Source organism: Intrasporangium oryzae NRRL B-24470 (assembly GCF_000576595.1).
Classification (GTDB): Bacteria; Actinomycetota; Actinomycetes; order Actinomycetales; family Dermatophilaceae; genus Intrasporangium_C; species Intrasporangium_C oryzae.
In genome coordinates, this window is sequence record NZ_AWSA01000009.1 from 56,062 (window position 1) to 112,900 (window position 56,839).

The window sequence follows — 56,839 nt, forward strand, 5'->3', positions numbered from 1 at the left end:
ATGAACCGGTACATCTGGTACCAGGGCCACAACTTCAACCTGCCCTACCCGGGCGACGCTCAGGTCTACGCCCCGTCGCAGGTCCCCGGCGGCACCGTCGCAACCAGCGACCGCTGACGATCCGCGGGCAACAACCGACCGGATAGACGCACGAACCGGCGGCCGCCGAATCCCTCGGCGGCCGCCGGCCATGCACGTCTCACGACAGGCACCGCCACCAGCTGGGCCACCGTCGGGGACCCGGCTCGGCCCTCCGGAGTCGCAAAGACGCGACAGGCGAGGGCCGGCTGCTCGTTCCCCGTCGCGAACGGGTCGCTCCCGTCCAGAAGGATCGTGGGAGAGCCGATGAAGCCGAGGCGCTCTGCCTCCTCGGGCGTCGTCCGCTGACATCGCTATCGGGTGACTTGAGGTGTCGACTCGTCGAGCATCTCTGCCGCAGCCAACAGCCCCGCCTTGACGATCAGCCTCTCGGGGATGGTCTCGAACGTCGTGCCGTGGATCTCCAGGGTCCGGCAATCGGAGTCGCCGCACACCGAGCAGCAGCGGCTGCTGCCGACGCTCCCGCTCAGCCAATCCTCTATGGACTTCCCAGCGACCCAGATGCGGTTGGACTCGAGGGGGGTGGCTGAGAAGGCGGACTCGTCTATGTCTGCGACCTCGAGCTGCGGCTCGATTCCCTGCGGGGCGAGCACGCGGAGGAGGGTTTCAGTGGCCCGACGCACCTCTCCTTCAGTCGTGCCGCAACGGGTGCACGTGCAACCGTCCTTGACCAGCCTCTGCCAACGAATCGGTAGTGATGGCATCTCGCATCCTCTCCTCAGAGCACAGGCAACGATGCCCGTCGTCGGCGGCCGGCGACAGGGTCGAAGGTCACGCCGATGGGCGGCCGGGGAACTGGCCTGGCTCAGCCGATGCCGGCCTCGATGAGCCGAGCAGCCGGGCGGTCACAGCGTCGCGTTGCTGCGGCCCCGACGTGATTCCGCAGATGCGGATCGTCCGGCCACGGCGGCGACCGTGAACGCGGAGTCGCGCCCTCATGCTCCTCGTGACCCCAACGACAAGGTGGTGGGTGAGGTGCTATCCGTTCCAGCCGTTGTTGTAGACGTCGAGGCCGAACCGGTTGAGGCCGGCGGTCTGGGCATACCCGAGGTAGGGGAGCCGGAAGATGCCCTCGATCGAGGCGAGCAGCGAGTAGTGGTTGTAGCTGGTGGTGCTCCAGGTGTTCGGCGCGACGTAGGGGGACATGACGAGCGCCCGATTCGGCCACCGCCGAGGCCGGTGATTCCGGGCAGTGGGCTGTTGGAGCCGGGGCCCTCCCCGCAGCAGGCGGACGCGTCGGACTGCGGGGACTCATACCGGAACTCGCACTCATGGGCACCGACGCCAACCACGGATCCGTCCGGCTCCCAACCCGCAGAGGAGAGTTCACACTCCGTTCATCCTGACGGAGGCCCTGTCCGGCGGGTCAGGAATCCATGACGTTGGTGCCGTCGGAGAGCACCGGCGAGATGAGACCGAACACGTTCCCGTCCGGGTCCACCAGATACCCCACCCGACCGATGCCCGGCATGTCCGCGAGCGGGAGCGCCTCGGCGCCGCCCAGCTCCAGTCCCTTCTGGAACACGTCGTCGACCCTCCCGTCAACACCGACGACGAAGTCGCACCCGTTGACCGGAGCTCCGCGGTCCGGGGCAGGGCCCTGACGCTGGGTGAGCCCACCATTGATGCCCCGCCCGGGAGCGGTCACACCGATCGCTCCCTCACCGGTGTCGATGGCCCAGTACGTCATGTCACCGAACTGCTTGAACGTCCACCCCGAGCAGGGCGCCGTAGAAGTCGATGAGCCGCTGCGGCTCGGACGCGTGGATCTCGAAATGCACGACGAGGTTCGCCATGACGCCTCCCTTGGCCAGTCCACCGCACGCTACGCCCGGCGTCCCGACACGGTCCAGAGCTCATCCCGGCGGCCTGGGTGTTGATGGCGCCCCGCTCGGACCGCTACTCACCCGCGGACGGAGCGGCGGCCACGCAGGGTGTCGGCTACTTTCCGCGCAGGCCGATGGGGTTGCCTTCGGGGTCTGCGAGCACGCACACCCGTGCGCCGGGTGCGACCTGACGTGGCGCGTCACGTTCGGTGGCTCCGGCCGCGAGGAGGGTCGCCCGGGTCGCGTCAAGATCCTCCACATCGGCAAAAGCCACCGGGCCACCACCCGTCCCGGCCGGGTTGAGAGCGACCTCGAAACCGTCGACGTTGTACCCGACGTAGTAGGGCTCGTCCGTATGCGGTGCACCGAGCAACGCCGTGTACACAGCCTTCGTGGCGTCCAGATCGGACACCGGGATCACCATGCTGCGGATCGTGGGGCTCATCTTCGTCACCTCCGAGTCAGGACGGTCACCTCGCCGACCGCCACCGTGCCGATGATGAACAGGCTACGAGCCGCTCGGTGACCAGGCCCGCCGAATCCCCCCACCGCGACCCGCCTGGCCACGGAGTGGTGCCGCGCAGGACCGAGTGGGCCGTGCGGGCGATCCGGAGTCAGCGGCCTCCTAGTACGCCGCGCCCTTGCGCCAGGCCATCTCCTGCAGCTCGAAGGTGTTGCCGTCAGGATCGGAGAAGTCCGCTCCTTTGACACCGCCCCCGAAGTCCCGGATCTCGCCGACGTCGACGCCCCGGCGGACAAGCTCGGCGCGAGCCTCGGTGATGTCCTCCACGACCAGGTGCAAGCCTCGAGCACTGCCGGGTTCTCCCGCGTACACGTCCAATCCTGTCCCGAAACCGACCGAACAACCCGAGCCCTCCGGGGTCAGCTGGACGACCCGGACGCCCTCGCTGGGCCGCACGTCAACGTCCTTCGTGAAGCCGAGCATGTCCGCGTAGAAGGCGATGGCTCGGTCCACATCCGAGACCGGGAGCGGGATCAGTTCCAGCTTCATCTGCATAGGTCGAGCCCCTCGGTCTGTTGTGGTCCGAGCGATCATTCCACACGGCCGGGCACCGTTCCTGCTGGTACGTCCGCGTTCGGCGAGCGTTCATCGCCACGCCGCGTCGGGGGCACCCCCGGCCGGGCCGCGCTCCGTAGCGTCGAGGGGCAGAGCAGGGAGAGCGAAGGGCGCGGCACTGCCCTGCCGCGGATCCCCCGCATCTGATCATCAGCCCTACACCCCGAGGAGTTCCCATGGTCAATCTCGACCGACGCCGCTTTCTCCAGATCGCCGGCGGGGCGGCCGCCGCGACGATGCTCAACGAGAGCATCGCCAGGGCGGCCACCATCCCGGCCAACCGCGCGACCGGTTCCCTGCAGGATGTCGAGCACATCGTCGTCCTCATGCAGGAGAACCGGTCCTTCGAGCACTACCTCGGCAGCCTTCGCGGGGTCCGAGGCTTCGGGGACCCACACCCCGTCCAGCTCCCGAGTGGAAGGAACGTGTGGCACCAGTCCGACGGGGTGCGCGAGGTCCTTCCGTTCCACCCGACGGTCGATGACCTCGGCGCCGCCTTCCTGGAAGGGCTCCCCCACAGCTGGACCGACGGACAGGCCGCCGTCAACAAGGGTCGCTACGACGGATGGGTGCCGGCGAAGGGCACCACCACGATGGCGTACCTGAAGCGTCAGGATGCCGCGTTCCACTACGCGCTCGCCGACGCGTTCACGGTGTGCGATGCCTACTACTGCTCGTTCATCGGCAACACGGACCCGAACCGCTACTACATGTGGAGCGGCTGGACCGGCAACGACGGCAAGGACGGCGGCCCGGTCCTGTACAACGACGAGCTCGGCTACGACTGGCGCACCTATCCCGAGCGACTGCAGGAGGCGGGCGTCTCGTGGAAGGTCTACCAGGACGAGGGAACCGGCCTCGATGGTGCCGGCTCATGGGGCTGGACGTCCGATCCCTACATCGGCAACTACGGCGACAACTCCCTCCTGTACTTCAACAGCTACCGCAACGCCTTGCCGGGGGACGCGCTGTACGAGAAGGCCCGCCGCGGCACGAAGGCCCGGGACGGGCAGGACTACTTCGAGATTCTTCGCGGCGACGTCATGGCGGACACCCTGCCCTCGGTGAGCTACATCGCGGCCCCCGAGGCCTTCAGCGAGCACTCCAACTGGCCGACGAACTACGGCGCCTGGTACATCTCCAAGGTCCTCGACACGCTGACCTCGAACCCCGAGGTCTGGGCCAAGACCATCCTGCTCATCACCTACGACGAGAACGACGGCTTCTTCGACCATCTCGTCCCGCCGCATGCGAACTCGCCTGTCATTCCGGGCGCCTCGACGGTCCCGACCGATCACGAGTTCTACGACGGTGAGCACGGCCCCGGCGCCTATGGCATGGGGCCGCGAGTGCCGATGTTCGTCGTCTCGCCCTGGAGCACAGGAGGCTGGGTCGCCTCCGAGACGTTCGACCACACCTCGATCATCCGCCTCATGGAGGCGCGCTTCGGAGTCAGGGAACCGAACATCACCCCGTGGCGGCGCTCCGTCGCCGGCGACCTGACCTCCGCCTTCGACTTCTCCAAGACGGTCGAGAAGGTACCCACCCTGCCGAGCACGACGACCTGGAAGCCGTTCGACGACCAGCGCCATCCCTCCTACCGCCCCACACCACCGGTCCGGGGATCGATGCCGTCGCAGGAGCCCGGCACCCGCCTCGCCCGCCCCACGCCGTACGACCTGGACGTCAGCGAGCTGCGGTCGAGCGGCGCGGTCACGGTCGACATCAGCAACCGCGGGCGCCGCGGGGCCCACCTGCAGGCGCGTCTCATCGAGCCTGCCGGCGCGCCGCACAGCTACACCGTCGGGGCAGGCGACGAGCTGCGGGTCACGTGGCCCGTCGCCGACGCCTACGACGTTCACCTTCACGGCCCGAACGGGTACTTCCGCCGGTTCGCGGGCAACGCCGGCACCGACCGGGTGCGCGTCGCGGTCACCAGGATCGGACGCACCCTGCGACTCTCGGTGGCCGTCGAGGCGCCGCGGGGCGTCGAGGTCGTCGTCGAGGACGCGTACGGCGACCGCACGCGTGTCGGTCAGCGTCCGGTCGTCATCGACACGTCCGCGAACGGCGGCTGGTACGACCTCACCGTCGTCGCCGGCGATTCGACCTTCCTGCGCACGTTCGCGGGGCACCTCGAGACCGGACATCCTTCCATCAGCGAGCCGGCGCTGGGTCGCACGAACGCCTGACCAACCACCCAGGGGTATGCCGTGGTGTGGCATCCAGGAGGCGGCGCAGGAGGCTCCGCTTCTTGTCCTGGGCCCTTTATTGAGCATGACGCGCTCCGCCCTCCCCGACGCGGTCGCTCGTGCAGCGGCTCCCCACGACGGCATCTGTCGTGGGGAGCCTGGTGAGGCGCTCGGTCGAGGACGCCGCCCGTGGCGGAGCCCCCACGCGAGGGCACCTTGCCCGAGCACATCGGATGCGGGGAGCATCAGATCATGGACGAAGACGAGGCCAAGGCCATCCACGACGTTCAACACCGCCTGCGCGCGAAGTTTCCCCACCTCGACCCCGACCGCGTGGATGCCGCCGTCTCCGGCGCGCACGCATCGATGACAGGCCCCATCCGCAGCTTCGTGCCCGTGCTGGTCGAACACGCGGCGCGAGACGAGCTCGCCCGCGACCATCCATAGCCTCCGACAGCTGACGAGCTACACGTCGGATGCACCACAGAAGCTCGGTCAGGTGCAGCTCCTGGTCGCCCTCTGGTCGCCTCTGGTCGCCATCTGGTCGCCGTGGGGCGACCGGGCGCGGCCTCGGCTGGTTCATGCCCGCGGTTGGGGCGACCTGGATGCTCGCCTCTGTCGTGTCGCTGGCAAGCAACCGATCACCACGAGCCCGTCATCGCGTCCTACTACGTGCCGGCCAACGCGGCCACCATCGGGGCCAGACGCTCGGCACAGCCAGCGCCGAGGACGACGTAGGAGTAGCCGATCTCCTCACGCCGGCGCTGGATCTCCTCGGCGGCGGCCGCCGGGTCATCCGGCAGGATCGCCAGCGAGTCCGCCTCCCGCAGCTCGGCCGGATGGGTGTCCCGCGGGGACGCCATGAACGGGGCCACGTCGTCGCCGACGACGGGGACGTGGAGCGCGAGCTCGACGTCCCGCACGGCCCGGAAATCCCGGGCCAGCCGTTCGATGTCTGCGCGTGTGTCGCCCGGCAGCATCGCGAAGGTGACCGTGTCGGCGACGTCGCCGGCCAGCGCTCGGGCCCGTGGCCCCCGAACGGCCATGACAACAGGTGTGTGCAGGTCGGCGCCGTCCAGGTCGCGCAGCCTCTCCACCGTTTCGCGCACCTGGGCCAACCGGTCCCTCGGAGACGTGACGGGCATTCCGAGTTCTCGGAGCTCGTCCTCGATCCCGGGCCGGCCCGTGCCGATGCCCATCTCGAAGCGACCCTCGGTGAGCACCGACATCGAGTGCGCCTCCCACGCGGGCATCCAGGCCGGACGCAGTGGCGAGGCGTAGACCCACGTGCCGACGCGCAGGTCCGTCTCGACCGCTGCCATGGCGAGCGTAGGGACCGGCGACGGCTGCCACTGCGGCACGTCGGGCATGAGCAGCGTCGAGTAACCAGCGTCGGCGATGCGCCGGGCCTGGTCGCGCCACGTGGACAGGTCGGTCAGCACCGGGGCAACGACCCCGAATCGAAACGGTCTGGTCATCTCTGGTCTCCGTTCACGCGGCTCACACGCGCCCCTCGGGTGCAGCGTGCGACTTGCCTGTCTCACACGACCGGTCTCTCACCATGACAACGAAGGACGTGACCCGGAAACGACAAGGCCGCCTCACACCGATCACATCACGGGCCATCAACGACGAGTGGCTCCGTGACCCTTCGGCGGAGGACGACAGCTCGGTATGCCGCTGAGGCCGACCTCCGGCATCAGGCCCCGGAGCGGGGGCCACCGTGCAACGATCTGCGCATGACTGGTCCGGATCAGCCATCCTCTGCGGCCGAGCTCGAGCAGGTGGCCCGCACTCCCGGGGCGACTCCCGGGGCGACTCCCGGGGGCCAGCCCACCCTGCACCGGGCGATCGCAGCGGTGGTCCGGGCCGCCCTCCACGGGCTCGAAGGCGGCCCGTCATGAACTTCGGCGACGGCGTCGAGCTGGCCGGCAAGGCCATCGACACGGCGGGCGTGGCCGTCCTCGTCATAGGCGCCGCGCTGGCCGCCTGGCGCGCGCTCGGCAACGCCCGCGCCAAGGTGCCGGACACCTACCGCCGGTTCCGCCAGCAGCTCGGCCGCACGATCCTGCTCGGCCTGGAGCTGCTCGTCGCGGCCGACATCATCCGCACCGTCGCGGTCACCCCGACGCTGGAGAGCGTCGCCGTCCTCGGTCTCATCGTCGCCATCCGGACCTTCCTCAGCTTCTCCCTCGAGCTCGAGATCACCGGTCGGTGGCCCTGGCAGAAGGACACCGACGCTCCCGCCGAGTGACGACACTCCCGGAGAAACGACCGGCATGGCCCCGAATCGGGTCGTCCGGCCAAGGGGGCGAGGGGCCTCTCCGAGAGCCCACAGCGTGAAGCCCCCAGCTGCTGGGGGCTTCACCGACCCTCACCTCTTCTCGTGATCAGATGATCAGCACGACCGCGGCGACAACCGCTCCAGCCAGGCTCAGCGTGCCGAGCACGAAGCTCAGGATTGCGCCTGCGGTCCAGTACCCGGACCGGTCGCGGATACTCGCGCCGAGCAAGCCGAAGCCCGCGGTGAGCAGTACGCCACCAGCGATCCAACAGCCGAGGTACCAGGCCTCAGTCAGGCCCGCCAGAACCCAGTCCGTCGGCACGAAATACGTGTACGCGCCGAACGCTGCGACCAGGGCACCGACGATCATGAGCGTGTAGTCGATCGTGCGGTTGCGGAACAACCGCGGAAGGTGCTCAGTCCTCACAACTTCCTTCTCTTGGAGCTGCGACATCATCCTCACCTCCCTTCTGATCTCACCTTCAGCGTGCGTCACATCGGGCGTGGGCGTAAGAGTCGTTGGACCTGCCTTCGGGCCCCGGCGAGCGATGGTTCGGCAGCAGGTCGTGGTCAGGCACGCCGCAGCGCATCCGACTCCACTCGCCCGGGCGCGACCCCCTCGGGATCGGCACCGACGATCCCGTTCGAGCCGAAACGTGAACCGGAGGCCCCATCTCGTCGTGTCATGGGGGTAGGAGGTCGCGGTGCCCGGAAACAACGTCGCGTTGATGGAGCAGCTGCACGCCGAGCATGCCGGCGCGCTGTGGGGCTACTGCGTGCGCCTGACCGGCAACGACCGCGCTCGAGCCGAGGACGTGGCGCAGGAGACCCTGCTCCGGGCGTGGCGGCACTACTCCGTGCTCGAGGAAGCACCGGGATCCGTCCGTGCCTGGCTCTTCACCGTGGCGCGCAACATCGTCATCGACGAGTGGCGGGCCAACCGGGTCCACGGGGAGCTCGCGGTGGCCGAGGTCCCCGAGCCGTCCGACGCGACGGACCGGACCGACCAGCTGCTGCTCTCGTGGGTCGTCGCCGAGGCGGTCACCACCCTCTCGCCGGAGCACCGGGGGGTCCTGCTCGAGTGCTACTACCGCGGCGCGTCGGTCGCGGACGCGGCCCGCACCCTCGGCATCCCGGAGGGCACGGTCAAGTCCCGCACTCACTACGCCCTGCGCGCCCTGCGCCTGGCGCTCGACGAGATGGGGGTGGGCACATGAGCTGCCGGTTCGCGCATGACGACGGGGCCTACGTCCTCGGCGCCCTCTCCCCCACTGAGCGCGCAGACTTCGAGCAGCACCTCGACGACTGCCCGCGGTGCGCCCGGTCCGTCCAGGAGCTCGCGGGGCTCCCAGGGCTCCTCGCCCGGGTCGACGCGGAGATGCTCGAGCCCCCACCCGTCGAGCCCGTCCCCGAGACCCTGCTGCCCGCCCTGGTCCGCGTGGCACGCCGGACCCAGCGTCGTCGCTCGTTCGTGACTGCCGCCGCGGCCGCCGCGGCCGCCGTCATGGTGGCTGTGGGCGCGCACGCGGTCGGGGCGTTCGGCGGAGCGCCGACCGCCGTGGCAGGAGCGTCGCCGACGACCACCGTGACGCTCCCGGTGGGCCAGGCCATGGTCCCCCTCGAGGCGGGGTCGGTCCGGGCGAACCTCGCCCTGCACGACGTCGCGTGGGGGACGCGCCTCGACCTCACCTGCACCTACGCGTCCGCGCCGGGCAGCGACTACGACCCGGGCCAGCCCGCGGCATACAGCCTGGTCATCCGCACGAAGGACGGTCGCACGGAGCAGGTGGCGACGTGGCGGTCCGTGCCCGGCCACACGATGCGGCTGTCGGCCGCGACGGCCGCCAGCCGGGCCGACATCGCCTCGGCCGAGGTGCGCACCGCGGACGGCGAACCGATCCTGAGATTGACGACATGAACCCCGACACAGGCTCGCGGAGCACCCGACTGGAGGTCGTGATGGACTCGATCAGCACCGACGGCAGCGTCTCCCGACGCACGGTCCTCGCCACCGGAGGCGGTGTCGCCCTCGCCGCGAGCACGCTGGCGGCGTGCGGCGGCGGTGACGGCACGACGCCCTCCGGGCCGTCGTCGTCCCAATCCGCGATGGCCGGCGCAGGTGGCGGAGCCGGTCGGGTCCTCGCGAAGGTGTCCGACGTCCCAGTGGGGGGCGCGGTCTCGGCCACCGACGCCCAGGGCAAGCCGCTCATCGTGTCGCAGCCGAGCGCGGGCTCGGTCGTCGCCTTCTCGGCGATCTGCACCCACATGGGCTGCACCGTCGCGCCCGACGGCAAGATCCTGCGGTGTCCCTGCCACGGGTCGACCTACGACCCCGCCACCGGCACCAACACGGGCGGACCCGCGCCGAGGCCGCTCTCGAAGGTCACCGTCAGCGTCAAGGACGGCAACGTCGTCGAAGGCTGAGGCTTCCGGTCGCTCAGGTCCCCGTCGGCCGCGCACCTGAGCGGCCGCCACCGTCCAACCAGTCCGTATGCCGCTGGGCCGGCGGGAGCTCGATCGTGTGGGCTCCGCGTCGGGCCTTGGTCGCGAGGTACTTGGCGTTCGCGGCGCTGAGGTGTACCCCGGTCGGCACGCGCTCGGTCACGGTGACCCCGAGGCGGGTCAGCTGGGCGGCCTTGCTCGGGTTGTTGCTGAGCAGCGCCACCCGGTCGAGACCGAGGGCTCCGAGCATCTGTGCCGCGACCGTGTAGTCGCGTGCATCCTCGGCGTAGCCGAGCGCGAGGTTGGCCTCGTAGGTGTCGAGGCCAGCGTCCTGCAGTCCGTAGGCGTCGAGCTTGGCGTAGAGGCCGATGCCCCTGCCTTCCTGACGCAGATAGAGCAGGTAGCCGCCGACATCGGCGATGCGCCGGACCGCCTCGCGCAGCTGAGGACCGCAGTCGCAGCGCTCGCTGCCGAAGACGTCACCGGTCAGGCACTCGCTGTGCGGTCGCACGAGCGGCGGAGGTCCCGATGAGGCACCCGACCGGCGCTCGCGGGTAGCGTCCCCGAGGCCGAACGCCAGGTGCTCCAGCCCGTCGGCCAGCCCGTCGAAGGTGAAGACGCGTGCGGTCGTGGCGTAGCCGTCGGGGAACCGCAACGGCACGGTCACCTGGCTGCGGATCGTCGCCGCGGCGAAGCCCCCCGACATCAGCTCTCCCCCTCGGTCCCGGCGCACCGTGACGAGAGCGCATACCTCAGCAGGACGACGTCCCCGATCGGGCGTGCCTCGAGCAGGGTGGCCCGGCAGTCCGGGTTCCACGGGAACCGACCGTCGCGGACGAACCTCGGGGCCCGCGAGTCGCCGACGAAGAACGGTGCGACCACGAGGTGCAGCTCGTCCGCGAGGCCCGCGGTCAGGAACTGCGTGTGCATCGACCCGCCGCCTTCGACCATGAGGCGCCCGACCCCTCGGGCGAAGAGGTCCTCGGTCATCCGGCTGAGGTCCACCGGCTGCCCACCGTCGACCACCGTCGCGACGTGCCCGAGCCGTCGGCGTGCCTCGCCAGCAACAGCACTCGCGCAGTAGACGAGCTTCTCGGACTCGCCGGTGACGAAGAAGTTCGCGCAGGCGTCGAGACGAGCGCCGGCCGTGATCGTGACCTTCGCCGGCGAGGCCGGGAGACCGCGGGCGATCCGCTCGTCCTGTCGCGCCCGCGAGCGCACGAGGAGACGCGGGTTGTCCTTCCGCACCGTCGCCGCGCCGACGAGGATCGCGTCGCTGGCGGCGCGCACGCTGTCCACCCGGTCGAGGTCGGCGTCGTTCGAGAGGAGCAGCCTCGTGCCGGACGGGTCGTCGAGGTAGCCGTCGATGGACATGCCGCAGCTGAGCACGGTGTAGGGCCGCTCAGCCATGTTCGGCACCCCCTCCTGCTGCCAGCGCCGCGACGACGGGCGTCCCGGGATGAACGGGCCGCACTCCTCCGGTACCCGCGGGGCGCCGATGCAACCGGCCCGCAAGGATCAGCACGGCGCCGGGCAGGCTCGCGGCGAGCACGAGGACGCCGTACACCACCGCGGTCGAGACGGCGTCGGCAGCGCTCAGACCGGCGAGGCCGGACGTCGACGCCGCCACGGCCTCGCGTGGACCCCACCCGGCGATGCTCGCCGGGATCCCCATGGCCAGCAGGACGACGACCGCGAGCGGAAGCATCCGGACCGGCGACACGGTCGAGCCCGCCGTGCGAGCGGCGATGACGAACGTCGCCGCATGGCCGACGACGACCACGGTGGACGCCAGCACGATCCCGGGCCAGGCCCGCCGCGACAGCACCCCCGCACGGAGGTCCGCCCCCACGACCGCGATCAGTCGGCCGACCCGCGACCCCGCCGTGGGTCGGCCGCGCCGCCGGACCCGGCCCAGGATCGCGCCGGCGAGCACCAGACCCACGAGGGCCGCCAGGACGACGGGGGCGAGGGCGCGGGCCGGGGACGGCACGAACAGCATCACGGCGACAGCGAGCGCCAGCTGGACAGCCTGGCCTGCGGACCGTTCCCAGGCGACCGCGCGCACGCCGCGGCCGACGTCGCCGACGTCCCGGCCGTGGTTGACGGCGCGGTGCACGTCGCCGAGCACGCCGCCGGGCAGCGTGACGTTGAGGAACAGCGACCGGTAGTACGCGGCCACGGCAACCCGCAGCGGCAACCGCACGCCGAGACCGCGGGCGACGAGCCTCCAGCGCCACGAGCAGCACACCGTGGTCACGAGACCGATCGCCGCGGCGGCAGCGAGCGACGGCACCGTGATCGACCGGACCGCCACGAGGACCGAGTCCGTCCCGAGTCGCCGGAGCAGCACGACGAGGATCGCCACGCCGGCCATCGCCTCCACCCACGGCCCGATTCGTCGACGCCCGGGGCTCCCGGGGATCCCGGACCCGACCCGACCAGCAACGGCTCCGTTGTCCTCCACGCGCTGGCCCCCTCGGTGCTCCGCCGCTCGCGGACGGTCACGCGAGTCTCGTCGGTGGAGACGAGCACGGTGTCGCGGCGGTTCATCCGCGGTCTCGGGGTGGCTCATCGGAAGACCGCAAGGAGGTCGCGGTGGTGGACCGTGACTCGGAGGCGTCCGGCTACGGCCTCCGCGCCGCGTCGCTGGAGATAGTCGGCAGACAGGCCGGCCAGCTCCGGGTTCTGCTCGCACGCCGCACCCACCCAGCCCGCGAGCCACTCGATTGCCAGCTCGGACTCACCGGGGCCGAGCCGCCACGGGCTCTCCCGGACGACCACCTCGGCGCCCAGCCGCCCGAAGGAGTCGACCGCGACGTCCATGGCATCCGGTCCGAGCAGCCGCCGGCCCTGGGTCGTGCGGCGCTGATGGTCGTTGAAGGCGATGGCGACCAGCTCGTCGAGCGGCTCGGCCGGGGCGAGCTCGACCCGGCCGACGACCGAGAGCGTCACGAGCACCGGGCAACCCGGGGAGGAGCACAGCGCGACGAACCGGTCGAGCTCGCTCGAGGTCATCAGGTCGAGGAGCGCCGAAGCCGTGACCAAGGACGCCCCCGCGAGCTCGCAAGGGTCGAGGCTCGTGATGTCGCACTGCCGGGTCTCGACGGTGACGCCCGCCCCGCCCGCGGACGCGCGGGGCGGGTCGACGGTCGCCCGGGCGAGCAGGTCGGCATCCCAGTCGTGGAGGACCCAGTGCTGCGCGCCGCCGAGGCGCGGTGCCAGCCACCGGCCCATCGACCCCGTCCCGCACCCGAGGTCGTGGACGACGAGCGGGCCGCCGCGAAGGTGCGGACGCAGGTGCTCGACGAGGTCCGTGGCACGCGCCTCGGCGTCGGCGCGCTCCCTGAGGTCCAGCCAGGCCGGGCTGACCCGGACCGCCTCCACGGTCATGCCGCCACCTCCGAGAGGACGCGGGCGATCCGGGTCGACGTGTCGGTCCAGCCCGGCAGCGTCTCGCGACGCTCTCGGGCCAGGGCACGCAGGCGCTCCCGGAGCGCGCCGTCGACCAGCCAGCAGCGGAGCGCCGAGGCGAGGGCCTCCGGCTCGTCGGGTGGCACGAGCAGCCCCGGGCGGCCCCCGGCCACCGCCCCGAGGGCCTCCGGCAGCCCACCGACGGCGGTCGCGATGACGGGCAGCCCCCGGGCCAGGGCCTCGGCGACGACCATGCCGTACGTCTCGCCCCGGGAGGCGAGCACGAGGACGTCGGCAGCGGCATACGCGGCCTCGAGGGACGCGCCGGTGAGCGCGCCCGTGAAGTGGAGGCGGTCGGCGACCCCGGCGCTGCGCGCCCGACGGTCCAGGGTCTCGACGAACGCGCGGTCGGAGCCTGAGCCACCCACGAGCACGCAGCGCCAGGACAGGTCCTGGACGGCGGCGAGCGCCTCCACGAGCACGTCGTGCCCCTTGTGCGGTGCCACCGCGGCGACGCAGAGGAGCTCACCGCCGGTCGCGGTCCCGGGCGTCGGCTCGGCGGGGTCGACGCCGGGCCGGGCGACGTGGACTGTGTTCCGATCGAGGCCGTACTGGTCCAGCAGCCAGCGCCGCGTCCACTCGCTCGTCGTGACGACCGCGCGTGCGGCCGACAGCACGGCACGTTCGCGATGACGGGTCGGCAGGCCCTCCTCACCCGGCGTCCCCGCTCCGAGCGGCAGGTGGACGAGGACGACGAGCCGCATCCGCCGTGACTGCGGCACAAGCACCTCCGGCGCGGGCGAGGCGACGAGTCCGTCGACGAGCACGACGTCACCGTCGCGTATGCCGTCGACCACCGTGCCGAGCGCCGCGCTCGCCGCCCGGTCCGGCGAGGGCCACGGGCCCGGCACCGCATGCTCGGTCACCGACCACCCGAGCGCGGCGAGGCCCTGGCACACCCGACGGTCGTAGGTGTTCCCGCCACTCGGCCGGGCGGGGTCGTCGACGCCGTCCGGGACCACGACGTGCACGGCCCTGCCCGTGCTCACAGCGAGCGCTCGTAGGTCGCCCACGCGACGTGGGACTCGTGCAGCGTCACCGCGACCGCGGACAGGCCCCGGGCGCCCTCGCCGAGGCGGCCGTCGTGCACCCGCTCGGCGAGCCGGTCGGCGACCACCTGGGCCAGCGCCTCGGTGGTGGTCGTCAGGCCCGTCAGCGTCGGCTCGTCGTCGAGGTTGCGGTAGCCCAGCTCGCCGAGCACCTCGCGGAGCTGCTCGGCAGCGCGCCCGATGTCGACAACGAGGCTGTCGGGGTCGAGCGCCTCCCGGCGGAACGTCGCGTCGACGACGTAGGTCGCGCCGTGCAGGCGCTGGGCCGGCCCGAACACCTCGCCGCGCAGGCTGTGGGCGATCATCATGTGGTCGCGGACGGTGACGCTGAACACCGGCTCACTCCTCGTCGGTCGGGGTGTCGTCATAGGTCGGGGTGTCGTCGTACGTGATGGTGTGGCAGAGCGCGGGCAGGCTCCCGTCCGCCAGCTGCGTCATCACCTGAGGCAGCTCATCGAACCGGGACTCCCCCGTGAGCACCGCGTCGAAGGCGGGGTCCCGCAGCAGGTCGACGGCGAGCGCCAGTCGCTCCGCCGTGGTCCGGCGCGCGCGGCGGGACGCGGCGACAACGCCGACCTGGCTCGCCCGGATGCCGAGGCGCCCCGAGTGGAAGGCCCCACCGAGCGACAGGCGGACCTCCGCGTCGCCGTACCAGCTGAGCTCGACGACCGTCCCCTCCGCCCCGAGGAGGTCGAGCGAGAGCTGGAGGCCGGCGGACGTCCCGCTCGTGTGGACGACGAGGTCACGCCCGTCGGCCGCGTCGGCCGGCTGCGCGAACCGGGCCCCGAGCGCGGCGGCGACGTCTGCGCGGCCCTGGTCGACGTCGACGAGCGTCACCTCGAGGGCGGGAAACCGGGCGAGCAGCCGCGCCACGCAGCAGCCGACCATTCCGGCGCCGACGACGGTGACCCGGTCGCCGACGAGGGGCGCGGCGTCCCACAGGGCGTTGACGGCCGTCTCGACGGTGCCCGCGAGCACCGCCCGCCGTGGTGGCACGTCGTCGGGGACGACGGTCACCGCCTCCGCCGGCACGACGTAGGCGGTCTGGTGCGGGTGGAGGCAGAAGACGGTCCGACCGCGCAGGTCGGGCGGCCCCTGCTCGACGACGCCGACGTTGAGGTAGCCGTACTCGACCGGTCCGGGGAAGTCGCCCTGCTGGAACGGCGCCCGCATCGCTGCGTACTGGCTCGCCGGGACCCGACCGCGAAAGACGAGAGTCTCGGTCCCCCGGCTCACCCCGGAGCGCACCGTCCGCACGAGGACGTCGTCCGGCCCCCTCTCGCGCAGCGGGGTGGGCCGGATCTCGCCGAGCCCGGGCTCACGCAGCCAGAAGGCGAGCGCGTCACCCCGCATCGGCCTCACCCCCGGTCCCCGCTCCGGATGAACCGGAGCCTCGCGTCTTTCGTGTTAACGCTGTACCCACAGACACGGAGTCAGGATGCGTTCGGTTCACCACGGCCCGATGGCCTGGCTGCTCGGCCAGGTCACCCTGTTGGCCACGCTCGCCACGACGGTCGGCCTCGGCGGTCCGGGCTGGGGTGCGGGCATGACGAGTGCCGTGGTCGTCGACGCCGGCCTGGCTCGCGGGCTGGCCCGCCGCGGCGCCGACCGGATGGGACCGGCAGACCGGGTCACGCTCACCCGCGCCACGCTCGTCTGCGGCGTGGCGGCGCTGACGGCCGACGCCTTCCTCCGTCCCGTGCCGGTCGGGGCCTTCGTCGCGCTCACCGTCGTCGCCCTCGTCCTCGACTCCGTCGACGGCGCGGTGGCCCGCCGCACGGGGACCGCGTCGGCGCTCGGAGCGCGCTTCGACATGGAGGTCGACGCCTTCCTCATCCTCGTGCTCAGCGCGTATGCCGCTCGGTCCGTCGGCGTGTGGGTGCTCGCCATCGGGCTGGCGCGCTACGCCTTTGTCGCGGCCGGCTCGGTGCTGCCCTGGATGCGGGGCTCGCTGCCCCCGCGCTACTGGCGCAAGGTCGTCGCGGCCGTCCAGGGAGTGGTCCTCGCCGCGGCTGCGGCGGGTGTCCTCCCGGGACCCGTGGTCATGGTCGCCGTCGTCGCCGCGCTCGCCCTGCTCACCGAGTCGTTCGGCCGCGACGTGCTGTGGCTGTGGCACCACCAGCGGGTCGGCGCCGAGCACGTCGGCGCCGAGCGGGTCACGCCCGGGCCCGCGCGGACGCTCCACCTCGGCGCCGGCGCCGACGGGCAGCTCCCAGCGGCACCGGCACCGGACGGCTGCTGATGACAAGGGAGGAACGCGATGGCTGAGACGGACGTGCAGCGCGAACGCGCCGTGGACGCCGGCGGCGCGACCCGGCATACGACCTCTCGACGGTGGCGGGGCACGGCCCGAGCCGTCGGCGCGTGGGTGACGACGGCGCTCGCGGTCCTTCTCGTCTGGGTCACCCTCACCGGACCGGACCCGGGAGGCACCCTCGGGCTCGCCGCCTTCGCGCGGATCCCGCTCGAAGGCGTCCTCCTCGTCGGGCTCGTCCTGCTGCTCCCGCCACGCGCCCGGGGATGGACGGCGATCCTCCTCGGGCTGGCCCTCGCCCTGCTGACGATCGTCCGGATGACGAACGCCGCCTTCCTCGCGTCGCTCGGCCGCCCGTTCGACCCGCTGACCGACTGGAGCTACTTCGGGGCGGCCGTCAACCTGCTCGGTGACTCGATCGGCCAGAGCACTGCTCGGCTCGCCCTGGCAGGGGTGGTCGTCCTGTGCGTCGCCCTGCTCGTGCTCGTCCCGCTCGCCCTCCGCCGGGTCGGACGGGTCGTGAACCGGCACCGGGTCGGCTCGATCCGGGCCGTCGTCGCGCTCGGCCTCGTCTGGCTGCTCTGCGCGGCTCTCGGGCTCCAGCTCGCCCCCGGCACGACGGTCGCCTCGACGGGCGCGGTGAGAGCGGCATACGGCGAGGTCGGCCTCGTCCGCGCGGCCGTCGAGGACGGCCGGGCCTTCACGACGGCCTCCGCGGTCGACCCCTTCACGGCCACCCCGGGGGACGAGCTGCTCACGGGTCTCCGGGGCAAGGACGTCCTGCTCGTGTTCGTCGAGAGCTACGGGCGGGTGGCGATCGAGGGCTCGGCGGAGCGGGACCTGGTCGACCCGGTGCTCGACGCGGGAACGACGCAGCTGGGCAGGGCCGGGTTCTCCGCGCGGAGCGCCTTCCTCACCTCTCCGACCTTCGGCGGGTTCAGCTGGCTCGCCCACTCCACCCTCCAGTCCGGGCTCTGGGTCAACAGCGGCCAGCGCTACACCGACGTCGTGTCGAGCGACCGCTTCACGCTCAGCCAGGCGTTCAGGCGCGCCGGGTGGCGCACCGTCGGCGACGTGCCGTCGAACGTGTACCCGTGGCCGGTCGGGACGTCGTTCTACCACTACGACCAGCTCTACGACTCCCGCGACGTGGGCTACGTCGGCCCGGTCTTCGGCTATGCCCGGATGCCCGACCAGTACGCCCTCGCCGCCCTCCACCGGGCTGAGCTGGCCAAGCCCGACCACAGGCCCGTCATGGCCGAGATCGACCTCGCCTCGAGCCACGCCCCCTGGGCTCCCCTGCCGCACCTGGTCGACTGGGCGGCTCTCGGGGACGGGTCGGTCTTCGATCCGATGCCGGCGCAGAGCCCCTCGTGGCGGTACGTCTGGAGCGACCCCTCCCGGGTCCGGGCCGCCTACGCCCAGTCCATCGCCTACGCGCTGAGCGCGGTCATCTCGTTCATCCAGACCCACCCCGACCCCAACCTCGTGGTCGTGATGCTCGGCGACCACCAGCCGGCGAGCATCGTCTCCGGGCAGGGCGCGAGCCACGACGTGCCCGTCACCGTCATCGCTCACGACCCCGCGACCCTGGACCGGATCTCCCCCTGGGGGTGGCAGGACGGGATGCGGCCCGGTACCGGGGCCCCGGTCTGGCGCATGGACACCTTCCGGGACCGATTCCTCACCGCGTTCGGGTCCCAGCCCTCCCACCCGACCCAGCCCTCCCACCCCCTCCCGGTTCGATGTATCACCGCGTGCTCTGGGGTGCGGTGATACATCGAAACGGGGCGGGGGTGAACCACGGCGTCGCGGCATTCGTCGTCATCGGTGAGGGCCCGCTCCCCGGGGGGCCACCTGCGGAAGGAGAACGCCATGACCCTGCGAGTGCTGGCCGCGGTGGGGGTGCTCGTCTCGGCCGCGGTCCATCTCAAGCTGTGGTGGGTCGACGGCTTCCGTGACATCGCGGTGATCGGCCCGTCGTTCCTGCTCAACGCGATCGCCGGCGTGGTCATCGCGGTGCTGCTGCTCGCCTGGCGGCACTGGGTCCCGCTCGTCCTCGCGATCGGGTTCGGCGCAGCGACGCTCGGGGCGTTCGTCATCTCCGCCACGGTCGGGCTGTTCGGCGTGCACGAGGTCTGGACCGGGGCAGCGGTCCTCTCGGCTGCAGCGTCCGAGGTGCTCGCGATCGTCGCCGGCGCCCTGGCGCTGTGGCGCGAGAAGCCCTGGGCGGCGCGCGAGCCGCTCCGCGGAGAGGCCCAGGTCGGCGGCGCCCGCCTCCGCTGAGCCCGGCACGGCCCCTCACACGGCCGGTCGTCGGACGGGCCGGTCCGGAGGACGGCAAGTATTGTGGGCCCGCCGGACTCCCGTCCGGGCACGGACCGTGCGGCGCCCGCGAGCGCCCGGTCCCGCACGCCGCCTCCCGGATGAGAGACATGACGCCAGAGCACCAGCCCCCGACCCTGCCCGCCGCCGTCGACCGCACGCCCGGGTCGCCGACGATGCAGGAGGCGATCCTGCGCCTCCAGGAGTTCTGGGCCAGCCGTGGCGCCCTCGTCATGCAGCCGTTCAACACCGAGGTGGGCGCCGGGACCGCCAACCCCGCCACCTCCCTCCGCGTCCTCGGCCCGGAGCCGTGGCAGGTCGCCTACGTCGAGCCGAGCGTGCGCCCCGACGACGCCCGCTACGGCGAGAACCCCAACCGCCTCCAGACGCACACGCAGTACCAGGTCATCCTCAAGCCGGCTCCGGAGAACCCCCAGGAGGTCTACCTCGAGAGCCTCGAGGCCCTCGGGATCGACACCAGGGCCCACGACATCCGCTTCATCGAGGACAACTGGGCCTCGCCCGCGCTCGGCGCGTGGGGCCTCGGCTGGGAGGTCTGGCTCGACGGGCTCGAGATCACCCAGTTCACCTACTTCCAGCAGGCGGGCGGCATCGTCCTCGACCCGGTCGCCGTCGAGATCACCTACGGCCTCGAGCGCATCGTCATGGCCCTCGAGAACGTCCGGCACTTCTCCCAGATCCAGTACAACGACGACGTCACGTACGGCGATGTCTTCGCCCAGGCCGAGTACGAGATGAGCCGCTACTACCTCGACGACGCCGACGTCGAGCTCAACCACCGGCTCTTCCAGCTCTACGCCGACGAGGCCCAGCGGATGCTCGACCGCAAGCTTCCCGTCCCGGCCTACAGCTACGTCCTCAAGTGCAGCCACACCTTCAACGTCCTCGATGCGCGCGGCGCGATCAGCACGACCGAGCGGGCGCGGTCCTTCGCGCTCATGCGCCGCCTGACCCGGGCCGTCTCCGAGCTCTGGGTCGCGCGCCGCGAGGAGCTCGGCTTCCCGCTCGGGGAGTGGACGCCCCCCGCCCCCGCGAGCGCCGGCCCGCTGCCCGAGGTCAGCGGCACCCAGCCGCTCCTCATCGAGATCGGCGTCGAGGAGCTGCCGCACGTCGACGTCCGACGCGCCACGGAGTCCGTCCGCGCCGCGGTCGAGGAGCACCTCGCGGCGACCACGCTCGGGCACGGCGCCGTGAGCGTCAAGGCGACGCCGCGCCGCATCGTCGTCACGGTCGAGGACGTCGCCGAGTCCGAGGCCGACACGACCCAGACGGTCCGCGGACCGCGCGCCTCAGCGGCATACGGCGAGGACGGCGAGCCCTCCAAGGCCCTCCTCGGCTTCCTCCGCGGCCAGGGAAAGACGCCCGAGGACGTGAGGCGGGTCGATGTCGACGGCGTCGAGTACGTCGCGGTCGAGCGGTTCGTCCCGGGGCGCACGTCGCCCTCGATCGTCGCCGCGCTCGCGGACGCGGCCGTCCGCTCGCTCCACGCCGAGCGCAACATGCGCTGGGGCGACCCCGAGCTGTCCTACTCGCGTCCGGTCCGGTGGCTGCTCGTGCTGCTCGGTACGACCCACGTCCCCGTCGCCGTGTCCGCGCTCGTGTCGGGCACGTCGACGCGGGTCCTGCGGACGGCCGACCAGCCCGTCATCGAGGTCAGCGACGCCCGCGGGTTCGGCGAGCTCCTCGCGCGTGCCGGCATCGTCCTCGACCGCGACGCGCGCCTCACGAGGATCGTCGTCGCGGCGACGGAGCTCGCCGCATCGGTCGGAGGAATCGTCGACATCGCGGGCGAGAGCGACCTCGTCGACGAGATCACCGACATCGTCGAGGACCCGCGGGCGATCCTCGGGTCGTTCGAGGAGCGCTTCCTCGACCTGCCCCCGCAGGTGCTCCGCACCGTCATGCGCAAGCACCAGCGCTACCTCCCGGTCGTCGGGCCCGACGGCCGGATGCTGCCCCACTTCATCACCTTCGCCAACGGACCGCACGACGACGACCTCGTCCGGGCCGGCAACGAGGCGGTCATCCGCGCCCGCTACGAGGACGCCTCCTTCTTCTGGCGCGCCGACCTCGAGGTCTCCCCGGAGGAGTTCCGCAGCCGCCTCGGCGCGCTGACCTTCGAGGAGCGGCTCGGCTCCTTCGACGACCGCGTCAACCGGATCGCCGACCTCGCCGAGACGTTCAGCGCCGCCTACGACCTCGACGAGAAGGACGCGCAGACCGTGCGCCGCGCCGCTTCGCTCGGCAAGTTCGACCTCGCGTCACAGATGGTCGTCGAGCTCTCGAGCCTCGCGGGCACGATGGCGCAGGAGTATGCGGCCCGCGCCGGCGAGAGCTCCGCCGTCGCCCAGGCGCTCGCCGAGATGGAAATGCCCCGCTCGTCGACGTCCGCCGAGCCGATCAGCATCCCCGGCGCCGTCCTCTCGCTCGCCGACCGCTTCGACCTGCTGACGAGCATGTATGCCGTCGGGTCCGTCCCGAGCGGCACCTCCGACCCGTTCGGCGTCCGGCGCACGGCCCTCGGGCTGGTCCGTGTGCTGCGTGCGTTCCCGATGCTGTCCGTGGTCTCCGTGCGCGACGGGATCCGGGCCGCGGCCGAGCGCCTCGCCGAGCAGGGCATCGAGACGAGCGCCGAGGCGCAGGAGCAGGCCGCCGACTTCGTCCTCCAGCGCTACGAGCTCCAGCTCATCGAGGCCGGGCGCCCGCACGCGGTCGTGCGGGCGGTCCTTCCGGCCGCCGACCGCCCGGCGCGGGCCGACGAGCTCGTCGACGTGCTCGTCGACGCCCTCCAGGACGAGCAGGCCCGGTCCATCGTCGCGGCGCTCCAGCGCAGCATGCGGATCCTGCCCGACGGCGTCGACGCCGCGGCGGGCCTCGAGCTGCCCGAGACTGCCGAGCCCGCCGAGCGCGAGCTCGCTGGGGTCGTCGCCCGGATCGAGGCCGCGATGGCCGGCCACCAGGGCGACGTCGCCCGTCTCTTCGCGGTCGGCGGCGCGCTGCCTGAGGCCGCCGAGCGGTACTTCGACGAGATCCGGGTCATGCACGACGACCCGCAGGTCAAGGCGTCCAGGCTCGGCCTGCTCGCCCGTGTTGCCGCCCTGGGTGGCCACGAGGTCGACTGGCTCGCGCTCTGACCGACGCCGGTCACGGACCGCGCCGGCCGCGCGCGAGGGCCACGGGCTGAGCGCGAGCCCGCCCAGCGGCATACGACAGAGAGCCCCCGCCACGACGGCGGGGGCTCTCTCGCGTTCGACGAGGCCGTATGCCGCTCAGCGCGGTCGCGCGGGAGCCGCGTGCTCCCATGGGGCCGGAGACGGCTGGAGCGGGGAGTCCGGAGCGGGGACGGCAGCGAGCCGAGCCCCCGAGGGAACCCGGCCCGCCCCACCCGGGAACGTCAGCGGTCGAAGGCGTCCTTCACGTCTCGGCCGGCGTCCTTGAGCTGCTCACCCCGCTGCTTGAGGTCGGCGTCGGCCTGGTCGACCTTGCCCTCCGCCTCGAGCCGCTCGTTGTCCGTGACCTTCCCGGTGGCTTCCTTGACCTTGCCCTTGGCGTCCTCGCCCAGGTTTCGGGCCTTGTCCGTCGCACCCATGTCGGCGCTCCTTTCGTCGTGAACAGGTCATGGGCCCCCTACCCGAATGGCCCCGATCGTCACCAAGCGCCCGATCGGACAGGCGGCCCGTGCTGTCGGGGGACTTTGAGACACTGGGGTGTGTCCACGACTCCACCCTCCGTCCCGTTGCCCGTCGCAGATCGAATCCCACAGACCCGAGACCTGAGCCGTTTCGCCTACCTGTCGATCGCGGCCGCGATCGTGACGATCACGCTCAAGGTCGTGGCGTGGCAGATCACCGGCTCGGTGGGTCTGCTCTCCGACGCGGCCGAGTCGGTCGTCAACCTCGTCGCAGCGGTCGCGGTCCTCATCGCCCTCAAGGTGGCGGCGATGCCGGCGGACAAGAACCACCACTTCGGGCACAGCAAGGCCGAGTACTTCTCCGCCGCGCTCGAGGGCCAGATGATCTTCATCGCCGCCCTGGTGATCATGTGGACCGCGGTCGAGCGGTTCCTGCACCCGCAGCCGATCGAGAACGTCGGGATCGGCCTCGGGATCTCGGTCTTCGCCTCCGCCATCAACGGCGGCGTCTCCATCGTGCTCCTCCGCGCCGGACGTAAGCACCGCTCGCTCACCCTGACGGCCGACGGCAAGCACCTGATGACCGACGTGTGGACCTCGGCCGGTGTCGTCGTCGGCGTCCTCCTCGTCGGGATCACCGGCATCCAGCGGCTCGACCCGATCATCGCCTTCCTCGTCGGCCTCAACATCGTCATCACCGGCTGGAAGCTCCTCCAGGAGTCCGTCGAGGGGCTCATGGACGTCGCCATGTCGAAGGAGGACAACCGCGAGATCGCCGAGATCCTGGCCGGGTTCGTCACCTCCGAGGTCCACTTCCACGCGCTGCGCACGCGCGTCGCCGGACACCACCGCTTCGCCGAGGTCCATGTCCTCGTCCCGGGAGCCTGGACCGTCCAGCAGGGACACGACCTCATGGAGGAGGTCGAGACCGCCGTCCACGAGCGCTTCGGCGAGATCGCCCTCACCTGCCACCTCGAGCCGTCCGAGGACCCCCGCGCCTACGGCGACTACGCGGCCGAGTTCCCCGTGCCGACGCACGAGGACATCGTGGCGGCCCACGGGTCGACTCCGGGCACCGGTGCCGGCACGACGCCCGGCGCGACGGATCGGGCGGCGGGCGGCGCACCGGGCGGTGCGACGGGGACCGCGCGGTGACGGGCCGGTGAGGCTGCGGTGACCGCCGAGCACGTCGACCGCGTCGCGACCGTCGAGGGGACCGAGCACGTCGTCGTCCCGTCACCGATCGGCGAGCTCACCGTCGTCGCGGAGGGTGGGTCGATCACCCACCTGCTCATGGACGCCGCGAAGTACCGACCCGACGACGACACGCTCGGCCGGCCCGGCGACCCGGCCGCCGAGCCGTTCGCGAGCGCGGCGCTGCAGCTCGGCCAGTACTTCGCCGGGGAGCGGACCGAGTTCGACCTGCCCCTGGCGCCCCGCGGCGACGAGTTCCACCAGAAGGTCTGGGCGCTCCTGCGCGAGATCCCCTACGGCGAGACCCGCTCCTACGGCGACCTCGCCCGGGCCCTCGGCGACCGCAACCTCGCCCAGGCCGTCGGCACGGCCAACGGCCGCAACCCGATCGCCGTCGTCGTGCCGTGCCACCGCGTCATCGGCGCCGACGGCTCCCTCGTGGGGTATGCCGGGGGCCTCGACCGCAAGCGCTTCCTCCTCTCGCTCGAGGAGCCTCCCGCCGACGAGGTCGGCCGCCTCTTCTGATAGCCGCCCGGGCGCGCTTCTCCCGTCGACCCGGCCCAGCGGCATACCTCTGCCCCCTCCCTCCGGGGCGCCCCCTCCCTCGGGGGCTCCGCGCACCCTCCCTCCGGGGTGCCCCCTCCCTCGGGGGCTCCGCGCACCCTCCCCCGCGAAGTGAACGCGGTGTTCGGTGCCGAACTCAGCGGTACACCACTGAGTTCGGCACCGAACACCGCGTTCACTTGGCAGGTGTGATGGGGGGAACTGGCAGGGGGACCGGGCACGGCAGAAAGAGGCGAGTGCGTCGGCGTGGGATGCTGGGCCGACCTCACACGCGCGCGGGTCGGAGCGTCTACAGGGCATGAAGCAACCGTTCGAGCAGGCCGTCGCAGACCACGGCGCCGTCGTGCTGCGCGTCTGTCGCGCCGTCGTCGGCCCGGACGACGCCGAGGACGCGTGGTCCGAGGCCTTCCTCTCGGCCCTGCGCGCCTGGCCCGAGCTGCCCGACGACGCCAACGTCCGGGCCTGGCTCGTCACGATCGCGCACCGCAAGGCGATCGACGTGCGACGGGCCCAGGCACGCCGCGCGATCCCCGTCGAGGCGCTCCCCGAACAACCGACAAGACATGAAGACGGGCCCGAGGGCGCCCTGCCCGACGACGCCCTCTGGTCGGCGCTCGCCGGCCTACCCGACAAGCAACGGCTCTGTGTCGCCTACCACCACGTCGCGGGCCTGCCCCACGCCGACGTCGCAGGCCTCGTGGGCGGCACCGCAGCGGCCGCCCGGCGCGCGGCCGCCGACGGCATCGCAGCACTGCGCCGCACCTACCTCTTGGATGGAGTGAGTTCCCATGTCTGACCGGGTGATCGAAGCCCTCGGCCGCAAGTCCGCCACGGACGACGTTGTCCTCGAGTCCTTGCGCGAGCGCCTGCTCGCTCGCGCTGCCGACGATGCTCTCGTCGACGTCACGTACCGCACCGTCGACTCCCCCGTCGGCCGGTTGCTCGTCGCCGCAACGGACGCCGGACTCGTCCGGGTCGCGTACGAGTCGGAGGACCACGACCACGTCCTCGCCTCACTCGCGACGAGCATCGGATCCCGGATCCTGAAGAACGCCAAGGGTTTCGACGAGATCGCGCGTGAGCTCGACGACTACTTCGCCGGCCGGCGCCGGACGTTCGACGTGCCTGTCGACCTTCGGCTGGCGCGCGGGTTCCGGCTCGAGGTCCTGCATCACCTCCAGCACATCCCGTACGGCTCGACGGAGAGCTACGGCCAGGTCGCGCTCGCCGCGGGCAACCCGCGCGCGGTCCGGGCGGTCGGCACGGCGTGCGCGACGAACCCCCTCCCGCTCGTCGTCCCGTGCCACCGCGTAGTCCGGTCCGACGGGACCCTCGGCGGCTACCTCGGCGGCCTGGCCGCCAAGGAGTACCTCCTCGCCCTCGAGTCCGCCGCCGCGTGAGCCCGGGCCTGCGCGCCGCCGTCCGACGCCACAACAACTCCGCCCCGGCGGACAAGCACCGGCCCCGACGCGCCGAACGCCACAACAACTCCGCCCCGGCGGACAAGCACCGGCCCCGACGCGCCGAACCCCGCAATAACTCCGCCCCGGCGGACAAGCTCCAGCCCGTATGACGCGCCGAACCCCGCAACAACTCCGCCCCGGCGGACCTCCTGGACCTGACGAGGCCGCCAGCCCTGCGCCACGATGGGCGCATGTGCACCGAGAGCCTCCGATGAGCTGGCCGGTACGCCAGACCCGCGTCGCCTACGAGAACCCCTGGATCGTCGTCCACGAGGACGTCGTCACCCGCCCGGACGGAACCGAGGGCCTCTACGGCGTCGTCGAGGTGCGTCGTCCAGCGGTCTTCGTCGTGGCCCTGACCGACGACGACGAGGTCGTGCTCGTGACCGTCGACCGGCACACCGTCGGATCCTCGATCGAGGTCCCCGCCGGCGGCACCGATGGGCAGGACCCCCTCGTCGCCGCCCAGCGGGAGCTCGCGGAGGAGACCGGGCTCGCGGCCTCGGAGTGGCGTCGGATCGGCGGCATGGACGCCCTCAACGGCATCTGCCGGGCGCCCGAGCACGTCTTCCTCGCCACCGGCCTCTCCCCCGCCCCCGGCATCAAGGGCCGTGACGTCCAGGACCGGGAGGAGGAGGGCATCAGCCACGTCCGCCGGGTCCCCCTCACCGAGGTCGTCGCCCTGGTCCGCGACGGCGCGATCACCGACAGTGAGACCCTCGCCGCCCTGCTGCACGCCCTCGTCGCGCTGGGACGGGTCGGCTGAGCAGGAGCCGGCCCAGCGGCATACCGGCTGGACTGTCCTTCAGACGCGGAAGCGACATGCAACGGTTCGCGCCGCCGCGGTGTCTCAGCAGGTGTAGGACGTGACACGACCGTCCCGGGCAGCGCACCGGGGGCGGCCCAACCGACCGGGGAGCTGATGAGACGCACGGACGAGGCGGCGTTCCGCGCATTCGTCGTCGAGCGGCAGACGATGCTGCGGCGGCGCGCGTTCCTGCTGTGCGGGAACTGGGCCGACGGCGACGAGCTCGTCCAGGAGGCGCTCGCCCGGGTGTACGTCGCGTGGCCGCGGATCAGCCTCGGCGCAGAGACCGCCTACACGCGCCGCACGATGATGAACCTCTACCTCAACGACCAGCGACGACGGCGCCGCGAGGTCCTCACCGACACCACCCCCGAGCCGCCGGCGAACGACCACGACCACGCCCTCGCGATGACCCTCAACGGGCTGCTCGCCGACCTGCCCGACAAGCAGCGCGCCATCCTCGTCCTGCGCTTCTGGGAGGACCTCACCGTGCCCCAGATCGCCGAGTGCACCGGGGTCGCCGAGGGCACCATCAAGAGCCAGATCTCGCGCGGCCTCGCGGCCTTGCGGACCCGGCTCGCCGAACCACCCCTGACCGGAGCGGGAGCAGCGACATGACCGTCGACCCCCATGACGAGGACTTCGCCCGACCCGGCGGCCCGGGTGAGGAGCAGCTGCGAAAGGCGCTGGGCACCGTGAACGACCTCGAACCCCCACGCGACGACCTCTTCGTCCAGCGCGCGATCCTCCGCGGCCGCGCCCGCTCTGCCCGCCGCCGGTCGGTCCTCCTCGGCGCCGCGGCAGTGCTGGTCGTCGGTGGCGCGATCGGTGGAGGCACGTGGCTCGTCCAGAACTCCACGACCGGGACATCCGGGACCTCGGCGGCTTCCGGAGCGAACGCGCCCGAGCGGGCCAACGATGCGGCTACCGGTGGCAAGGCGAGCCCGTCGGCCCAGGGGCTCGCGCCGTCGGCCCCCTCGGCCGGCTCGCCAGCCGTTCCTCCTGCGGGCGACCCGTCGCGGTGGTTCGCCGGCGCTGCGACCGCGCAGACCGCGGCGTTCGCGGCGATCGAGCCCCAGCTCGAGTCCGTCCACTCCGACGTCTTCTCCGGCGCGTATGCCGCTGACGCCTCCAACACGCGCATCGTCGTCGCGCTCACTCGCCCCGACCCGACGGTCCAGTCGCTCGTGAGGAGCGCCATGCCCTCGCCCGACGACGTCGCGTTCGTCACGGCCGCGCACTCGATCGGGGAGAAGGAGCGCCTCGTCGCGCAGATCCAGGCCGATGCGCCGGCGTGGCAGGCGGCAGGAGTCACCCTGATCGGCCTCCGCCTCGACGGGCGCACCGACCGCGTCGTCGTCACCGCCGACGAGGGGCCGTCACCGGGGTGGGTCGCCGCGCGCTACGGGCCGGTCGTGACGGTCGTTCCGTAGTCCGCGCCGGATCGCCGCGCGGTTGTCGGAAGGGTGCGGGGCTGCAGGCTGCACCCTTCCGACAAACCCGCACCTCTGGGCTCCCGCGGTCGCGCCGGGCCGTGGCTAGGCTGACCCGATGGAGCAGCCGATCCCTCCGCAGGCGCCGATGAGCCCGATCGAGGCGCTCCGCCGCATCTGCTTCCTCCTCGAACGCGGACGCGAGAGCAGCTACCGCGTCGACGCCTTCCGCCGCGCGATCGAGGCCATCACCCTCGTGCCCGACGACGAGCTCCGCGAACGGGTCGAGGCCGGAACGCTCAAGCAGATCAAGGGGATCGGCGACTCGAGTGCTGCCATCATCGGCCAGGCGGTGCGGGGCGTCATGCCCGCCTACCTCGCCTCGACGGAGGAGAAGCACGGCGAGCCGCTGACGACCGGAGGGGCCGAGCTCTATGCCGCCCTTCGCGGAGACCTGCACATCCACTCGAGCTGGAGCGACGGCGGCAGCCCGATCGAGGAGATGGTCCTCGCCGGCGTCGAGCTCGGCCACGAGTGGCTGGCCCTCACCGACCATTCGCCCCGGCTCAAGGTCGCCAACGGCCTGACCCGGGAGCGGCTCGGCGAGCAGCTCCGCAGGGTCGATGCGATCAACGCGAGCCTCGGTGGCACGTTCACCCTGCTCAAGGGCATCGAGGTCGACATCCACCTCGACGGCACCCTCGACCAGGACGACGACATGCTTGACCAGCTCGACGTCGTGACCGCGTCGATCCACTCCAAGCTGCGCCAACCGGCATACGAGATGACGCCCCGGATGGTCGCGGCCGTGCGCAACCCGCGGACCAACGTCCTCGCCCACTGCACCGGCCGGCTCGTCACGGGCGGGCGCGGCACCCGGCCGCAGTCGCAGTTCGACGCCGAGAAGGTCTTCCGCGCGTGCCTCGAGAACGACGTCGCCGTCGAGATCAACTCGCGGCCCGAGCGGTGCGACCCGCCGGACGAGCTGATCGAGCTGGCGCGCGACCTCGGGTGCCTCTTCACGATCGACTCGGACGCCCACGCGCCGGGCCAGCTCGACATGAAGTCGCTCGGTTGCGAGCGCGCCGAACGCCTCGGCATCCCGGCCGAACGCATCGTCACGACGTGGGCCGTCGAGGACGTCAGGGCGTGGGCGAAGGGCTGATCCGAGCGTGCGAGGAGCCGATTTGGTGAGGCTGCGAAACGTCCCCTATAGTTTCGTCGTTCCCAAAACGGATCGAGTCCCCATCGTCTAGCGGCCTAGGACTCCGCCCTTTCACGGCGGCAGCACGGGTTCGAATCCCGTTGGGGATACGCGGTACAGTTCCACCCGTACCGCACGCAGATCCAGCACCACCAGCAGTACCCAGCAAGGCCCCGTAGCGCAGTTGGTTAGCGCGCCGCCCTGTCACGGCGGAGGTCGCCGGTTCGAGCCCGGTCGGGGTCGCCCAGACGAGAGGCGCCACTCCTTGAGGAGTGGCGCCTCTCGCATTTCCCGCATGACGTATGCCGCTCCCCCCGGCCGGGACCGGCCGGGACCGAGCCCGGGGTCAGCGGTGGCCGGCGCGCAGGACCAGCTCGAGCTCGAACCGGGCCTCGGGGTCGTCGAGGGCCTCTCCGAACTGCTCCCTCAGCTGGGCCACGCGGTAACCCACGGTCTGCTGGTGGACGAACAGCTCCTGGGCGATCGGCGCACGCTGCCCCTGGTGCCGCAGCCACGACAGCAGCGTCTCGGCAAGACGTTCGCGCACGACCGGCCGCAGCCCGTCGAGGGGGGCGAGCCGACGCACGGCGAGGTCGGCCACGGCGGTCGGCTCCGCATGGACGATGAGCTGGGCGAGGTGCTCCTCGACCCAGACGGGCGGGTCAGCGTCGGCGGGCAGGTCGGTTCCGGGCGTGACGTGGTGGACGCCGGCCGCGTCGGCGAGGTGCAGCGACTCGCCTGCATGCTGCCAGTGGCGGGCCGGCCCGACGATGGCCCGACGGCCACGCAGCGCCCGCTCGAGCGACGTCCGGCGCGCCGCGCGGTTGCCGAACGGGTAGATGATCACGACGTCGGTCCCCCGTTCGGCGACGAGAGCATCTGGCCCGAGCACGGACCGTAGGCCGTCGACGTGCGGGAACGGCACGACGCCGACGACGACGACCTCGGGGAGCGTCCACCCGATCGCGGCCGCGGCCCGCGCCACCGCGCCGTCGGTCGCGTCGCCGCGCAGGATCATCTCGACGAGCTCGCCGCGCAGCCGCTGCTGCTCGCCGGCGCGCTCGGACTGCTCCTGGGCGTACCCCTGGGCGCTCGCCGCGGAGAGCTCGTCGATGTAGGCGAAGAGCGACTCCCCGAGCGCCATGAGCACCTCCGGCGTGAGCTGCGAGACGTCGACGAGGCGCGAGATCGTGCGGAACGTGACCCGGGCGCCCGAGCGGTATGCCGCGAGCAGCGACTCGAGGCTCCGCCCGGACCGCACCTCCCCCCGCCCAAGCCCCTCGTAGACCCATTTGCCGTCCTCGGAGAGGGCGGGCAGGTGAGTCCCGGGCAGGTCGAGGAAGCGGTGGAGGGCCACCTGGACGCCCTGTCGCACGCCCTGTCCGAAGCGCCCTTCCATCGGCATCGCATACACCGGGACGTCGATCGGGATGCCCTCGATGATCGCCTCGACGACGTCTCCGACGACGGGTCGCAGGACATCGCTGATTTCGGTCGGCAGATACAACCAAGGGGGGTCGAACGTGCTGTGGACCATATGAGTTCCCGAGTTTTCTGTCGTCTCGCGATAGTTTCCTGATGAGAAGAGTACGCCGCGGTCCAAGACTTCAGGACCGTGCAGCACCCATAGTTGGTTACATGGCCCAGATCCGCGCTCTTCGACGCATGGCGTCCCTCCTGACGACGCCGCTCGCGCCCGAGGACTTCCTGGCCTTGGTCAACCCGCTGGCCTCGACCCGCCAGCTCCGGGGGGTCGTCACGAAGGTCGTTCGCGAGACGGCAGACTCCACCACCATCCACTTCCACCCCGGCCGCGGCTGGAACGCCCACGCCGCCGGCCAGTGGGCCCGAATCGGGGTCGAGATCGACGGCGTGCGCCAGTGGCGCAGCTACTCGCTGTCGGCCGCCGCGGGCCACGACCCGGCCATCACGGTCACGGCCATCGGCTTCGTCTCGACGGCGCTCGCCCGTGACACCAAGGTCGGCGACATCCTCTTCCTCAACGTGCCTCAGGGCGACTTCGTCCTGCCGGCGCACCCCCGCCCGCTCCTCATGCTCACCGCGGGCAGCGGCCTGACTCCCGTCATGTCGATGATCCGCACCCTCGTCCCGCGTCGACCCGACGCCGACGTCGTGCTCATCCACTCCGCACGCACCGCGGCGGACGCGCTCTTCCGCGACGAGCTCCTCGAGCTCGCCGACCAGTTCCCCGGGCTCACGGTCCGGCACTGGTACACCCGCGAGGAGGGCGGCCGCCGCCTTGACCTGACCGACCCGACCGACCTCGAGACGCTCTGTCCCGACTGGCGCAGCCGAGCGGCATACGCCTGCGGGCCGAGCGACTTCCTCGACGCCGCCACCGAGCTGTGGGAGCACAGCGGCGACGACGGTCAGGCCCAGCTCACCATCGAGCGCTTCGCGCCCGTCCTGCTCCCGGGAACCGGCGGTGCGGGCGGACTCGTGACGTTCGAGAAGTCCGACAAGGAGGTCGAGGCCGGCGGCGACGTCCCCCTCCTCGACGCGGGTGAGGAATGCGGCGTCGTCATGCCGAGCGGATGCCGCATGGGCATCTGCCGAAGCTGCCTCACCCCCCTCGTCGCCGGCAAGGTCCGCGACCTGCGCACCGGAGAGGTGCACGGAGACGAGGGCGAGCTCATCCAGACCTGCATCAATGCTGCCGCTGGACCCGTCCACCTGGACATCTGAGAAGGGAAACACCCCATGACCGCCACGCTGAACAAGCCCGCCACCCAGGGCCAGAGCCTGCAGGTCCGGCCCAGGAAGCCCGTCCTCGCCGCTACCGGTGGCCCGTCCGTCCGTCCCGCCGCTGCCGCACACCTCAGTGACGCCGACGTCGAGCGTCTCGGCCAGGAGCTCGACGCCGTCCGCGACCGCATCATCGCCTCGCGCGGCGCCAAGGACGCGGCCTACATTCGCCGCGTCATCGCGGTGCAGCGCACCCTCGAGCTCGCCGGTCGCGCGACCCTCCTGTTCTCCAAGCGCAAGTCGGCGTTCTTCGCCGGCACCGCGATGCTGTCGGTCGCCAAGATCCTCGAGAACATGGAGATCGGCCACAACGTCCTCCACGGCCAGTGGGACTGGATGCGCGACCCCGACATCCACTCGACGACGTGGGAGTGGGACTTCGTCACGCCCGCCGCGGCGTGGAAGCACACCCACAACGACCTCCACCACACGTGGACCAACGTCCTCGGCAAGGACAAGGACGTGGGCTACTCCACGCTGCGCATGTCCGACGAGCAGCCCTGGCAGCCCCACAACATCCTCAACCCGGCCATCAACATGGTCCTTGCACCGTTCTTCGAGTGGGGTATCGCCATCTACGACCTCGAGCTCGAGGCGTGGAAGGAAGGCGAGAAGTCGACCGACGACCTCAAGAAGTCCCTCAAGGCCCTCGGCAAGAAGGCCGCGCGCCAGGCCGCCAAGGACTACGTCGCGACGCCCGGTGCGGCCGCGGTGTTCGGCTCGGGCAAGCAGGCGCTCATCGGCACCTTCACCGCCAACGCCATCCGCAACGTCTGGGCCCACTCGGTCATCTTCTGTGGCCACTTCCCCGACGGGGTCGACGTCTTCACCGAGGAGGAGATCGAGGGCGAGACCCGAGGCGACTGGTACATCCGCCAGATGCTCGGCTCGGCCAACATCTCCGGCAGCAAGCTGCTGCACCTCATGACCGGCAACCTCAGCCACCAGATCGAGCACCACTGCTTCCCCGACCTGCCGTCCAACCGCTACTACGAGGTCGCCGTCGAGGTGCGCGAGATCTGCGAGCGCTACGGCCTGCCCTACACGACCGGTCCGATGCCCCGCCAGGTCGGCCAGGCCTGGGCCAAGGTCTTCCGCCTCGCCCTGCCGCCGAAGCGCACCGCCACGGCGCGGATCAACCAGGCCCCCACGGTCCGTGCGCCCCGGCCGGCCCGTGCGAGCTTCCGTCTCCCCCAGGCGGCCCGTGTTGTCTGACGCCATCGCGCGGCCGGCGTCCGCCGCAGCCTTCTTCGACCTCGACCGCACGCTGATCCGCGGGTCGGCCAACTACCCGCTGGCCATCGCCGCCTTCCGGAGCGGGCACGTCCCGTGGCGTGACCTCGTCAAGGACACGTTCAACGCGATCTCCTTCCACCGGAAGGGCTCGACCGACGAGGGATCCGCCGCCCTGCGCGAGCGGATCCTCGGCGCGGTCGCCGGGATCCGGCAGTCCGACATCATCCACCTTGCCCACGCGATCGTGCCGCGGGTGGTGGGCCGGGCCATCCCCGAGTCGCTGGACCTCCTCGCCGAGTGCCGGGCGGCCGGCTACGACCGGATCGTCGTGTCGGCCTCGCCCATCGAGCTCGTCGCGCCCATCGCCGAGGAGCTCGGGCTCGAGGGCGCCGTCGCGACGCGGAGCGAGCTCGAGGACGGCCGCTACACCGGTCGCCTCGTCGGCGAGTTCTGCTACGGCGCGGGCAAGGTCGTCGAGATCGAGAAGCTCGCGGCCGAGCGCGGCTACGACCTCGACCGCTGCAGCGCCTTCAGTGACTCGGTGAGCGACCTGCCGATGATGGAGCGCGTCGGTACCGCCGTCGCGGTCAACCCCGACAAGGAGCTCCGCGAGCTCGCCCACGAGCGCGGCTGGCGGGTCGTCGAGATCGGCCGCAAGCGGCGCTGAGCGCACGAGCGTGACGGGCTCAGCGGCATACCCCTCGAGGCGTATGCCGCTGGGCCCGGTCGTGCTGCCCAGCGCGGGCGCGCTGCGGCTGGGACGCTCAGGGCCGGGCCGTCACCAGGAGGTGTGCAGCGGACGGCCTTCGGCGAAGCCGGCGGTGCTCTGCAGGCCGACGATGGCCCGCTCGTGGAACTCCTCGAGCGTCCGGGCGCCGGCGTAGGTGCAGCTGCTGCGGAGGCCGGCGATGATCTCGTCGACGACGTCCTCGACGGACGGGCGAGCCGGGTCGATGTACATGCGCGCGGTGCTGATGCCCTCCTCGAAGAGGGCCTTGCGGGCGCGGTCGTACTCGGTGTCGGTCGCGGTCCGGTTGCGGACGGCACGCGAGCTCGCCATGCCGAAGGACTCCTTGTACTGGCGGCCGTCGTTGTCGGTGTAGAGGTCGCCGGGCGACTCGAGGGTGCCGGCGAACCACGACCCGATCATGACGTTGGACGCACCGGCCGCGAGGGCGAGGGCGACGTCACGGGGGTGGCGGACGCCGCCATCGGCCCAGACGTGCTTGCCGAGTCCCCTTGCGGCCGTGGCACATTCGAGGACCGCGGAGAACTGCGGGCGGCCCACGGCGGTCATCATGCGGGTCGTGCACATCGCACCGGGACCGACACCGACCTTGACGATGTCGGCGCCCGCCTCGATGAGCTCGCGGGTGCCGACGGCTGACACGACGTTGCCGGCGACGACGGGAACCTGCGGGTCGAGCGCCCGGACGGCACGCAGCGCCTCGATCATCTTGTCCTGGTGGCCGTGCGCGGTATCGATGACGAGGACGTCGGCGCCGGTGTCGAGGACCTGCTTCGCCTTGAGCGCGACGTCGCCGTTGATCCCGATCGCAGCGGCGACGCGCAGGTGGCCGTCCGCGTCGACGGCCGGGGTGTAGAGGCCGGAGCGCAGCGCCCCGCCGCGGGTGAGGATGCCGACGAGGTCGCCGGCGGCCGAGACCACCGGGGCCGCCTTGCGCCGCACCTCCGAGAGCCGCTCGAACGCCTCCTGCGGGCCGATGTCCTCGGGCAGGACGACGACGTCGGTGTGCATGACGTCGAGGACCTGGGTGAAACGGTCCACGCCGGTGAGGTCCTTGTCGCTGACGATGCCGACCGGTCGCGTCCCCTCGACGACAACCGCGACGCCGTGGGCGCGCTTTCCGAGCAGGACGAGCGCCTCGCCCGCCGTCATGTGCGGGTCGAGCGTGATCGGGGTGTCGTGGACGAGGTGGCGCTCCTTGACCCAGTGCACGACGTCCGCGACGACGTCGACCGGGATGTCCTGCGGGATGACGGCGAGGCCGCCGCGCCGGGCGATCGTCTCGGCCATGCGGCGGCCGGCGATCGCGGTCATGTTGGCGACGACGAGCGGGATCGTCGTTCCCGTTCCGTCGACGCTCGCGAGGTCGACGTCGAGGCGGCTCGTCACCGACGAGCGGCTCGGGACCATGAAGACGTCGTCGTAGGTCAGGTCGAGCTGGGGCTGGAGGCCGTTGAGGAACTGCACGAGCCGACTGTATGCCGCCGGGCTGCCTCCCGCGCACCGACCGCCTCCCAGCGCGCTGCCGTTCACGGCCGGCGGTCCTGCGCGCCCCTTGGCCGCCACACGTGAAGTGAACGCGGTGTTCGGTGTCGAACTCAGCGGTATACCGCTGAGTTCGACACCGAACACCGCGTTCACCTGGCTGGGAGGGAGCCCAGCGGCATACGGGCGGGTCAGGGTCGACCCTGACGGGACCCTGAAACGCGAGCCCTCACGACCCCGAAAGGCGGCGGCAGCCCTGTGCAGGTCGGCGAGAGAGACCTAGCGTTGAACGAGGGCCCGCAGGGGCGCGGCCCGCACAACCGGGGGAAGGGGCAGGTTCATGAGCGACTCGAGGACCAACGGGGTGGGGCGGCTCGCGAAGATGCCGTCGTCACGGGTCGGCAAGTGGCTCGTGCTGGGCTTCTGGCTCGTCATCATGGCGCTCGCGGCGTCGCCGGCGGGGAAGCTCAACGACTCGCTCAACAACGACGCGACGTCGTGGCTGCCCGCGGCCGCGGAGTCGACCCAAGTGGTCAAGCAGCTCGAGGCGTTCCAGTCGAAGAACGAGTTCCCCGCTGTCGTCGTCTACGAGCGGGCGTCCGGGCTGACGCCGGCGGACGTCGCGGCTGTGCAGGGGCAGGTCAAGGCGTTCGAGGCGCTGGCGAACGTCAAGAGCGGCGTCGTCGGACCGATTCCCTCGGCTGACAAGCAGGCCCTCCAGCTCATCGTGCCCGTCGACGCCGGACCGGACGGGTGGCAGGCGCTCGGCGAGACGGTCAAGCAGATGCGCGCGGCCGGTGCGGACCGGCCTGCCGGGCTGTCGATGCACGTGACCGGGCCCGTCGGCCAGGCCGCCGACTCGTCGGAGGCGTTCGCGGGGCTCGACGGCAAGCTGCTCTACTCAGCGATGGCGGTCGTCATCGTCATCCTGCTCATCACGTACCGCAGCCCGGTCCTCTGGCTCGTCCCGGTCGTCTCCGCGGTGGTGGCGCTCTTCGTCGCGCAGGCCGTCATCTACTTCCTCGCCGACGGCGGCGCGCTCACGGTCAACGCGCAGAGCTCGGGCATTCTCACGGTCATCGTCTTCGGGGCCGGGACGGACTATGCGCTCCTGCTCGTGGCGCGGTACCGGGAGGAACTGCGCCGGCACGAGGACCGCCACGAGGCGATGGCCTTCGCGCTCCACCGGGCCGGGCCGGCCATCCTCGCCTCCGGTTCGACCGTCATCGCCGGCATGCTCTGCCTCCTCGTCGCCTCGATGAGCTCGACGAAGGGCCTCGGTCCGGTCGCCGCGATCGGCATCGCCGTCGGCCTGCTCGTCATGCTGACGCTCCTGCCTGCGCTGCTCGTCATCGTCGGGCGCTGGGTGTTCTGGCCGGTCCGGCCGACGTTCGGCTCGGTCGACGGGACGACGACGGGCTTCTGGTCAAAGGTCGGCGCCCGGATCGCCCGCGCCCCGCGTCGCACCTGGGTCGTGACCGCGGCGGCGCTCGCCGTGGCCGCGCTCGGGATTCTCCAGCTCAACGCCGTCGGCCTGCAGAACAAGGACTCGTTCTACAACAAGCCCGAGTCGGTCGTCGGCGAGGAGATCCTGGCCCGGCACTTCCCGGCGGGTGCCGGCTCGCCCGTGCTCGTCATCGCGGCCGCCGACCAGGTCCAGGCGGTCAAGACCGCTCTCGCTCCGGTCTCCGGCATCAGTGCCGTGTCGGAGCCGGTGACCCGGGGTGACCGCGCGCTGATCCAGGCGACGCTGGCCGATGCTCCGGACTCGGAGGCGGCTGTCGCGACGGTCGACCGGATCCGCGACGTCGTCCACGCCGTCCCGGGCGCGGACGCGATCGCCGGCGGCAACACCGCGACGCGGGCCGACACCGAGCGAGCCTCGGCCACCGACAACCTGCGGATCATCCCGCTCATCCTCGGCGTCGTGCTGCTCATCCTCATCCTGCTGCTCCGCGCGATCACGGCCCCGCTCATCCTGGTCGCGACGGTGGTCCTGTCGTTCGGGGCCGCCCTGGGGCTGAGCGCGCTCGCGTTCCAGCACCTCTTCGGATTCGCCGGGACGGACTCGTCCTTCCCACTCTTCGTGTTCGTCTTCCTCGTCGCGCTCGGGATCGACTACAACATCTTCCTCATGACCCGCGTCCACGAGGAGGCTCGGGTTGTCGGGACGCGGAGGGGTGCACTCATGGGTCTCGCCGCCACCGGTGGCGTCATCACCTCGGCCGGGCTCGTGCTGGCGGGCACGTTCGCCGTGCTGGCGACGCTCCCGATCGTGGCCTTCGCCGAGATCGGCTTCGCCGTGGCGCTCGGGGTGCTGCTCGACACCCTCATCGTCCGGTCGGTGCTCGTGACGGCTCTCAACCTCGACGTGGGTCCGCGGATGTGGTGGCCGAGCTCGCTGTGGAAGAACGAGGTGAGCGGAACGCTCGGGGCCGAGGCCGGGGTCTCTCCGGCTGAGGCTGGCGCGGTCGCGTCGGGGGCTGCTGAAGCTCAGGGCCAACAGGCGCCGGAGGCTCCAGAGACGCCGGAGAGGATCTCGACGACGCCTCGTTGACGCAGCGGCGTAATCGAGTAATCATGATTACATGATTACTCATGAAGGAACCGAGAAGGTACGCGGCTGGTTCACCGGCCGCCTGCCCGAGGAGTGGAAGGTCGAGCCTCCGGAGGTGACCGTCGACCGTGAGGAGATCACGATCGTGCTCACCGTCGCCGACGTCGACCTGCCAGACGGCACGAGCGACGCCGAGCGGAGCGAGGCTCGCGCCGGGCGTGCCAAGGCGTTCCGCGAGGACACCCGGAAGCACCGCATCGAGATCGCCCGCGAGGCCGAGCACCGCTTCGACCGCAAGGTCTCGTGGGCCGTTCGAGTGGGCGACCGCACCGAGCTGTTCACCCACGTCGCCGCGCCGGCGATGACCAGGCTGCGCCAGCCCGAGCGCCTCGTTCTCGACACGCTCGTCGAGGCCGGCGTCGCCCGGTCCCGGGCCGAAGCCCTCGCCTGGTGCGTCAAGCTCGTCGGACAGCACGAGAGCGACTGGCTCGACGAGCTGCGTGGCGCGATGTCGCACGTCGAGGAGGTCCGCAAGAAGGGGCCAGGCGCGGCCTGAGCCTCACCGCCACCCCGGCATGCGAAAGGGCCGGCTCCCCTGAGATCACCTCAGTGGGAGCCGGCCCTTCGTCGTGTCAGCGGGAACGTCACGGCGGAGGTCACCGGCGCCGGGGTCGGGCCGCCTCGCCCGGCACGCGGCGTTCGCATGCCGCTGAGCCGGCTCCGCGGCATACGGCCTCGTGTGGGGGCGTCAGCCCTCGTGGCCCTCGCCCTGGTCAGCGTTCTCGCCCTGGTCGCCCTGGTCGGCGTTCTCGGCCTGGTCGGTCTCGCCGTCGGTGACGGCCTCGCCGTCGTCGCCCTGCTTGATGGCCGAGATCTCGAACTCGAGCGAGATGCGCTCGGAGACGAGGAGGCCACCGGCGTCGAGGGGCATGTTCCACTCGAGGCCGTAGTCGCGGCGGTTGATGCGGCGAGAGCCCTCGAAGCCGGCGCGGAGGGCGCCGAACGCGTCGGTCTGGATGCCCATGAGCTCGAGCGGGATGGTGATCTGCTTCGTGATGTCGCGGATCGTCAGGTCGCCGGTGACGATGTAGGCGTTGTCCTGGACCTCTTCGATCTGGGTGCTCTCGAAAAGGATCTCCGGCCACTTCTCGACGTCGAAGAAGTCGGCGCTCCGGAGGTGGTCGTCGCGCTGCTGGTTGCGGGTGTCGACACTCGCCGTCTTGAGCCGGACGGTCGCCGTGGACTTGCCCATGTCGTCGAGGTCTGCGTGGAAGTGGCCCTCCACGTCGTTGAACGAGCCCCGGACCGTGGTGACCATCGCGTGGCGCGCCGAGAACCCGATGCGGGTGTGCGCGGGGTCGAACTCCCACTCGCCGTTCAGCGCGGATCCTGTCTCGGACATGTGCTCTCCCCCGATGGGTCGATGAATGAAGTCGAGCGATTCTCTCACGAGGCGCTGCAAGGTGACGTGTCAGCGGAAATCGCCGGGGCTTCATACCCAGTCTGTGGGGGCTCCGAACGGGGTCGTGGTGGCGTCCGGATCGTGGGCCCTCGTGGGCGGTCGCCGGGGCACCGAGGTGGCTGGGCGGTGGGGTGTGCGGCGGGCTTGGGGCCAGCGTCGGAGGGGCCGGTCCGAGCCGGTTGGGAGTTCGGCCGGGTGGTCCGCTATAGTTCCACACGGCCCGGCCAGGTAGCTCAGTTGGTAGAGCGTCCGACTGAAAATCGGAAGGTCGGCGGTTCGACCCCGTCCCTGGCCACCACCCGAAACCGCAGGTCAGTATGCCACTGACCTGCGGTTTCGTCGTTTTCGGGATCCGTGGCCGGCGGTCGTCTGCATCGCAACGAGTGACGCCGAATGACCGCGACACGCCCACGATCGCCGGGAGTCATCGCATCGAGACGTCGCACGACATCTCGATGTCAAGAGGTCTCAAGGAGACTCGATCTCCAAGACCTCCTTCGTCACGTCTTGACGGGCGCCGTCCCCCGGTGCCGTTCCACCGGGAACCGCTCTCGGGCAACTCGCATCTTCTCGCGCGCCGACGTCACCAGGTCGATGCCGAGGACATCGGCAAGGTTGACGAGGTAGATCAGGACATCTGCCATCTCCTCGGCGGCCCGTTCTCGTCGTCGGCCCGCGGAGAACTCCGCCTGCGCCTCGTCCGCCGGTATCCACTGGAACAGCTCGGCGAGCTCGCCGCCCTCCCCGACCAGCGCGAGAACCAGAGACTTGGGGTCGTGGAACTTGGCCCAGTCCCGCTCATCGCGGAACGTGCGAAGGTCGGCCTCCAGGTGGGCGACGGTGTACGCGTCGTTTGTCATGACGCCATCCTGCGTCACGCGGTCGGCACTGCCACCGTCCGGCGCATCCGGGTCGGTCGGTGGTTAGAGTGACCAGGTCAACGCGGATCGACGAGCTTCCACGCACGGACATGCTCCCCCGCACGCTCATGTCGTGCTGTTCGGGAGTTCGATGTGTCATCACTGCTGCGCTGTTCCGCAGGCAGTTTCTCCGCGCTGGAGCTCCAGCTTGAAGCGCGTCTTGCAGAGCAGATGAAGCACTCCACTGGCCGTTACCCCTCGCCCGGCGAGCGGCGATCGTGGAGCCGCAGCCTGCCTGTCATCGCAGCCGACCTCCGCGGTGCGGGGCTGTCGGGAGTCGAGATGCTTATCGAGTTCCAGCTGCCCCTCACGAGCAAACGAGCCGACGTGGTGCTCGCGGGCCTCGACCGCCGGACGGGCAGACCGGCATACGTCGTGGTCGAGCTCAAGCAGTGGACGGACGCCGAGCGGTTCGAGGACAGCGACGAGCTGGTCCTGGTGGGTGGCTACGGGAGTCGGCCGGTCACGCACCCGACCCGGCAGGTGAGCGGTTATGTCGAGTACCTAGCGGACTTCACCGCGACGCTCGCGGACACCACGGACGCGGTCCGAGGGATCGCCTACCTCCACAACGCCACCGACCAATGCGTGGGTGACCTCCTGGAGGTGGGTGAGTCACCGGCGGGACGCCTGTTCACGGGGCAGCGTCGCGCGGCGCTGCGCGAGTACCTACAGGAGATCTTCGCGCCTGAGAGCGGTGCTGCTGCGGCCGACCAGTTGCTCGGCAGCGCGATTCGCCCCTCGCGGCAGCTCATGGCCGTCGCCGCTGACGAGGTGCAACGACGTGAGATGTTCACCCTGCTCGACGAGCAGAAGGACGCGTACAGCTACGTGTTGCACAGCGTCCGGAAGGCGTCTCGGTCGAACACGAAGACCGCGGTCATCATTTCGGGAGGGCCAGGCAGCGGCAAGAGCGTCATCGCGCTCTCGCTCATGGGTGAGCTGAGCCGCCAGGGACGCACAGTGATCCATGCGACCGGGTCGCAGTCCTTCACCACGACCCTTCGGAAAGTTGCTGCAGCCCGGAACCCGCGCGTCCGAAAGGCCTTCCTCTACTTCAACTCCTTCATGTCGATGGAGCCCAACTCGCTCGACTGCGTGATCCTCGACGAGGCCCATCGAATCCGCGAGACGTCGATCAACCGGTACACCCGCGCCGAGATGCGGACAGGGCGCCCCCAGATCGACGAGCTGCTGTCGGTGGCTCGCACACCGGTGTTCCTCTTGGACCAGTTCCAGGTGGTGCGCCCCGGAGAGATGGGCACGGTCGCGGACATCCGCGCTGCCGCCGCGGCCCGAGGCATCGACGTGATGCAGGTCGACCTGGACGACCAGTTCCGCTGTGGCGGCTCGTTGGAGTACATCCAGTGGATCGAGGGGTTGCTGGGTCTGGGCGGCGCTACCGCGCACCGGTGGGCTGGCGATGACCACTTCGCCGTCGAGGTCATGGAGAGCCCCCAAGAGCTCGAGGCGTGGCTGGCGGCCAAACAGTCCGCCGGCTATGGCGCGCGGATGAGCGCCGGGTACTGCTGGCCGTGGAGCGACCCGCGCCCCGATGGTTCTTTGGTGCCCGACGTGCAGATCGGCCACTGGTCACGACCGTGGAACCTCAAGGGCGACCGCGCGATCGGTGGTGCCCCTCCGGCGCCACTCTGGGCGACGGACCCGGCCGGCTTCGGTCAGGTCGGCTGCATCTACACGGCGCAGGGTTTCGAGTACGACTTCGCCGGAGTGATCATCGGGCCTGACCTCGTGTGGCGCAGTGGCTCCTGGCGGATCGTCCGCGGCGCCAACAAAGATCCTGCCCTGCGGAGCCTGACCCAGGTGCAGGACGTGGACTTCGACCGGCTGGTGCGCAACGTCTACAAGGTCCTGCTAACCCGCGGGATGCAGGGCGTCGGCATCTACTCACCCGACCCGCAGACGCTCCGCCACATCGCAGACCTGACCTGATCGACCCGACACCCAAATCGCGGATCGACAGGCTTCCGACCAAGGACATGCCTCCCCGCCTCCTCGAGAGGCTCGGCATGTCCACACGCATCATCTTGATCGACAGAGAAGTTCCCGAGCACTGGGACTACGCCAAGCGAAACGGCTTCTGGGACCTCCAGAAGAACTGGCGGGGCCTGGGTGCGGGCAACGCCGTCTACTTCTGGGTCACCGGTTCACCCGGTCGCATCGTCGGGCGAGCTAGAGCCACCGGCGACAAGACGCCTTTGCTCGAAGGCACCCCACATGCGTGGTCGCCGGGCGATAGGCGGAGAGGCGACTACCACTACCGGATCGACTTGGCAGAATTCCAAGACCTCGACATTGAGATCGACTGGGGCGAGGTGCGGGATCACGCGAAGGCGCCCGGCCGGCTGAACCCAGTCACGCTCATCCCGGATCACGGTGTGAGCTGGCTAGAGCAGCGGCTTGGACTCATGATCGCGGACCCCTACCAACAAGCGCTCGACGGCGTGTCGGACGATCCCGAATCGCGGATCGACGTCGCTGGTCTCGGCGAGGACCAGCGAGAGCTCGTCCCCCGCGTCGTTGTCATCCGCCGGGGCCGCAAGGCCTTTCGCGATGCCCTGCTGCGCGTCTACCGACGCCGCTGTGTTGTCACGGGGACCAACCTGGAGGCCATCCTGGAGGCGGCACACATCTCAAGCTACAAGGGAGACCACACCGACCGCGTTGACAACGGGCTACTGCTCCGCGCCGACATCCATACTCTCTTCGACCTGCACCTTCTGACGATCACAGCCAGCGACTACACCGTTCGCCTCACTCCGGGCCTTCGGTCAGATCCGACCTATGAGTCGCTGGAAGGCCGCCAGCTCGAGTTCGAGTCCCACCAGACGGCGCCCTCCAAGGGGCTGCTGGAACAGCACAACGCTCTCTGCGACTGGCTCTAGTGGCACCCCGACCCAAAGGCATCAAATCGAGCCCACGAAGTGTTGCGCAGCCAACCCAGCCGACCTTCTGCCATGCGTCATCGGCCATCTGACCGTAGGCGGGCGAAAGCCGAAGCTGGATCCCCCAGCTCTCGCAACAGCTATGAGAAATTTTTCAACAGCTCTTGCGAGAGCTCTCGGATCCATGACACAATAGGAACTGCCCCCGCCGACCACCCGTGGTTGGTAGCCGCAGTCGACGGGAGCAGTTAGGACACCATCATGAACGAGTTCCGTTCCGGAACCAAGATCCTCGTACAGAAGGGATCCATGGGCGGTCGCGTCATCTACACGGCCACTCTGACCCTCCGCGAGGCGAACAGCATCATCCCGCCGCACCCGGAGTCGGGCAGCCTCGACAGCCGCGAGCAGCGCATCACCGACCCGCAGCACGCCGAGGACATCGCCAGGTACATCGACGAGGTCCCGGACTACTTCCTGCCCGGACTCATGGCGTTTCTGCACAGGGACCCCGAGTTCGAACCGCTGACCGTCGACGGCAAGGTGATCACCGACAAGATCGGCTTCATCTGGGTCGATGCCCGCATCGCGCGCAGCCTCGGAGACGGCATGCACCGGGGCGTCGGAATCGAGCGTCAGCTCGCCGCTCACGACGACGAGGAAAACGAGAAGGCCGACGACACCATCGTCGTGAGCTTCATCGTCGAGGCAGACCGTGACAAGCGTCGTCAGGCCTTCAACGACGTCAACCGCACGCAGAAGCCGGTTCCCAAGAGCCTCGGCGTTAGCTACGACATGCGCGACCCCATCGCCATCGCTGTGAACCACACTGTCGAGGATCACCGCCTCGGCCAGCTGATCGAGCGCGAGAAGGGCACCGCGGGACGCACGTCGGGCAAGCTGACCACCACCGGCACGCTGTTCGACGCTGTGAGCATCGTGACGTACGGGTGGTCCGGCAAGCCCGGTCGCCGCAAGGGACGGGTCTCGCAGGACGAGGCCAACACTGCAGCGGAACTCCTCGTGGAGTTCGTCACGAGTGTCAAGGACATCGCTGAGGTGCTGGACAAGCCGGACAGCGAGTTGGCTGACGCCGCTAACGAGCTTCGCACGAGGTCGATCCTCGGCTCTGGCGCGACCGTCAAGGCCCTTGCTGGGGCGCTGTTCACGATCCTCAGCCGTTGCGATGGTGACGTCGAGGCGGCCCGTGCGACGTTCAAGAAACTTGACGAGCTCGACTGGGCGCCGGCCGAGTGGGTGTCGATCGGCTTCGTCCCCGAGGGCGGAAAGACCCCCCACTCTCGCGCTCAGGAGGTCCGGGCGGCAGGCCTGCACATCGCCGACCACCTGATGCCCGTGACCTGACGGTATAGCAACAGATGGAGCGCCCTTCCATGTTGGCGGGGGCGCTCCATCTGGCGTCCTTGGCACATCTTCGCTCGGTCCCCGACCCCAGCCCCAGCCCGGAGCGTGACGCCTGTCACCCGCCCAGGGATGGGCTCGATCGGGATCCCCCAGTCGGTGACGCTCGCGCCAGGAGTAGATGGCCTGACGGCGCTGCTGGTGAGCTAGGAGCTAGGCGGCAGCTGATGCCAGGGCGCACGATAGAAGCGGGCGTGTAGCTCGAGTACCTATCGGCCGACCAACGAGTTGCCGAATCTTGCCCGGAGCTGGTGGGCGTGGTTGAGGTCCACCGGCACCGTGAGGATGCTTCCGAGCTGACCCTTCAAGGCGACGGGGCGGATTGGGCATCAGGTGCTCCATCGCTCGGCCGAGGCGGGCTTGCTCTCGCACATCAGCGCCGTCTACGGCGAACTACTGCCGCGCCCCCCTGCGATTCCTGCGGGCTAACGACCCTGGCGCAGGCAAGACGATCATGGCCGGGTTAAAACGCGAGAGCTCTCGCAAGAGGCCGGCAGTAATTCCCACAAGCTCACTCGAATAGGGCCGCCGGATACTGAACCAGCTGGACGCCCGGACTAGACGCTGACCGCCCAAGATGACACGCTCTGGAACCCCAAGCCAAGTCGGCCAGCGCGAGGGAGCACGCGGTGAGGCTCCGTCAGAACGACGCCCAGTGTGAAAGCGACCACCAGCCACCTTCGTTGCGTGCTGCCCCGGAACTGCACGAGACTGAGCCATGACAACGTCCCCGCCCCTGATGCCCCCACGCGCGGGCGACCCGATCGCCGTCGACATCAGCTACGTGAAGCGGCGGAGCGCAGAGAACCAGGCCAACCACTGGAATGAGGTCTTGGCCGATGACGCCGTGTTCGGGCCGGCATCTGGTTTCGCGGTGGGTGTCGGCGCCCGCGCTGACGGGAGGTACCCCCTGATATGGGTCCCAGTGGAAACAAGGCAAGATCCGTAGGGAACTGCCGGGCTCACGTTGATTTCGGGGTTCCAGCGCCGCCCTTCAGTGCGCCGGTAGCGAGCCGAGTGGACGGTAAACCGCAGCGCGCCGCTCCTAAACCGCGATAGGGCTGACTCACATGCAGCACGTGGATCGCCTATGCGTCAGGGAAACATCGACAAGTACGTGCGCTGCCTTCGAGCAGATGGTTCTTGGGCGGAGTGTTCAGCGACATACGCGAGGTACGGGTGGACGATCGCCGCTCCCACGGGACGACTGCTCCGTTCCGCCGCGGATTGTCCGCATTGGTCGCTATGGTCGGGCGGGACAGGGGGATGGATTGAAACTCGAGGACATCGCGTCGGGAGCCCACGTCGAGGGGCTCGGCCCGACAACTGCGGTTGTCCTCGCCGTGCAGTGGCACGGGGAGGACGCGCTGGAAGTGACGTACAAGGCTGCGAGCGGGCTCCTGGGACAGCGGGTCGTCTACCGCTCTGATGAGCCGACCCTCAAACCGGCCAACGTCGGCGGCCGGCCCTTCGATGCGTCCGCCGCTGACTTCAAGCTTGCGGCCGAGGCGCAGCGAATCAAGCTCGCTGGGTTGTTCGACCCCATGCTGGCCGTCACCACCAGTGATGTTCAGCCGCTGCCACACCAGATCCGTGCCGTCTACGGTGAGCTGCTCCCCCGCACGCCCTTGCGCTTCCTGCTGGCCGACGACCCTGGCGCTGGCAAGACGATCATGGCCGGGCTCTACATCAAGGAGCTCCGACTCCGCGACGATGTCCAACGCTGCCTGATCGTGGCTCCCGGCGGTCTCGTGGAGCAGTGGCAGGACGAGCTGTTCTTGAAGTTCGGGCTCCGGTTCGACATCCTGACGAACCAGCTAGTCGATGCGAGCCTCGCCGACGCGGTCTTCCAGAAACACCCGCTGCTCATCACCCGGATGGATCAGCTGGCGCGCAATGACGACCTGAAACGGCAGCTCGAGGACTCCGAGTGGGACCTCGTGGTCGTCGACGAGGCGCATCGGATGGGAGCGCACTACTTCGCCGGCAAGCTGGAGAAGACCAAGCGCTTCCAGCTCGGCGAGCTGTTGGGCCGCATCACCCGCCACTTGCTGCTGATGACGGCCACACCCCACTCGGGAAAGGAGGAGGACTTCCAACTCTTCCTCACGCTGCTGGACCGGGATCGGTATGAGGGAAAGTTCACCAAGGGCGTCCACGCGGCCGACACCAGCGGAGTCATGCGCCGCATGGTCAAGGAAGACCTACTGACCTTCGAGGGCAAACCGCTCTTTCCGGAGCGCGTCGCTGAGACAGTGCCCTACGAGCTCACCGAGCTCGAGCAGGAACTGTACGAGCAGGTCACCGAGTACGTCCGAGAGGGCATGAATCGAGCCCAGAACCTCGATGGCAAGCGCCGCAACACCGTTGGCTTCGCCCTCACGGTGCTTCAACGCCGACTGGCCTCGAGTCCGGAGGCGATCTATCGATCCTTGGTGCGCAGGGCGGAGAGGCTGGACCGCAACAAGCAGGCAATCCTCTCCGGGGAGGTCACCGCAACCGAGGCGTTCAGGCCGGACTCAACCGTCCCGGACGATCCCGACGAGTACTCGGCGGACGAGATCGAGGAGATGGAGGAGGAGCTCGTTGACTCAGCGACCGCAGCGCGGACGGTCGCCGAGCTCGAGACCGAGCTTCAGGAGATCGCTGCTCTCGTCGCAGCAGCCAAGCGGGTCCGCGACAGCGGCCAGGACCGGAAGTGGGTCGAGCTGCGGACCATTCTGGAGGACAACACGCTCGAGCCGACGTCAGCCGACGGCGCTCCCCGCAAGCTCATCATCTTCACTGAGCACCGCGACACGCTCGACTACCTCACCACACGGATCCGTTCCCTTCTGGGCAAGCCTTTCGCCGTCCAGGCCATCCATGGTGGCGTGAGGCGTGGGGAGCGTCGTCAGCTCACTGAGGAGTTCACGAAGAATCCAGAGGTGCGGGTGCTACTGGCCACGGATGCGGCCGGCGAGGGTCTCAACCTCCAGGTCGCGCACCTCATGGTCAACTACGACCTGCCCTGGAACCCGAATCGGATCGAACAACGCTTCGGCCGGATCCACCGGATCGGCCAGACAGAGGTGTGTCGGCTGTGGAACATCGTCGCGAGCAACACCCGAGAGGGTGAGGTCTTCACGCGGCTATTGGAGAAGATCGAAGAACAGCGCAAGGCTTATGGCGGGAAGGTCTTTGACGTCCTCGGTCACGCCTTCGACGAGACACCGCTACGCGACCTGCTCCTCGAAGCCATCCGCTATGGCGATCGGCCCGAGGTGCGCGCGAAGATGCACCGGGTCATCGATGCCAGCGTCGCTGAGGGTCTCAAGGAACTGCTCGAGGAGCGGGCGCTCGCCAACGAGACGCTCGCGGAGGCGGATCTAGCCGCGCTGCGCCGCCGCATGGACGAGGCGATGGCTCGACGCCTGCAGCCGCACTACATCGAAGGCGCCTTCCGCGAGGCGTTCAAGCGGATCGGAGGCAGGCTGGGTCGTCGGGAGCAGGGGCGTTTCGAGATCGGCAACGTTCCCGTGCAGCTGCGCACCAGCCGCCACCAACCCGTCGCGACCCGGTACGAGCGAGTGGCCTTCGATCTGGCTCGCGTCGAGCCTGACGGCCTGACGCGCGCCGATCTCATCGCCCCTGGACACCCTTTACATGACGCCGTCATCGACGAGACGATCTCTCGGTGGGGCGGCAGTCTGGAGCGGGGCGCCGTCCTCGCTTCCGCCGCCATCGACACGCCTCAAGTGTTGGTGGCCGTGACGCAGGAAGTCGTTGACGGGACCGGCGCGTCGATCGCCCGCCGCTTCGGCTACGCCTTCGTCAGTGAGAGCGGCGAGGTCAGCCCGGCGGGCCCGGCCCCCTACCTCGACATGGTCCAGGCGCCGAGCGGCCAAGCAGCCACTGCGCTACGAACCCTCCCGTGGTTGGGCGCTGCAGAGGCGAGAGCGACGAGCTGGATCATCGCCAAGCAGCTCCCGGACTTCTTGGATGAGGTCCGAATGCGGCGAGCGGCGGAGATCCGTCGCACCCGAGAACTAGTGTCGCTGCGCCTCAATACCGAGATCAACCGGCTGTTCGCTGACTCAATCGTGGCGTCTGATGCCGAAGCCCATGGCCAGAAGGTGAAAGAGAGCTCGGAGGGCCTTTCGAGGAAGGCCACCGAACTCGAGATCCGGCTGGACGCCCGCCTGGCTGAGCTGTCCGTCCAGGAGTCGCTGTCCACCCGGCCGCCCCACGTGGTGGCCGCGGCGCTGGTCCTCCCGGTGTCCCACGTCGAGGAGGATCTTCCCGGTGATACGCCGGCACATGCTGTGGAAACCAAGGAGGTCGAACGGCGGGGGGTCGACCTCGTCTTGGCCACGGAGCGAGCGCTGGGGCGGCGGCCCCTCGAGCAAGCCTTCAACAACCCGGGGTTCGACATCCTCTCCGAGTCGCCCGACGGGCTGCCGCTGCGGATCGAGGTGAAGGCACGGCTCGCCGGCGCCGAGGACTACTTCGTCACGCACAACGAAGTGATCACGGGCAAGAACGCCGTCCCTCGGTACCGTCTCGCGCTCGTCCGGGTCGATCCCGAGGGTCGAGAGCATGATCAGGTGCGCTACCTCGGCAATCCGTTCGCCAACGTCGAGCTCGGCGACTTCGATGCGATGGGTGTCCGAGGCGACTGGGCCAAGTCGTGGAGCAAGGCTCAGGAGCCCTTCTGAGATGCCAGCGAAGACCCGTATGCCGCCTACATCGCCCGGCGTGTCCGCGTCCGCTCGTGCCCGGTTAGGTTGGGCACGATGTTGTTGTCCACAGTCGTGGCACCTCCAAGCCCCTAGCCAGTGCCTGAAGAACGAGGAAATGCATGACCGCCGCGCCCAAGCGCAAGCTCATCGAGGTCGCCCTACCGCTGGAGGCGATCAACCGCGAATCCGCGCGCGAGAAGTCGATCCGCCACGGTCACCCGTCGACGCTGCACCTCTGGTGGGCCAGGCGTCCGCTGGCAGCGGCACGGGCGGTGCTGTTCGCCCAGCTCGTCGATGACCCCTCCAGCCACCCTGAGCAGTTCCCTACAGAGGAAGCGCAGAAGGCGGAGCGCGACCGGCTACACGAAATCATCAAGGAGCTGGTGGTCTGGGAGAACGTCCGCGACGAGCGCCTCCTGGCAAGGGCCCGGGCCGAGATCCTGAAGTCGACCAACGGCAACCCTCCCCCCATCCTCGACCCCTTCGCCGGTGGCGGCACCATTCCCTTGGAGGCGCAGCGTCTCGGCCTGGAGGCACATGCGTCAGACCTCAATCCGGTGGCCGTGCTCATCAATAAGGCCCTCATCGAGATCCCACCGAAGTTTCGCGACCAGCCCCCCGTCTTCCCGGGGCTGGCTGATTCGCAGACGATCCCGTGGAAAGGCGCTCAGGGCCTGGCTGCGGACGTGAGGGCCTATGGGCAGTGGATGCGGGAGGAAGCGGAGCGACGCATCGGCCACCTGTACCCGAAGGCGACCCTGCCGGATGGCTCGAAGGCGACTGTGATCGCCTGGATCTGGGCCCGTACTGTCACTTGCCCCAACCCCACCTGCGGAATCGAGATGCCGCTGGTCAAGTCTTGGTTCGTTAGCAAGAAGAAGGGGGGCGAGGCGCACATCACCCCCGTGGTAGGTGAGGCGGGCGAGCGGCGTATCAACTTCCTTGTCGTGAAGGGCGCTCCGCGGACCCCGGACGGCGATGGAAAGGGAACCGTGGGGCGCACCGGAGCCATTTGCGTCGCCTGCGGGGCTGGCGCTGATTTGAGATATCTTCGTGACGAAGGCCGATCGGGGCGCATGGGCGCTCGTCTAATGGCTACCGTGGCTGAAGTTGGCCGGAAGCGAATATATCTCTCTCCGGACGGAGAGCAAGAGGACGCCGCGCGCGTGCCTAAACCCTCTGGTCTTCCTGACGGCAGGCTTTCAACTCATCCCCAGTACATGGGCGCGCCGAGGTACGGCATGACTGACGCCGCTGACCTGTTCACACCGCGCCAAGCCACCTCCCTCCTGGCGTTCAGCGACTTAGTCGAGGAGGCCCGTTCACGTGTGCTGGATGACTCCCTCAGGTTCGGCTCCCCCTCGGGTCGTGGGCTCGAGGATGGTGGCAGCGGAGCGCAAGCCTACGCAGATGCCGTCGCGACATACTTGGGAATGGGGGTCAGCCGACTCGCTGACATAGCGAACTCCTTGGCACGGTGGGAGAACACGAAGACGCAGGTTCGGAATCTGTTTTCCCGCCAAGCGATCTCAATGGTGTGGGACTATGCCGAGACGCCTCCGTTCGGCAAGGCCGCTGGGGCCTTTGAGGTCAGTTTGTCAAGCATCGTCAAGGCGATCCATGACACTGGCGGCCGCTGCGCCTCGCCCACACAGGCTGACGCGGCGACGCGGGACTATAGCGGGTACGCGATCAGTACAGATCCGCCGTACTACGACAACGTTCCCTATGCCGACCTTTCTGACTTCTTCTACGTCTGGCTCCGAAGGAGCCTCAAACCCGTTCATCCGAACCTTTTTGCAACAATGTTGGTGCCCAAGTCCGAAGAGCTTGTTGCCAATCACTTGAGGCAGGGCGGGAAAGATGGGGCAAAGGATTACTTCGAGCGGGGATTTAGACGGGTCTTCTCACGGGCCCGCGATTCGGCCTCGATCGATATACCTATGACAGTCTACTACGCATTCAAGCAACACAATACAACCTCCGATGGATCCGCTTCGTCAGGTTGGGAGACGCTGTTGGACGGAATGATCCGCTCCGGTTGGGCTATTACCGCAACCTGGCCTCTTCGCAGCGAACTGAGCAACCGAATGCGAAGTCTCGGCAGTAACGCTTTGGCGTCCTCAATTGTTCTCGCCCTGAGGCCGAGAGGGTCGGATGCGCCCACGACGGATCGGCGAGGGCTTATCTCGGCCCTACACGCAGAAATGCCTGAAGCCTTGCGCAGTCTGCAGCAAGGAGCAATCGCTCCGGTGGACCTTCCACAGGCGGCGATCGGCCCCGGGATGGCAGTCTTCAGTCGCTATGCCTCAGTCCTTGAGTCGGACGGCACGGCAATGACGGTGCGCTCGGCCTTGGCCCGGATCAACGAGATCCTCGACCAAGTGCTCAACGAGCAGGAGGGGGACTTCGACTCGACCACCCGCTTCGCCATCGCATGGTATCGCCAGCACGGCTACGGCACCGGCAAGTTCGGCGACGCCGACAACCTCGCTAGGGCGCGTAACACGTCCGTCGACACGATGGACCGCGACGGCATCCTCACCTCCAGGGCCGGCAAGGTGACGCTCGTAAAGCCAGTTGAATTGTCGGCCGACTACGACGTCGTGGCAGATCTGCACACAAGCGCCTGGGAGGCGCTCCACCATCTCATCCGGGTCCTCGACTCAGAAGGCATCGCCGCGGCGGGCCGGTTCCTGGCTGCCGCTGTCCGTCGCCCTGACGGTGCTATCGAAGGCGATCTGGTCAAGGAACTGGCCTTCCTTCTCTTCCGTCTTGCCGAGACGAACGGCTGGACCAAGGATGCGATCTCCTTCAACAGCCTCGCCACGTCTTGGCCCGAGATCGTTGACGCCTCCCGTGCTGCGCCCCCTTCTACACTCGCCCAGTCCGCCTTTGACTTCGACGAGGATGCCTGATGTCGCTCAAAGCCCATGAGTACCAGCTGCGGAAGATCTTCTCCAGCGACTTCGACTTCACCATCCCCCACTACCAGCGGCCCTATGCGTGGGAGACCGAGCAGGCCCTGCAGCTGCTCGATGATCTGGAGGATGCGCTCGAACGTGACCTTCAGGACCCGTACTTCTTGGGCTCACTCGTGCTCGTCAAGCCGGAGGACTCCGATCCCGCCGCTGACGTCATCGACGGCCAGCAACGCCTGACCACGCTGAGCATCCTCTTCAGCGTCCTGAGGGACCTGTCCACCGATGCGGAGACCGCGAAGGTCCTGGCTGACATGGTGCTCGAGCCCGGGGTGGCTCTGGACGGCATCCTGCCGAAGCCGCGTCTCAAGCTTCGCCATCAGGATGCGGCCTTCTTCGAGAAGTACGTCCAGACGCCGGGCAAGCTTCAGGAACTCATGGCGCTGACGGACCAAGCGCTGGGCACTGACAGCCAACGCGCCCTCCGCGACAACACCAAGGCGTTGTGGGAGCGGTTGGCCTCGTGGACCGACCCTCGACGGAACGAGCTGGCCAGCCTTGCAAGGGTGCGCACCATGCTCGTGGCCGTTTCCACGCCCAACATCACGAGCGCACATCGGATCTTCAGTGTCATGAACGCCCGTGGCCTCGACCTCACGCCGGCGGACGTGTTCAAGGCCCAGGTCGTCGGCAAGATCAAAGCGGAACAACAGGAGACCTATGCCAAGGTCTGGGAGGACGCGGAACAGGACCTGGGTCGCACCGACTTCGCTGACCTCTTCCTGCACCTACGCATGATCGTCTCAAAAGTCCGCGGCCAGCGAGAGCTGCTCATCGAGTTCCCTCAGCAGGTGCTCCAGGGCTACCTCAAGGCCGACCGAGCCGCAGACTTCATCGACCAGCTGCTGCTGCCGTACTCCCAGGCCTATGGACATCTCCTCAGCCAGGACTACGACGAGAGCCATCCGCAGTGGAGGCGGGTCAACGGCTGGCTCAAGCGGCTGACCCAGCTCGACAACAACGACTGGCGTCCCGCAGCGCTCTGGGCCTTGCGGAACCATGCTGACGACCCGGTGTTCCTCGACGAGTTCCTGTCGAAACTGGAGCGACTTGCCGCCAGCATGCTGATCCGGCGCAGCTACACAACCCCGCGAGTGACACGCTATGCCGAGCTGCTTAAGCAGCTGGACGATCAGGCGCTCGGCCTCGACGCCCCTGCGTTCGAGCTCATGCCGGAGGAGATGTCAGTGACGCTCGCGCGGCTCGACGACGAGCTCTACCTCGTTCGTCCGGTGCGCAAGTACGTGCTTCTGCGGCTGGACGAACTTCTGGCCAATCAGCCGGGAGTGACCTATGACCACAAGATCATCAGCGTCGAACACGTGCTCCCACAGAACCCCAGCGACAACAGCGAGTGGGTCCAGAACTTCACGAAGGAAGAGCGAGACCGCTGGACGCACAGGCTGGGGAACCTGCTGCTTCTCAACCGCGCTCGCAACAGCGCCGCCCAGAACTATGACTTCCAGACCAAGAAGGCAAAGTACTTCACCACGAGCAGCGGATCCGCGGCGTTCGCACTGACCACTCAGGTTCTGACACACGATGAATGGACGCCGATGGTGATCGAGGCACGACAGCAGAGCCTCACCACTATGCTGGCCAAGGCTTGGAGGCTGAACTGACATGGCGCTGTCCAACAGAGACCGGATCGGCCAACTCTTCGCCGTGATCGCGCCGCCGCTCGAGCACTTCATCACTTCTACCCTCGAGCCGCACCTGCAGCCCGGGACACCCTGGACGCGCGTCGTCACGGTCGTCGAGGGCGACAACGGCAAAGGCATCCATGCAGGCGACCCCGCCGTCCAACTAAAGCTCCTCTCCCAGAATTACACCGGCCGCTTCAAAAGGGGCTGGCTCCCCTTCAAGGGCATCCTGACTCGCACCCACGAGGCCTATGCGGGCGAGCTGCTCCAAGTGCGCAACGACTGGGCCCACCTCAAGTCCTTCTCGGACGACGACGCCTACCGGGCACTCGATACCGCCGAACGGCTGATGAACGCCATCAGCGCCGGTGACGCCGCGACAGCCTTGGAGAAGCTGCGTCTGGACCTGCGTCGGGTGACGGCTGCCAAACAGGATCGTCGGGCCATCAAGGACGACGTGGACAATCCCGCCTCGCCTGGCGTCAAGCCCTGGCGCGACGTGCTACAGCCGCATGAGGACGTCGCCCGCGGCAACTTCCAGGCAGCCGAGTTCGCCGCAGACCTTTACAAGGTCGCGGTCGCCAAGGATGCGGCCAGAGACTATTCCGACCCGGTCGAGTTCTTTTCGCGCACCTTCCTGACGGCGGGGTTACGGAACCTCATCTCCGGAGCGGTCCGCCGTCTGGCCGGCGACGACAATGCCTCTCCGGTCATCAACCTCCAGACGAACTTCGGTGGCGGCAAGACTCACTCCATGCTCTCGCTCTGGCACGTCGCCGGTCGCCTCCCGTTAACGGACTTCCCGCAAGAGACTCAGGAACTCCTGGCCGCAAGCGGGTACAACAGGGTTCCGGAACAAGTCCGCCGCGCTGCCATCGTGGGCAACCACACCGCGCCCTCGGGCCTCCCCAAGCCCGACGGCACCCAGGTCAACACACTGTGGGGAGAACTTGCTTGGCAGCTGGGCGGTCCGGAGGCGTATGCCATCGTCGCCAAGGCGGATGCTGACCGGACACCGCCCGGGCAGGCCCTTCATACGCTGCTGGAGAAGTACGCACCCGCCGTGATCCTGATCGACGAGTGGGTCGCGTACGCGCGCAGCCTGTTCGGACGGACGGACCTGGCCGGAGGCACGTTCGACGACCAGTTCACCTTTGCCCAGTCGCTCACGGAGGCCGCGAAGGGAACCTCCGGGATCCTTCTCGCCATCTCCATCCCCGCGTCGGAGAGTGGCGACGACTCCAAGCCCGTCCCCGGAAATGCCGAGGAAGTGGGAGGCACGCACGGACTGGAAGCGCTGAAGCGCCTGCAGAATGTCGTCCGCCGGGTCGCCGACCAATGGCGGCCGGCGTCCTCGGACGAGGCCTACCACATCGTGCGGCAGCGTCTCTTCACTACTCCCGACGCCGCTGCCCTGGCCTCCATCAATGCGACCGCGCGGGCGTTCGTCGACTACTACCGCAAGCACGCGGACGACTTCCCCAAAGAAGCGCGCGACACGGCATACGAGGAACGCATCAAGCGGACCTACCCAATCCATCCGGAGCTCTTCGATCGGCTCTACGAGGACTGGTCCAGCCTGGAGCGCTTCCAACGCACCCGAGGTGTGCTCCGCCTGATGAACCAGATCATCCATGCGCTGTGGGACGGCGAGGACCAGGCGCCGCTCATCATGCCGGGCTCCATCCCCCTAAGCGTCTCCGACGTCAACACCGAACTCACCCAGTACCTCCAGGACCAGTGGAAGGTGATCATCGACGCCGACGTTGACGGTCCCCATTCAGAGCCGGCGAAGATCGACAAGGAGAAACTCCTCCTCGGACAGAGGTCGCTGACCAAGCGACTCGCCCGCACGGTCTTCTTCGGTGCGGCACCGACGATCGGCTCTGCGCACAAGGGCATCGAGACGCAGCGTGTCTTCTTGGGAACTGCCGTGCCCGGCGATGTGCCCGGCAACTTTCACGCGGCTCTCAATCAGCTAGGTGACCGGGCCACGTACTTCTACTCCGGTTCGGGGAAGTACTGGTACGACCTCCAGGCGAACATCTCACGGCGCGCCAAGGACCAGGCCGAGCGGCTCCACAAGGAGGACGTGTGGGCCGAGATCGTCCGTCGCCTGAGCGACCAGGGCCGGTCGAGTGGTGATTTCGCCGGAGTGCACGTCTGCCCCGAAGACCCAGCCGACATCCCGGACACCGACGAGGCGCGGCTCGTGATCCTCCATCCGCGACTGACGCACAAGAGGGGGCAGTCTGATTCAACTGCTGTCGAGTTCGCCCACGCCGCCACGGAACGCCGCGGTGCAGCCAACCGCGTCAACCGCAACATGCTCGTGTTCCTCGCCGCAGACGAAGACCGGATGGGCGAGCTCGACGCTGCCGTCCGCGACTTCCTCGGGTGGTCCGACGTGCTTGCGAAGCAAGACGAGCTCGACCTGACCCAGAACCAGAAGAACCAAGCCCTGGAGAAACAGAAGCAAGCCGGTGAGACGGCAACTGCCCGCCTCCTCGGCACCTACCAGTGGGCACTCGTCCCGCAGGGACAACCCGTGGCGATCGGGGCCACCAAGGTGGAGGGGCAAGCGACGTCCCTTGCAGAGCGCGTCTCGAAGAGGCTAGGGAATGACGGCGCCCTGACGACGCAGCAGGCGG

Annotated in this window: 52 protein-coding genes and 3 tRNA genes (2 of these 55 running past the window's edge); 35 read left to right on the forward strand and 20 right to left on the reverse strand. The window is 69.6% G+C overall.

What is annotated here, in order from left to right; all coding sequences use genetic code 11:
* Positions 1–117, forward strand: partial view of an alkaline phosphatase family protein gene (locus N865_RS05700; protein WP_245603675.1) — the final stretch only. Its footprint begins 2,622 nt before the window's first position; only the last 117 of its 2,739 coding nucleotides appear in the window; the start codon falls outside the window, past its left edge; it ends in the stop codon at positions 115–117.
* Between the two features lie 275 nt (positions 118–392).
* Here N865_RS05700 and N865_RS05705 read toward each other — a convergent pair whose 3' ends face one another.
* The 6 genes from N865_RS05705 to N865_RS05720 all read right to left on the reverse strand — a co-directional run bounded on the left by N865_RS05705 (position 393) and on the right by N865_RS05720 (position 2,937).
* Positions 393–803: a DUF2703 domain-containing protein gene (locus tag N865_RS05705; RefSeq protein ID WP_034802666.1), complete on the reverse strand. Its 411-nt coding sequence runs from the start codon at positions 801–803 to the stop codon at positions 393–395.
* 274 nt (positions 804–1,077) lie between these two features.
* Positions 1,078–1,245, reverse strand: a complete 168-nt coding sequence (locus N865_RS23480) for an alkaline phosphatase family protein (RefSeq protein ID WP_245603676.1) — start codon at positions 1,243–1,245, stop codon at positions 1,078–1,080.
* Between the two features lie 220 nt (positions 1,246–1,465).
* On the reverse strand, positions 1,466–1,789 hold the full coding sequence (locus N865_RS05710) for a VOC family protein (RefSeq protein ID WP_245603677.1): 324 nt from the start codon (positions 1,787–1,789) through the stop codon (positions 1,466–1,468).
* 1 nt (position 1,790) lies between these two features.
* Entirely contained in the window at positions 1,791–1,895 is a 105-nt protein-coding gene (locus N865_RS23885) for a VOC family protein (protein WP_407636741.1), read from the reverse strand.
* A 145-nt stretch (positions 1,896–2,040) separates the two neighbouring features.
* Positions 2,041–2,370, reverse strand: coding sequence for a VOC family protein (locus tag N865_RS05715; RefSeq protein WP_034802669.1), 330 nt, complete (start codon positions 2,368–2,370; stop codon positions 2,041–2,043).
* A 180-nt stretch (positions 2,371–2,550) separates the two neighbouring features.
* On the reverse strand, positions 2,551–2,937 hold the full coding sequence (locus tag N865_RS05720) for a VOC family protein (RefSeq protein WP_322786053.1): 387 nt from the start codon (positions 2,935–2,937) through the stop codon (positions 2,551–2,553).
* 242 nt (positions 2,938–3,179) lie between these two features.
* Between N865_RS05720 and N865_RS05725 the strand changes: the two genes are divergently transcribed.
* Together N865_RS05725 and N865_RS05730 are read left to right on the forward strand one after the other, a co-directional pair.
* Positions 3,180–5,195 carry a phosphocholine-specific phospholipase C gene (locus N865_RS05725; RefSeq protein WP_034802675.1) on the forward strand — a complete coding sequence of 672 codons (2,016 nt, stop codon included), beginning with the start codon at positions 3,180–3,182 and terminating at the stop codon, positions 5,193–5,195.
* 252 nt (positions 5,196–5,447) lie between these two features.
* Positions 5,448–5,642 (forward strand): three-helix bundle dimerization domain-containing protein, encoded by a 195-nt coding sequence (locus N865_RS05730; protein ID WP_034802809.1) that lies wholly within the window; start codon positions 5,448–5,450, stop codon positions 5,640–5,642.
* Between the two features lie 221 nt (positions 5,643–5,863).
* Here N865_RS05730 and N865_RS05735 read toward each other — a convergent pair whose 3' ends face one another.
* Positions 5,864–6,673, reverse strand: coding sequence for an LLM class flavin-dependent oxidoreductase (locus N865_RS05735; RefSeq protein WP_034802678.1), 810 nt, complete (start codon positions 6,671–6,673; stop codon positions 5,864–5,866).
* A 261-nt stretch (positions 6,674–6,934) separates the two neighbouring features.
* Here N865_RS05735 and N865_RS22630 point away from each other — a divergent pair, with 261 nt between their 5' ends.
* Positions 6,935–7,099: a hypothetical protein gene (locus N865_RS22630; protein WP_157557577.1), complete on the forward strand. Its 165-nt coding sequence runs from the start codon at positions 6,935–6,937 to the stop codon at positions 7,097–7,099.
* Positions 7,096–7,449, forward strand: a complete 354-nt coding sequence (locus N865_RS05740) for a DUF1622 domain-containing protein (RefSeq protein WP_034802680.1) — start codon at positions 7,096–7,098, stop codon at positions 7,447–7,449. The genes N865_RS22630 and N865_RS05740 overlap by 4 nt, the downstream gene beginning before the upstream one ends.
* 136 nt (positions 7,450–7,585) lie before the next feature.
* Here N865_RS05740 and N865_RS05745 read toward each other — a convergent pair whose 3' ends face one another.
* On the reverse strand, positions 7,586–7,936 hold the full coding sequence (locus tag N865_RS05745) for a hypothetical protein (RefSeq protein ID WP_157557578.1): 351 nt from the start codon (positions 7,934–7,936) through the stop codon (positions 7,586–7,588).
* A 247-nt stretch (positions 7,937–8,183) separates the two neighbouring features.
* Between N865_RS05745 and N865_RS05750 the strand changes: the two genes are divergently transcribed.
* Genes N865_RS05750 through N865_RS05760 form a run of 3 tightly spaced genes read left to right on the forward strand, consistent with a single transcriptional unit; the run spans position 8,184 to position 9,903 of the window.
* Complete coding sequence (locus N865_RS05750) at positions 8,184–8,696, forward strand: sigma-70 family RNA polymerase sigma factor (protein ID WP_281173483.1); 513 nt, start codon at positions 8,184–8,186, stop codon at positions 8,694–8,696.
* Positions 8,693–9,397, forward strand: a complete 705-nt coding sequence (locus N865_RS05755) for an anti-sigma factor family protein (protein WP_034802684.1) — start codon at positions 8,693–8,695, stop codon at positions 9,395–9,397. The genes N865_RS05750 and N865_RS05755 overlap by 4 nt, the downstream gene beginning before the upstream one ends.
* Complete coding sequence (locus N865_RS05760) at positions 9,394–9,903, forward strand: Rieske (2Fe-2S) protein (protein WP_245603678.1); 510 nt, start codon at positions 9,394–9,396, stop codon at positions 9,901–9,903. The genes N865_RS05755 and N865_RS05760 overlap by 4 nt, the downstream gene beginning before the upstream one ends.
* Before the next feature lie 13 nt (positions 9,904–9,916).
* Here the strand turns inward: N865_RS05760 and N865_RS05765 are convergent, their stop codons facing one another.
* The 7 genes from N865_RS05765 to N865_RS05795 form a co-directional block, all read right to left on the reverse strand.
* Positions 9,917–10,627, reverse strand: coding sequence for a GTP cyclohydrolase II (locus tag N865_RS05765; RefSeq protein WP_051510247.1), 711 nt, complete (start codon positions 10,625–10,627; stop codon positions 9,917–9,919).
* Positions 10,627–11,331 (reverse strand): RibD family protein, encoded by a 705-nt coding sequence (locus N865_RS05770; protein WP_034802688.1) that lies wholly within the window; start codon positions 11,329–11,331, stop codon positions 10,627–10,629. Before N865_RS05770 ends, N865_RS05765 begins: the two co-directional genes overlap by 1 nt.
* On the reverse strand, positions 11,324–12,388 hold the full coding sequence (locus tag N865_RS05775; protein WP_245603679.1) for a lysylphosphatidylglycerol synthase transmembrane domain-containing protein: 1,065 nt from the start codon (positions 12,386–12,388) through the stop codon (positions 11,324–11,326). The genes N865_RS05770 and N865_RS05775 overlap by 8 nt, the downstream gene beginning before the upstream one ends.
* A 104-nt stretch (positions 12,389–12,492) precedes the next feature.
* The gene (locus N865_RS05780; protein WP_034802690.1) at positions 12,493–13,314 is read right to left on the reverse strand and encodes a class I SAM-dependent methyltransferase; all 822 of its coding nucleotides are present in this window, start codon (positions 13,312–13,314) and stop codon (positions 12,493–12,495) included.
* Positions 13,311–14,384: a glycosyltransferase family 4 protein gene (locus N865_RS05785; protein WP_034802693.1), complete on the reverse strand. Its 1,074-nt coding sequence runs from the start codon at positions 14,382–14,384 to the stop codon at positions 13,311–13,313. The genes N865_RS05780 and N865_RS05785 overlap by 4 nt, the downstream gene beginning before the upstream one ends.
* Entirely contained in the window at positions 14,381–14,779 is a 399-nt protein-coding gene (locus N865_RS05790) for a 6-pyruvoyl trahydropterin synthase family protein (protein ID WP_034802696.1), read from the reverse strand. Before N865_RS05790 ends, N865_RS05785 begins: the two co-directional genes overlap by 4 nt.
* 4 nt (positions 14,780–14,783) lie before the next feature.
* On the reverse strand, positions 14,784–15,797 hold the full coding sequence (locus tag N865_RS05795) for a zinc-dependent alcohol dehydrogenase (protein ID WP_034802699.1): 1,014 nt from the start codon (positions 15,795–15,797) through the stop codon (positions 14,784–14,786).
* Between the two features lie 85 nt (positions 15,798–15,882).
* Between N865_RS05795 and N865_RS05800 the strand changes: the two genes are divergently transcribed.
* The 4 genes from N865_RS05800 to N865_RS05815 all read left to right on the forward strand — a co-directional run bounded on the left by N865_RS05800 (position 15,883) and on the right by N865_RS05815 (position 22,178).
* Positions 15,883–16,686: a CDP-alcohol phosphatidyltransferase family protein gene (locus N865_RS05800; protein ID WP_084327981.1), complete on the forward strand. Its 804-nt coding sequence runs from the start codon at positions 15,883–15,885 to the stop codon at positions 16,684–16,686.
* 18 nt (positions 16,687–16,704) lie between these two features.
* The gene (locus N865_RS05805) at positions 16,705–18,474 is read left to right on the forward strand and encodes an alkaline phosphatase family protein (RefSeq protein WP_084327982.1); all 1,770 of its coding nucleotides are present in this window, start codon (positions 16,705–16,707) and stop codon (positions 18,472–18,474) included.
* A gap of 99 nt (positions 18,475–18,573) precedes the next feature.
* Complete coding sequence (locus tag N865_RS05810; protein WP_051510248.1) at positions 18,574–18,984, forward strand: hypothetical protein; 411 nt, start codon at positions 18,574–18,576, stop codon at positions 18,982–18,984.
* A gap of 149 nt (positions 18,985–19,133) precedes the next feature.
* Complete coding sequence (locus N865_RS05815) at positions 19,134–22,178, forward strand: glycine--tRNA ligase (RefSeq protein WP_245603680.1); 3,045 nt, start codon at positions 19,134–19,136, stop codon at positions 22,176–22,178.
* Positions 22,179–22,438: 260 nt separating this feature from the next.
* On the opposite strand, the gene N865_RS05820 is transcribed toward N865_RS05815, so the two are convergent.
* Entirely contained in the window at positions 22,439–22,633 is a 195-nt protein-coding gene (locus tag N865_RS05820; protein ID WP_034802832.1) for a CsbD family protein, read from the reverse strand.
* A gap of 120 nt (positions 22,634–22,753) precedes the next feature.
* On the opposite strand from N865_RS05820, the gene N865_RS05825 reads away from it, so the two are divergent.
* From N865_RS05825 to N865_RS05870, 10 genes are all read left to right on the forward strand, one after another.
* Positions 22,754–23,830, forward strand: coding sequence for a cation diffusion facilitator family transporter (locus tag N865_RS05825; protein ID WP_245603681.1), 1,077 nt, complete (start codon positions 22,754–22,756; stop codon positions 23,828–23,830).
* 18 nt (positions 23,831–23,848) lie between these two features.
* A complete protein-coding gene (locus tag N865_RS05830; protein ID WP_051510249.1) occupies positions 23,849–24,394 on the forward strand; it encodes a methylated-DNA--[protein]-cysteine S-methyltransferase in 546 nt (181 codons plus the stop codon).
* A gap of 337 nt (positions 24,395–24,731) precedes the next feature.
* Positions 24,732–25,229 carry an RNA polymerase sigma factor gene (locus N865_RS05835; protein ID WP_034802714.1) on the forward strand — a complete coding sequence of 166 codons (498 nt, stop codon included), beginning with the start codon at positions 24,732–24,734 and terminating at the stop codon, positions 25,227–25,229.
* On the forward strand, positions 25,222–25,833 hold the full coding sequence (locus tag N865_RS05840) for a methylated-DNA--[protein]-cysteine S-methyltransferase (protein ID WP_051510250.1): 612 nt from the start codon (positions 25,222–25,224) through the stop codon (positions 25,831–25,833). The genes N865_RS05835 and N865_RS05840 overlap by 8 nt, the downstream gene beginning before the upstream one ends.
* Positions 25,834–26,107: 274 nt before the next feature.
* Positions 26,108–26,662 carry an NUDIX domain-containing protein gene (locus tag N865_RS05845; protein ID WP_034802720.1) on the forward strand — a complete coding sequence of 185 codons (555 nt, stop codon included), beginning with the start codon at positions 26,108–26,110 and terminating at the stop codon, positions 26,660–26,662.
* Between the two features lie 156 nt (positions 26,663–26,818).
* Complete coding sequence (locus tag N865_RS05850) at positions 26,819–27,322, forward strand: SigE family RNA polymerase sigma factor (protein WP_034802723.1); 504 nt, start codon at positions 26,819–26,821, stop codon at positions 27,320–27,322.
* Entirely contained in the window at positions 27,319–28,137 is an 819-nt protein-coding gene (locus N865_RS05855) for a hypothetical protein (RefSeq protein ID WP_034802727.1), read from the forward strand. The genes N865_RS05850 and N865_RS05855 overlap by 4 nt, the downstream gene beginning before the upstream one ends.
* Positions 28,138–28,255: 118 nt before the next feature.
* Positions 28,256–29,302 carry a PHP domain-containing protein gene (locus N865_RS05860; RefSeq protein WP_034802730.1) on the forward strand — a complete coding sequence of 349 codons (1,047 nt, stop codon included), beginning with the start codon at positions 28,256–28,258 and terminating at the stop codon, positions 29,300–29,302.
* A 76-nt stretch (positions 29,303–29,378) separates the two neighbouring features.
* A tRNA-Glu gene (locus N865_RS05865) sits at positions 29,379–29,451 on the forward strand.
* A gap of 59 nt (positions 29,452–29,510) precedes the next feature.
* Positions 29,511–29,584, forward strand: a tRNA-Asp gene (locus tag N865_RS05870).
* A gap of 103 nt (positions 29,585–29,687) precedes the next feature.
* Here N865_RS05870 and N865_RS05875 read toward each other — a convergent pair.
* Positions 29,688–30,848, reverse strand: coding sequence for a helix-turn-helix domain-containing protein (locus tag N865_RS05875; protein WP_322786054.1), 1,161 nt, complete (start codon positions 30,846–30,848; stop codon positions 29,688–29,690).
* Positions 30,849–30,979: 131 nt separating this feature from the next.
* Between N865_RS05875 and N865_RS05880 the strand changes: the two genes are divergently transcribed.
* The 3 genes from N865_RS05880 to N865_RS05890 are packed head-to-tail and all read left to right on the forward strand — an operon-like array spanning position 30,980 to position 34,010.
* A complete protein-coding gene (locus tag N865_RS05880; RefSeq protein WP_034802735.1) occupies positions 30,980–32,047 on the forward strand; it encodes a ferredoxin reductase in 1,068 nt (355 codons plus the stop codon).
* 15 nt (positions 32,048–32,062) lie between these two features.
* The gene (locus tag N865_RS05885; protein WP_034802738.1) at positions 32,063–33,322 is read left to right on the forward strand and encodes a fatty acid desaturase family protein; all 1,260 of its coding nucleotides are present in this window, start codon (positions 32,063–32,065) and stop codon (positions 33,320–33,322) included.
* The gene (locus N865_RS05890) at positions 33,312–34,010 is read left to right on the forward strand and encodes an HAD family hydrolase (RefSeq protein WP_034802740.1); all 699 of its coding nucleotides are present in this window, start codon (positions 33,312–33,314) and stop codon (positions 34,008–34,010) included. The genes N865_RS05885 and N865_RS05890 overlap by 11 nt, the downstream gene beginning before the upstream one ends.
* 111 nt (positions 34,011–34,121) lie before the next feature.
* On the opposite strand, the gene N865_RS05895 is transcribed toward N865_RS05890, so the two are convergent.
* A complete protein-coding gene (locus N865_RS05895; RefSeq protein ID WP_034802743.1) occupies positions 34,122–35,558 on the reverse strand; it encodes a GuaB1 family IMP dehydrogenase-related protein in 1,437 nt (478 codons plus the stop codon).
* 358 nt (positions 35,559–35,916) lie between these two features.
* On the opposite strand from N865_RS05895, the gene N865_RS05900 reads away from it, so the two are divergent.
* Positions 35,917–38,133, forward strand: a complete 2,217-nt coding sequence (locus N865_RS05900; protein WP_084327983.1) for an MMPL family transporter — start codon at positions 35,917–35,919, stop codon at positions 38,131–38,133.
* 31 nt (positions 38,134–38,164) lie between these two features.
* Positions 38,165–38,689: a hypothetical protein gene (locus tag N865_RS05905; RefSeq protein ID WP_034802746.1), complete on the forward strand. Its 525-nt coding sequence runs from the start codon at positions 38,165–38,167 to the stop codon at positions 38,687–38,689.
* Between the two features lie 192 nt (positions 38,690–38,881).
* Here the strand turns inward: N865_RS05905 and N865_RS05910 are convergent, their stop codons facing one another.
* Positions 38,882–39,535, reverse strand: coding sequence for a YceI family protein (locus tag N865_RS05910; RefSeq protein ID WP_051510251.1), 654 nt, complete (start codon positions 39,533–39,535; stop codon positions 38,882–38,884).
* Positions 39,536–39,817: 282 nt separating this feature from the next.
* Here N865_RS05910 and N865_RS05915 point away from each other — a divergent pair.
* Positions 39,818–39,893: transfer RNA gene (locus N865_RS05915), tRNA-Phe, on the forward strand.
* Between the two features lie 202 nt (positions 39,894–40,095).
* On the opposite strand, the gene N865_RS05920 is transcribed toward N865_RS05915, so the two are convergent.
* A complete protein-coding gene (locus N865_RS05920) occupies positions 40,096–40,455 on the reverse strand; it encodes a nucleotide pyrophosphohydrolase (RefSeq protein WP_034802749.1) in 360 nt (119 codons plus the stop codon).
* Between the two features lie 231 nt (positions 40,456–40,686).
* Here N865_RS05920 and N865_RS05925 point away from each other — a divergent pair, with 231 nt between their 5' ends.
* The 7 genes from N865_RS05925 to N865_RS05960 all read left to right on the forward strand — a co-directional run.
* Positions 40,687–42,468, forward strand: a complete 1,782-nt coding sequence (locus tag N865_RS05925; protein WP_034802752.1) for a DUF2075 domain-containing protein — start codon at positions 40,687–40,689, stop codon at positions 42,466–42,468.
* Positions 42,469–42,545: 77 nt separating this feature from the next.
* Complete coding sequence (locus tag N865_RS21625) at positions 42,546–43,421, forward strand: HNH endonuclease (RefSeq protein WP_169735705.1); 876 nt, start codon at positions 42,546–42,548, stop codon at positions 43,419–43,421.
* 261 nt (positions 43,422–43,682) lie between these two features.
* The gene (locus tag N865_RS05935) at positions 43,683–44,786 is read left to right on the forward strand and encodes a DNA sulfur modification protein DndB (RefSeq protein ID WP_034802756.1); all 1,104 of its coding nucleotides are present in this window, start codon (positions 43,683–43,685) and stop codon (positions 44,784–44,786) included.
* A 1,328-nt stretch (positions 44,787–46,114) separates the two neighbouring features.
* On the forward strand, positions 46,115–49,540 hold the full coding sequence (locus N865_RS05945) for a helicase-related protein (protein ID WP_034802763.1): 3,426 nt from the start codon (positions 46,115–46,117) through the stop codon (positions 49,538–49,540).
* A gap of 143 nt (positions 49,541–49,683) precedes the next feature.
* Entirely contained in the window at positions 49,684–52,482 is a 2,799-nt protein-coding gene (locus tag N865_RS05950) for a DUF1156 domain-containing protein (protein ID WP_034802766.1), read from the forward strand.
* Positions 52,482–54,167 (forward strand): DUF262 domain-containing protein, encoded by a 1,686-nt coding sequence (locus N865_RS05955; protein WP_034802769.1) that lies wholly within the window; start codon positions 52,482–52,484, stop codon positions 54,165–54,167. The genes N865_RS05950 and N865_RS05955 overlap by 1 nt, the downstream gene beginning before the upstream one ends.
* Before the next feature lies 1 nt (position 54,168).
* A protein-coding gene (locus N865_RS05960; RefSeq protein ID WP_034802772.1) for a DUF499 domain-containing protein crosses the window boundary here: on the forward strand, positions 54,169–56,839 show its 5' portion. 653 nt of this gene lie beyond the right edge of the window; only the first 2,671 of its 3,324 coding nucleotides appear in the window; its start codon is at positions 54,169–54,171; its stop codon lies beyond the right edge, outside the window.

Excerpts from the sequence above, each read along its gene's own strand:
- N865_RS05855 (WP_034802727.1), top strand. The coding sequence starts at position 27,319 with ATGACCGTCGACCCCCATGACGAGGACTTCGCCCGACCCGGCGGCCCG.
- N865_RS05805 (WP_084327982.1), top strand. The coding sequence starts at position 16,705 with ATGGCTGAGACGGACGTGCAGCGCGAACGCGCCGTGGACGCCGGCGGC.
- N865_RS05725 (WP_034802675.1), top strand. The coding sequence starts at position 3,180 with ATGGTCAATCTCGACCGACGCCGCTTTCTCCAGATCGCCGGCGGGGCG.
- N865_RS05880 (WP_034802735.1), top strand. The coding sequence starts at position 30,980 with ATGGCCCAGATCCGCGCTCTTCGACGCATGGCGTCCCTCCTGACGACG.
- N865_RS05720 (WP_322786053.1), bottom strand. The coding sequence starts at position 2,937 with ATGAAGCTGGAACTGATCCCGCTCCCGGTCTCGGATGTGGACCGAGCC.
- N865_RS05935 (WP_034802756.1), top strand. The coding sequence starts at position 43,683 with ATGAACGAGTTCCGTTCCGGAACCAAGATCCTCGTACAGAAGGGATCC.
- N865_RS05820 (WP_034802832.1), bottom strand. The coding sequence starts at position 22,633 with ATGGGTGCGACGGACAAGGCCCGAAACCTGGGCGAGGACGCCAAGGGC.
- N865_RS05860 (WP_034802730.1), top strand. The coding sequence starts at position 28,256 with ATGGAGCAGCCGATCCCTCCGCAGGCGCCGATGAGCCCGATCGAGGCG.
- N865_RS05815 (WP_245603680.1), top strand. The coding sequence starts at position 19,134 with ATGACGCCAGAGCACCAGCCCCCGACCCTGCCCGCCGCCGTCGACCGC.
- N865_RS05850 (WP_034802723.1), top strand. The coding sequence starts at position 26,819 with ATGAGACGCACGGACGAGGCGGCGTTCCGCGCATTCGTCGTCGAGCGG.
- N865_RS05710 (WP_245603677.1), bottom strand. The coding sequence starts at position 1,789 with ATGACGTACTGGGCCATCGACACCGGTGAGGGAGCGATCGGTGTGACC.
- N865_RS05730 (WP_034802809.1), top strand. The coding sequence starts at position 5,448 with ATGGACGAAGACGAGGCCAAGGCCATCCACGACGTTCAACACCGCCTG.
- N865_RS05955 (WP_034802769.1), top strand. The coding sequence starts at position 52,482 with ATGTCGCTCAAAGCCCATGAGTACCAGCTGCGGAAGATCTTCTCCAGC.
- N865_RS05705 (WP_034802666.1), bottom strand. The coding sequence starts at position 803 with ATGCCATCACTACCGATTCGTTGGCAGAGGCTGGTCAAGGACGGTTGC.
- N865_RS05835 (WP_034802714.1), top strand. The coding sequence starts at position 24,732 with ATGAAGCAACCGTTCGAGCAGGCCGTCGCAGACCACGGCGCCGTCGTG.
- N865_RS05925 (WP_034802752.1), top strand. The coding sequence starts at position 40,687 with ATGAAGCACTCCACTGGCCGTTACCCCTCGCCCGGCGAGCGGCGATCG.
- N865_RS23885 (WP_407636741.1), bottom strand. The coding sequence starts at position 1,895 with ATGGCGAACCTCGTCGTGCATTTCGAGATCCACGCGTCCGAGCCGCAG.
- N865_RS05810 (WP_051510248.1), top strand. The coding sequence starts at position 18,574 with ATGACCCTGCGAGTGCTGGCCGCGGTGGGGGTGCTCGTCTCGGCCGCG.
- N865_RS22630 (WP_157557577.1), top strand. The coding sequence starts at position 6,935 with ATGACTGGTCCGGATCAGCCATCCTCTGCGGCCGAGCTCGAGCAGGTG.
- N865_RS05910 (WP_051510251.1), bottom strand. The coding sequence starts at position 39,535 with ATGTCCGAGACAGGATCCGCGCTGAACGGCGAGTGGGAGTTCGACCCC.
- N865_RS05770 (WP_034802688.1), bottom strand. The coding sequence starts at position 11,331 with ATGGCTGAGCGGCCCTACACCGTGCTCAGCTGCGGCATGTCCATCGAC.
- N865_RS05900 (WP_084327983.1), top strand. The coding sequence starts at position 35,917 with ATGAGCGACTCGAGGACCAACGGGGTGGGGCGGCTCGCGAAGATGCCG.
- N865_RS05760 (WP_245603678.1), top strand. The coding sequence starts at position 9,394 with ATGAACCCCGACACAGGCTCGCGGAGCACCCGACTGGAGGTCGTGATG.
- N865_RS05840 (WP_051510250.1), top strand. The coding sequence starts at position 25,222 with ATGTCTGACCGGGTGATCGAAGCCCTCGGCCGCAAGTCCGCCACGGAC.
- N865_RS05765 (WP_051510247.1), bottom strand. The coding sequence starts at position 10,627 with ATGTCGGGGGGCTTCGCCGCGGCGACGATCCGCAGCCAGGTGACCGTG.
- N865_RS05735 (WP_034802678.1), bottom strand. The coding sequence starts at position 6,673 with ATGACCAGACCGTTTCGATTCGGGGTCGTTGCCCCGGTGCTGACCGAC.
- N865_RS23480 (WP_245603676.1), bottom strand. The coding sequence starts at position 1,245 with ATGTCCCCCTACGTCGCGCCGAACACCTGGAGCACCACCAGCTACAAC.
- N865_RS05755 (WP_034802684.1), top strand. The coding sequence starts at position 8,693 with ATGAGCTGCCGGTTCGCGCATGACGACGGGGCCTACGTCCTCGGCGCC.
- N865_RS05795 (WP_034802699.1), bottom strand. The coding sequence starts at position 15,797 with ATGCGGGGTGACGCGCTCGCCTTCTGGCTGCGTGAGCCCGGGCTCGGC.
- N865_RS05800 (WP_084327981.1), top strand. The coding sequence starts at position 15,883 with ATGCGTTCGGTTCACCACGGCCCGATGGCCTGGCTGCTCGGCCAGGTC.
- N865_RS05780 (WP_034802690.1), bottom strand. The coding sequence starts at position 13,314 with ATGACCGTGGAGGCGGTCCGGGTCAGCCCGGCCTGGCTGGACCTCAGG.
- N865_RS05715 (WP_034802669.1), bottom strand. The coding sequence starts at position 2,370 with ATGAGCCCCACGATCCGCAGCATGGTGATCCCGGTGTCCGATCTGGAC.
- N865_RS05885 (WP_034802738.1), top strand. The coding sequence starts at position 32,063 with ATGACCGCCACGCTGAACAAGCCCGCCACCCAGGGCCAGAGCCTGCAG.
- N865_RS05950 (WP_034802766.1), top strand. The coding sequence starts at position 49,684 with ATGACCGCCGCGCCCAAGCGCAAGCTCATCGAGGTCGCCCTACCGCTG.
- N865_RS05920 (WP_034802749.1), bottom strand. The coding sequence starts at position 40,455 with ATGACAAACGACGCGTACACCGTCGCCCACCTGGAGGCCGACCTTCGC.
- N865_RS05740 (WP_034802680.1), top strand. The coding sequence starts at position 7,096 with ATGAACTTCGGCGACGGCGTCGAGCTGGCCGGCAAGGCCATCGACACG.
- N865_RS05905 (WP_034802746.1), top strand. The coding sequence starts at position 38,165 with ATGATTACTCATGAAGGAACCGAGAAGGTACGCGGCTGGTTCACCGGC.
- N865_RS21625 (WP_169735705.1), top strand. The coding sequence starts at position 42,546 with ATGTCCACACGCATCATCTTGATCGACAGAGAAGTTCCCGAGCACTGG.
- N865_RS05845 (WP_034802720.1), top strand. The coding sequence starts at position 26,108 with ATGAGCTGGCCGGTACGCCAGACCCGCGTCGCCTACGAGAACCCCTGG.
- N865_RS05745 (WP_157557578.1), bottom strand. The coding sequence starts at position 7,936 with ATGATGTCGCAGCTCCAAGAGAAGGAAGTTGTGAGGACTGAGCACCTT.